At 63.4% G+C, this 57,671-nt stretch carries 49 protein-coding genes and 2 pseudogenes; 23 read left to right on the top strand and 28 right to left on the bottom strand.

Going from position 1 to position 57,671, the window contains the following annotated elements; translation table 11 throughout:
* Positions 1–7: 7 nt before the first annotated feature.
* The 14 genes from hutC to ACF8FB_RS06400 all read left to right on the top strand — a co-directional run bounded on the left by hutC (position 8) and on the right by ACF8FB_RS06400 (position 17,405).
* Positions 8–718, top strand: a complete 711-nt coding sequence (hutC, locus tag ACF8FB_RS06465) for a histidine utilization repressor (protein ID WP_172830964.1) — start codon at positions 8–10, stop codon at positions 716–718.
* Complete coding sequence (locus ACF8FB_RS06460) at positions 715–1,287, top strand: HutD family protein (RefSeq protein WP_010955590.1); 573 nt, start codon at positions 715–717, stop codon at positions 1,285–1,287. Before hutC ends, ACF8FB_RS06460 begins: the two co-directional genes overlap by 4 nt.
* Before the next feature lie 201 nt (positions 1,288–1,488).
* Positions 1,489–3,162 carry a urocanate hydratase gene (gene hutU, locus ACF8FB_RS06455; RefSeq protein ID WP_014592682.1) on the top strand — a complete coding sequence of 558 codons (1,674 nt, stop codon included), beginning with the start codon at positions 1,489–1,491 and terminating at the stop codon, positions 3,160–3,162.
* Positions 3,163–3,270: 108 nt separating this feature from the next.
* Positions 3,271–4,803, top strand: a complete 1,533-nt coding sequence (gene hutH / locus ACF8FB_RS06450) for a histidine ammonia-lyase (RefSeq protein ID WP_010955589.1) — start codon at positions 3,271–3,273, stop codon at positions 4,801–4,803.
* 156 nt (positions 4,804–4,959) lie between these two features.
* On the top strand, positions 4,960–6,363 hold the full coding sequence (locus ACF8FB_RS06445; RefSeq protein WP_010955588.1) for an amino acid permease: 1,404 nt from the start codon (positions 4,960–4,962) through the stop codon (positions 6,361–6,363).
* Between the two features lie 15 nt (positions 6,364–6,378).
* On the top strand, positions 6,379–7,584 hold the full coding sequence (gene hutI / locus ACF8FB_RS06440) for an imidazolonepropionase (RefSeq protein WP_010955587.1): 1,206 nt from the start codon (positions 6,379–6,381) through the stop codon (positions 7,582–7,584).
* Between the two features lie 10 nt (positions 7,585–7,594).
* Positions 7,595–8,398, top strand: coding sequence for an N-formylglutamate deformylase (gene hutG / locus ACF8FB_RS06435; protein ID WP_010955586.1), 804 nt, complete (start codon positions 7,595–7,597; stop codon positions 8,396–8,398).
* A gap of 169 nt (positions 8,399–8,567) precedes the next feature.
* Positions 8,568–9,539: a prolyl aminopeptidase gene (gene pip, locus ACF8FB_RS06430; RefSeq protein ID WP_003249260.1), complete on the top strand. Its 972-nt coding sequence runs from the start codon at positions 8,568–8,570 to the stop codon at positions 9,537–9,539.
* A complete protein-coding gene (dtd, locus tag ACF8FB_RS06425) occupies positions 9,536–9,973 on the top strand; it encodes a D-aminoacyl-tRNA deacylase (RefSeq protein ID WP_003249262.1) in 438 nt (145 codons plus the stop codon). The genes pip and dtd overlap by 4 nt, the downstream gene beginning before the upstream one ends.
* Before the next feature lie 263 nt (positions 9,974–10,236).
* On the top strand, positions 10,237–11,976 hold the full coding sequence (locus ACF8FB_RS06420; protein WP_392511131.1) for a glucan biosynthesis protein G: 1,740 nt from the start codon (positions 10,237–10,239) through the stop codon (positions 11,974–11,976).
* On the top strand, positions 11,969–14,542 hold the full coding sequence (gene mdoH / locus ACF8FB_RS06415; protein ID WP_010955584.1) for a glucans biosynthesis glucosyltransferase MdoH: 2,574 nt from the start codon (positions 11,969–11,971) through the stop codon (positions 14,540–14,542). Before ACF8FB_RS06420 ends, mdoH begins: the two co-directional genes overlap by 8 nt.
* A gap of 296 nt (positions 14,543–14,838) precedes the next feature.
* Positions 14,839–15,636, top strand: coding sequence for a transporter substrate-binding domain-containing protein (locus ACF8FB_RS06410; RefSeq protein WP_026031986.1), 798 nt, complete (start codon positions 14,839–14,841; stop codon positions 15,634–15,636).
* Positions 15,637–15,715: 79 nt separating this feature from the next.
* On the top strand, positions 15,716–16,678 hold the full coding sequence (locus ACF8FB_RS06405; protein ID WP_010955582.1) for an amino acid ABC transporter permease: 963 nt from the start codon (positions 15,716–15,718) through the stop codon (positions 16,676–16,678).
* The gene (locus ACF8FB_RS06400) at positions 16,671–17,405 is read left to right on the top strand and encodes an amino acid ABC transporter ATP-binding protein (protein ID WP_010955581.1); all 735 of its coding nucleotides are present in this window, start codon (positions 16,671–16,673) and stop codon (positions 17,403–17,405) included. Before ACF8FB_RS06405 ends, ACF8FB_RS06400 begins: the two co-directional genes overlap by 8 nt.
* 108 nt (positions 17,406–17,513) lie before the next feature.
* On the opposite strand, the gene ACF8FB_RS06395 is transcribed toward ACF8FB_RS06400, so the two are convergent.
* From ACF8FB_RS06395 to ubiE, 13 genes and pseudogenes are all read right to left on the bottom strand, one after another.
* On the bottom strand, positions 17,514–18,218 hold the full coding sequence (locus tag ACF8FB_RS06395; RefSeq protein WP_392509470.1) for a methyl-accepting chemotaxis protein: 705 nt from the start codon (positions 18,216–18,218) through the stop codon (positions 17,514–17,516).
* A gap of 198 nt (positions 18,219–18,416) precedes the next feature.
* A pseudogene (locus ACF8FB_RS06390) lies at positions 18,417–19,457 on the bottom strand (methyl-accepting chemotaxis protein); the annotation flags it as partial.
* A gap of 257 nt (positions 19,458–19,714) precedes the next feature.
* Entirely contained in the window at positions 19,715–20,428 is a 714-nt protein-coding gene (locus tag ACF8FB_RS06385; RefSeq protein WP_371928153.1) for a methyl-accepting chemotaxis protein, read from the bottom strand.
* A 141-nt stretch (positions 20,429–20,569) separates the two neighbouring features.
* Positions 20,570–21,514: pseudogene (locus tag ACF8FB_RS06380) on the bottom strand (methyl-accepting chemotaxis protein); the annotation flags it as partial.
* Between the two features lie 218 nt (positions 21,515–21,732).
* Positions 21,733–22,440 (bottom strand): 16S rRNA (uracil(1498)-N(3))-methyltransferase, encoded by a 708-nt coding sequence (locus ACF8FB_RS06375; protein ID WP_010955578.1) that lies wholly within the window; start codon positions 22,438–22,440, stop codon positions 21,733–21,735.
* Positions 22,437–23,225 carry a twin-arginine translocase subunit TatC gene (gene tatC, locus ACF8FB_RS06370; protein ID WP_010955577.1) on the bottom strand — a complete coding sequence of 263 codons (789 nt, stop codon included), beginning with the start codon at positions 23,223–23,225 and terminating at the stop codon, positions 22,437–22,439. The genes ACF8FB_RS06375 and tatC overlap by 4 nt, the downstream gene beginning before the upstream one ends.
* Positions 23,222–23,608, bottom strand: a complete 387-nt coding sequence (gene tatB / locus ACF8FB_RS06365) for a Sec-independent protein translocase protein TatB (protein WP_014754683.1) — start codon at positions 23,606–23,608, stop codon at positions 23,222–23,224. Before tatB ends, tatC begins: the two co-directional genes overlap by 4 nt.
* Before the next feature lie 3 nt (positions 23,609–23,611).
* Positions 23,612–23,884 (bottom strand): twin-arginine translocase TatA/TatE family subunit, encoded by a 273-nt coding sequence (locus ACF8FB_RS06360; RefSeq protein ID WP_014860359.1) that lies wholly within the window; start codon positions 23,882–23,884, stop codon positions 23,612–23,614.
* Between the two features lie 81 nt (positions 23,885–23,965).
* A complete protein-coding gene (locus tag ACF8FB_RS06355) occupies positions 23,966–24,301 on the bottom strand; it encodes a phosphoribosyl-ATP diphosphatase (protein WP_003249283.1) in 336 nt (111 codons plus the stop codon).
* A 1-nt stretch (position 24,302) separates the two neighbouring features.
* Positions 24,303–24,695 carry a phosphoribosyl-AMP cyclohydrolase gene (hisI, locus tag ACF8FB_RS06350; RefSeq protein WP_003249284.1) on the bottom strand — a complete coding sequence of 131 codons (393 nt, stop codon included), beginning with the start codon at positions 24,693–24,695 and terminating at the stop codon, positions 24,303–24,305.
* A 72-nt stretch (positions 24,696–24,767) separates the two neighbouring features.
* On the bottom strand, positions 24,768–26,390 hold the full coding sequence (gene ubiB, locus ACF8FB_RS06345; protein WP_392511130.1) for a ubiquinone biosynthesis regulatory protein kinase UbiB: 1,623 nt from the start codon (positions 26,388–26,390) through the stop codon (positions 24,768–24,770).
* The gene (locus ACF8FB_RS06340) at positions 26,387–27,010 is read right to left on the bottom strand and encodes an SCP2 sterol-binding domain-containing protein (RefSeq protein ID WP_350298488.1); all 624 of its coding nucleotides are present in this window, start codon (positions 27,008–27,010) and stop codon (positions 26,387–26,389) included. Before ACF8FB_RS06340 ends, ubiB begins: the two co-directional genes overlap by 4 nt.
* Positions 27,010–27,780 (bottom strand): bifunctional demethylmenaquinone methyltransferase/2-methoxy-6-polyprenyl-1,4-benzoquinol methylase UbiE, encoded by a 771-nt coding sequence (gene ubiE, locus ACF8FB_RS06335; RefSeq protein WP_004576729.1) that lies wholly within the window; start codon positions 27,778–27,780, stop codon positions 27,010–27,012. The genes ACF8FB_RS06340 and ubiE overlap by 1 nt, the downstream gene beginning before the upstream one ends.
* Before the next feature lie 124 nt (positions 27,781–27,904).
* Here ubiE and ACF8FB_RS06330 point away from each other — a divergent pair, with 124 nt between their 5' ends.
* Positions 27,905–28,180 (top strand): polyhydroxyalkanoic acid system family protein, encoded by a 276-nt coding sequence (locus ACF8FB_RS06330; RefSeq protein ID WP_003249289.1) that lies wholly within the window; start codon positions 27,905–27,907, stop codon positions 28,178–28,180.
* Positions 28,181–28,198: 18 nt separating this feature from the next.
* On the opposite strand, the gene ACF8FB_RS06325 is transcribed toward ACF8FB_RS06330, so the two are convergent.
* Positions 28,199–32,692: a DUF6543 domain-containing protein gene (locus ACF8FB_RS06325; protein WP_232014111.1), complete on the bottom strand. Its 4,494-nt coding sequence runs from the start codon at positions 32,690–32,692 to the stop codon at positions 28,199–28,201.
* A 447-nt stretch (positions 32,693–33,139) separates the two neighbouring features.
* Between ACF8FB_RS06325 and ACF8FB_RS06320 the strand changes: the two genes are divergently transcribed.
* Positions 33,140–33,559, top strand: coding sequence for a phasin family protein (locus ACF8FB_RS06320; RefSeq protein WP_020191651.1), 420 nt, complete (start codon positions 33,140–33,142; stop codon positions 33,557–33,559).
* Between the two features lie 10 nt (positions 33,560–33,569).
* Positions 33,570–34,355 carry a phasin family protein gene (locus ACF8FB_RS06315; protein WP_010955570.1) on the top strand — a complete coding sequence of 262 codons (786 nt, stop codon included), beginning with the start codon at positions 33,570–33,572 and terminating at the stop codon, positions 34,353–34,355.
* Between the two features lie 111 nt (positions 34,356–34,466).
* Here ACF8FB_RS06315 and ACF8FB_RS06310 read toward each other — a convergent pair whose 3' ends face one another.
* The 14 genes from ACF8FB_RS06310 to gshB form a co-directional block, all read right to left on the bottom strand.
* Entirely contained in the window at positions 34,467–35,081 is a 615-nt protein-coding gene (locus ACF8FB_RS06310; protein ID WP_010955569.1) for a TetR/AcrR family transcriptional regulator, read from the bottom strand.
* 12 nt (positions 35,082–35,093) lie between these two features.
* A complete protein-coding gene (gene phaC / locus ACF8FB_RS06305) occupies positions 35,094–36,776 on the bottom strand; it encodes a class II poly(R)-hydroxyalkanoic acid synthase (protein WP_010955568.1) in 1,683 nt (560 codons plus the stop codon).
* Between the two features lie 49 nt (positions 36,777–36,825).
* Entirely contained in the window at positions 36,826–37,677 is an 852-nt protein-coding gene (phaZ, locus tag ACF8FB_RS06300) for a poly(3-hydroxyalkanoate) depolymerase (RefSeq protein ID WP_010955567.1), read from the bottom strand.
* Between the two features lie 62 nt (positions 37,678–37,739).
* The gene (phaC, locus tag ACF8FB_RS06295) at positions 37,740–39,419 is read right to left on the bottom strand and encodes a class II poly(R)-hydroxyalkanoic acid synthase (RefSeq protein ID WP_010955566.1); all 1,680 of its coding nucleotides are present in this window, start codon (positions 39,417–39,419) and stop codon (positions 37,740–37,742) included.
* Between the two features lie 268 nt (positions 39,420–39,687).
* Complete coding sequence (locus ACF8FB_RS06290; RefSeq protein ID WP_003249306.1) at positions 39,688–40,065, bottom strand: gamma-butyrobetaine hydroxylase-like domain-containing protein; 378 nt, start codon at positions 40,063–40,065, stop codon at positions 39,688–39,690.
* Positions 40,066–40,231: 166 nt separating this feature from the next.
* Positions 40,232–41,575: an ATP-dependent protease ATPase subunit HslU gene (gene hslU, locus ACF8FB_RS06285; protein WP_003249308.1), complete on the bottom strand. Its 1,344-nt coding sequence runs from the start codon at positions 41,573–41,575 to the stop codon at positions 40,232–40,234.
* A gap of 76 nt (positions 41,576–41,651) precedes the next feature.
* Positions 41,652–42,182: an ATP-dependent protease subunit HslV gene (hslV, locus tag ACF8FB_RS06280; protein ID WP_003249309.1), complete on the bottom strand. Its 531-nt coding sequence runs from the start codon at positions 42,180–42,182 to the stop codon at positions 41,652–41,654.
* Positions 42,183–42,393: 211 nt separating this feature from the next.
* Entirely contained in the window at positions 42,394–43,665 is a 1,272-nt protein-coding gene (locus ACF8FB_RS06275; protein ID WP_010955564.1) for a dihydroorotase, read from the bottom strand.
* Positions 43,662–44,666, bottom strand: a complete 1,005-nt coding sequence (locus ACF8FB_RS06270; RefSeq protein WP_003249311.1) for an aspartate carbamoyltransferase catalytic subunit — start codon at positions 44,664–44,666, stop codon at positions 43,662–43,664. The genes ACF8FB_RS06275 and ACF8FB_RS06270 overlap by 4 nt, the downstream gene beginning before the upstream one ends.
* 12 nt (positions 44,667–44,678) lie before the next feature.
* Positions 44,679–45,197: a bifunctional pyr operon transcriptional regulator/uracil phosphoribosyltransferase PyrR gene (gene pyrR / locus ACF8FB_RS06265; RefSeq protein ID WP_392509438.1), complete on the bottom strand. Its 519-nt coding sequence runs from the start codon at positions 45,195–45,197 to the stop codon at positions 44,679–44,681.
* Between the two features lie 49 nt (positions 45,198–45,246).
* Positions 45,247–45,672: a Holliday junction resolvase RuvX gene (gene ruvX, locus ACF8FB_RS06260; RefSeq protein WP_010955563.1), complete on the bottom strand. Its 426-nt coding sequence runs from the start codon at positions 45,670–45,672 to the stop codon at positions 45,247–45,249.
* Positions 45,672–46,241 carry a YqgE/AlgH family protein gene (locus ACF8FB_RS06255; RefSeq protein WP_003249318.1) on the bottom strand — a complete coding sequence of 190 codons (570 nt, stop codon included), beginning with the start codon at positions 46,239–46,241 and terminating at the stop codon, positions 45,672–45,674. Before ACF8FB_RS06255 ends, ruvX begins: the two co-directional genes overlap by 1 nt.
* Before the next feature lie 355 nt (positions 46,242–46,596).
* Entirely contained in the window at positions 46,597–47,502 is a 906-nt protein-coding gene (locus ACF8FB_RS06250; RefSeq protein WP_014592660.1) for an energy transducer TonB, read from the bottom strand.
* Positions 47,503–47,593: 91 nt separating this feature from the next.
* Entirely contained in the window at positions 47,594–48,547 is a 954-nt protein-coding gene (gshB, locus tag ACF8FB_RS06245; protein ID WP_010955561.1) for a glutathione synthase, read from the bottom strand.
* A gap of 238 nt (positions 48,548–48,785) precedes the next feature.
* On the opposite strand from gshB, the gene ACF8FB_RS06240 reads away from it, so the two are divergent.
* The 6 genes from ACF8FB_RS06240 to ACF8FB_RS06215 are packed head-to-tail and all read left to right on the top strand — an operon-like array spanning position 48,786 to position 57,642.
* Positions 48,786–49,187, top strand: a complete 402-nt coding sequence (locus ACF8FB_RS06240) for a PleD family two-component system response regulator (protein ID WP_010955560.1) — start codon at positions 48,786–48,788, stop codon at positions 49,185–49,187.
* A 47-nt stretch (positions 49,188–49,234) separates the two neighbouring features.
* Positions 49,235–49,600 carry a twitching motility response regulator PilH gene (pilH, locus tag ACF8FB_RS06235; RefSeq protein WP_003249327.1) on the top strand — a complete coding sequence of 122 codons (366 nt, stop codon included), beginning with the start codon at positions 49,235–49,237 and terminating at the stop codon, positions 49,598–49,600.
* Positions 49,597–50,151 (top strand): chemotaxis protein CheW, encoded by a 555-nt coding sequence (locus ACF8FB_RS06230; protein WP_010955559.1) that lies wholly within the window; start codon positions 49,597–49,599, stop codon positions 50,149–50,151. Before pilH ends, ACF8FB_RS06230 begins: the two co-directional genes overlap by 4 nt.
* A 47-nt stretch (positions 50,152–50,198) precedes the next feature.
* Entirely contained in the window at positions 50,199–52,223 is a 2,025-nt protein-coding gene (locus ACF8FB_RS06225; protein WP_232014163.1) for a methyl-accepting chemotaxis protein, read from the top strand.
* Between the two features lie 12 nt (positions 52,224–52,235).
* A complete protein-coding gene (locus tag ACF8FB_RS06220; RefSeq protein ID WP_392511129.1) occupies positions 52,236–57,176 on the top strand; it encodes an Hpt domain-containing protein in 4,941 nt (1,646 codons plus the stop codon).
* The gene (locus ACF8FB_RS06215) at positions 57,169–57,642 is read left to right on the top strand and encodes a chemotaxis protein CheW (RefSeq protein ID WP_003249336.1); all 474 of its coding nucleotides are present in this window, start codon (positions 57,169–57,171) and stop codon (positions 57,640–57,642) included. Before ACF8FB_RS06220 ends, ACF8FB_RS06215 begins: the two co-directional genes overlap by 8 nt.
* The last annotated feature ends 29 nt before the right edge of the window (positions 57,643–57,671 follow it).

The raw sequence follows: 57,671 nt of genomic DNA, 5'->3' as shown, positions 1-57,671 counted from the left end.
TGCCCAGATGGGCGAGGGCCCGGCGCCGCTCTACGCCCGGGTCAAACAGATGATCATCCAGCAGATCGACAACGGCAGCTGGCCACCGCATCACCGGGTACCCTCCGAGAGCGAGCTGGTCAACGAGCTGGGCTTCAGCCGCATGACCATCAACCGCGCCCTGCGTGAACTCACCGCAGAAGGCCTGCTGGTGCGCATGCAAGGGGTCGGCACCTTCGTGGCCGAGCCCAAGGGCCGTTCGGCGCTGTTCGAGGTCAACAACATTGCCGACGAAATTGCCGCGCGCGGACACCAGCATAGCTGCCAGGTGATCACGCTTGCCGAAGAAGCGGCCGGCTCCGAACGGGCGCTGGCGCTGGACATGCGTGAAGGTCAGCGCGTGTTCCATTCGTTGATCGTGCATTTCGAGAACGGCGTGCCAGTGCAGATCGAGGACCGTTACGTCAACGCGGCCATTGCGCCCGATTACCTCAAGCAGGACTTCACCCGGCAGACGCCTTACGCCTACCTGTCCCAGGTGGCGCCGCTGACGGAGGGCGAGCATGTGGTCGAGGCAATCCTGGCCGAGCCGGAAGAATGCACCCTGTTGCAGATCGACCGGGGCGAGCCTTGCCTGCTGATTCGTCGTCGCACCTGGTCCGGCCGCCAGCCGGTGACCGCTGCACGGCTGATCCACCCCGGTTCCCGTCATCGCCTGGAAGGACGTTTCAGCAAATGAGTCAGCTGCAGTTGTTGCGTGCGCACGATTACCCGCGCATGCCTTGGAAGAACGGTGGTGGTTTCACCGAAGAGATCACCCGCGACAGTGGCGAGGGTCTGGACGGTTTTGGTTGGCGTCTGTCGATTGCCGACATCGAAGAGTCGGGCGGGTTTTCCACCTTTGCCGGCTACCAGCGGATCATCACCGTGCTGCAGGGCGACGGCATGCGCCTGCTGGTCGATGGCCAGGCCAGTCGGCCATTGCTGGCGTTCGATGCGTTTGCGTTCAGCGGCGAGAGCCAGGTCAGCTGCAAGTTGCTGGGCGGGGCGATCCGCGATTTCAACCTGATCTATGCACCGCAGCGATATCGGGCGCGGCTGCAGTGGCTGGATGGCACCAGCCGGGTGTACAGCTCGGCGTCGACGGTGTTGTTGTTTGCTGCCAGCAGCCTGGTCGAAGTCACTATTTCCGGGCGCGAGACGCAGCGGTTGGGGTTGTTCGACTGCTTGCGGCTGGAAGGCAATGATGAATTGCTGGGGCTGGTTGTGCAGGGGCGGTGCTGCCTGATCGAACTTGATGGGCGCTGAAAGTTCGGCTGTAGATTTTTGGCGCCTGTGAGATCGAGCGCCGCCCGCGCGGCGCTCGATCTATACCCCAACATAAATCTCAAGCCAGGAACGGTAAGGTCCGATTATTTTGGTTGTCCATGCTTGTACATACAAGTAAAGGTGTGTTTGTATATTGACCACGACATACCCGCCCGCGGACGACCGCAGAGGACCTTTCCCGTGACCGACAACAACAAATACCGTGACGTTGAAATCCGTGCCCCACGTGGCAACAAGCTGACCGCCAAAAGCTGGCTGACCGAAGCGCCACTGCGCATGCTGATGAACAACCTCGATCCACAGGTCGCGGAAAACCCGAAAGAGCTGGTGGTATACGGCGGTATCGGCCGCGCCGCGCGCAACTGGGCCTGCTACGACAAGATCGTCGAAACCCTGACCCGCCTGGAAGACGACGAAACCCTGCTGGTGCAGTCGGGCAAGCCGGTCGGTGTGTTCAAGACCCACAGCAACGCACCGCGCGTGCTGATTGCCAACTCCAACCTGGTGCCACACTGGGCCAACTGGGAACACTTCAACGAACTGGACGCCAAGGGCCTGGCCATGTACGGCCAGATGACCGCCGGCAGCTGGATCTACATCGGCAGCCAGGGCATCGTCCAGGGCACCTATGAAACCTTCGTCGAAGCCGGTCGCCAGCACTACGGCGGCAGCCTGAAAGGCAAGTGGGTACTCACCGCTGGCCTGGGCGGCATGGGCGGCGCCCAGCCACTGGCCGCGACCCTGGCTGGGGCTTGCTCGCTGAACATCGAATGCCAGCAGAGCCGTATCGACTTCCGCCTGGAAACCCGCTATGTCGACGAGCAGGCCACTGACCTCGACGACGCCCTCGCACGCATCGCCAAGTACACCGCCGAAGGCAAGGCCATCTCCATCGCCCTGCACGGCAACGCCGCCGAAATCCTCCCAGAGCTGGTCAAACGTGGCGTGCGCCCGGACATGGTCACCGACCAGACCAGCGCCCACGACCCACTGAACGGCTACCTGCCAGCCGGCTGGACCTGGGAACAGTACCGCGACCGTGCGCAGACCGAACCGGCTGCAGTGGTCAAGGCCGCCAAGCAGTCGATGGCCGTGCACGTGCAGGCCATGCTGGACTTCCAGAAGCAGGGCATCCCGACCTTCGATTACGGCAACAACATCCGCCAGATGGCCAAGGAGGAGGGCGTGGCCAATGCCTTCGACTTCCCAGGCTTCGTCCCGGCCTACATCCGCCCACTGTTCTGCCGCGGCGTCGGCCCGTTCCGCTGGGCGGCGCTGTCCGGTGAAGCCGAGGACATCTACAAGACCGACGCCAAGGTCAAGGAACTGATCCCCGACGACGCCCACCTGCACCGCTGGCTGGACATGGCCCGCGAGCGCATCAGCTTCCAGGGCCTGCCGGCACGTATCTGCTGGGTGGGGCTGGGCCTTCGCGCCAAGCTGGGCCTGGCTTTCAACGAAATGGTCCGCAGCGGCGAGCTGTCGGCACCAGTGGTGATCGGCCGTGACCACCTCGACTCCGGCTCGGTATCCAGCCCGAACCGCGAAACCGAGGCCATGCGTGATGGTTCGGACGCTGTTTCCGACTGGCCGCTGCTCAACGCCCTGCTGAACACCGCAGGCGGCGCCACCTGGGTCTCGCTGCACCATGGCGGTGGCGTGGGCATGGGCTTCTCGCAGCACTCGGGCATGGTCATCGTCTGCGACGGTACCGATGAGGCCGCCGAGCGCATCGCCCGGGTACTGACCAACGACCCAGGGACTGGCGTCATGCGTCACGCCGATGCCGGTTATGAAATCGCCATCGACTGCGCCAAGGAGCAGGGCCTGGACCTGCCGATGATCACCGGCTGATCACCACGCTTTGGATCGCACCCTGCAAGGGGTGATACTGAACAACAAGAAGGAGCGCGCAGGCACCCACAAGCGGGCCTGCGGCTCCACGCGATTTGGAGTAGTAACGTGACCGAACTCACCCTCAAGCCTGGCACCCTGACCCTGGCCCAGCTGCGCGCGATCCATGCCGCGCCCGTGCGCCTGCAACTGGATGCCAGCGCCGCACCGGCCATCGACGCCAGCGTCGCCTGTGTCGAGCAGATCATTGCCGAAGACCGTACTGCCTACGGCATCAACACCGGTTTCGGCCTGCTGGCCTCGACCCGCATCGCCAGCCATGACCTGGAGAACCTGCAGCGCTCGCTGGTGCTGTCCCACGCCGCCGGTATCGGCGCGCCGCTGGATGACGACCTGGTGCGGTTGATCATGGTACTGAAGATCAACAGCCTCAGCCGTGGCTTCTCCGGCATCCGCCGCAAAGTCATCGACGCGCTTATTGCCCTGGTCAACGCCGAAGTCTACCCGCACATCCCGCTGAAAGGCTCGGTAGGCGCATCCGGTGACCTTGCCCCGCTAGCGCATATGTCGCTGGTGCTGCTGGGCGAAGGCAAGGCCCGCTACAAGGGCCAGTGGCTGCCGGCCACCGAAGCCTTGGCGATTGCCGGCCTCGAACCGCTGACCCTGGCCGCCAAAGAGGGCCTGGCCCTGCTCAACGGTACCCAGGCCTCCACCGCCTATGCCTTGCGTGGCCTGTTCCAGGCCGAAGACCTGTATGCCGCGGCCATCGCCTGCGGCGGCCTGAGCGTCGAAGCCGCATTGGGCTCGCGCTCGCCCTTCGATGCGCGTGTCCACGAAGTGCGTGGCCAACGCGGCCAGATCGACACCGCGGCCTGCTTCCGCGACCTGCTGGGCGACTCCAGCGAAGTGTCGCTGTCGCACAAGAACTGCGACAAGGTCCAGGACCCGTACTCGCTGCGCTGCCAGCCGCAGGTCATGGGTGCCTGCCTGACCCAGCTGCGTCAGGCCGCCGAGGTACTGGGCATCGAAGCCAACGCTGTGTCGGACAACCCGCTGGTGTTCGCTGCCGAAGGTGATGTGATCTCCGGCGGCAACTTCCACGCCGAACCGGTGGCCATGGCGGCTGACAACCTGGCCCTGGCCATCGCTGAAATCGGCTCGCTCAGCGAGCGCCGCATCTCGCTGATGATGGACAAGCACATGTCCCAGCTGCCGCCGTTCCTGGTGGAAAACGGTGGGGTCAACTCCGGCTTCATGATCGCCCAGGTCACCGCTGCCGCCCTGGCCAGCGAGAACAAGGCTTTGTCGCACCCGCACAGCGTCGACAGCCTGCCAACTTCGGCCAACCAGGAGGACCACGTGTCGATGGCCCCGGCCGCCGGCAAGCGCCTGTGGGAAATGGCCGAAAACACCCGTGGCGTGCTGGCCATCGAATGGCTGGGCGCGTGCCAGGGCCTGGACCTGCGCAAAGGCCTGAAGACTTCGGCCAAGCTGGAGCAGGCGCGCCAGGCGCTGCGCAGTGAGGTGCCGCACTACGACCGTGACCGTTTCTTCGCGCCGGATATCGAAAAGGCCGTGGACCTGTTGGCCAAGGGTAGTCTGACCGGCTTGCTGCCGGCGGGTGTACTGCCAAGCCTGTAACGCCCCTGGGGCCGCTGGGCGGCCCTTCGCGGGCGCGCCCGCTCCCACAGAAGTAGGTGCAAAACACCATCCCCTGTGGGAGCGGGCGTGCCCGCGAAGGGGCTGCGCAGCAGCCCCCTGAATCTCACGACCACAAAAACAATTCAAGGACGTGACATGCAACAAGCTCAAGGTCTCAAGCGCGGGCTAAGTGCCCGCCACATCCGTTTCATGGCCCTCGGCTCCGCCATCGGCACCGGCCTTTTCTACGGCTCTGCCTCGGCCATCCAGATGGCAGGCCCGGCCGTTCTGCTGGCCTACCTGATCGGCGGCGCTGCAGTGTTCATGGTCATGCGCGCCCTTGGCGAAATGGCCGTGCACAACCCGGTGGCCGGCTCCTTCGGCCACTACGCCACCACCTACCTCGGCCCAATGGCCGGCTTCATCCTTGGCTGGACCTACGCTTTCGAGATGGTCATCGTCGCCATCGCCGACGTCACCGCGTTCGGTATCTACATGGGCTTCTGGTTCCCGGAGGTAGCCCGCTGGATCTGGGTGCTGGGCATCGTTTTCCTGATCGGCGGCCTCAACCTGTGCAACGTCAAGGTATTCGGCGAAATGGAATTCTGGCTGTCGCTGCTCAAGGTCGGCGCCATCGTGGCGATGATCCTGGCCGGCCTCGGCATCATGGCTTTCGGTTTCAGCCAGGTGGGTACCGGGCATGCCGTGGGCATGAGCAACCTGTTCGACCACGGCGGCTTCATGCCTAACGGCGTGGGGGGCTTGATTGCGTCGTTTGCCGTGGTGATGTTCGCCTTCGGCGGTATCGAGATCATCGGCGTCACCGCCGGCGAGGCAAAAGACCCGCAGCGCGTCATTCCCAAAGCGATCAACGCGGTGCCACTGCGTATCCTGCTGTTCTACGTGCTCACCCTGTTCGTGCTGATGTGCCTGTACCCATGGCCGCAGATCGGCAGCCAGGGCAGCCCGTTCGTGCAGATCTTCAGCAACCTGGGCATTGGCTCTGCCGCTGCCGTGCTGAACGTCGTGGTGATTTCCGCTGCCATCTCCGCCATCAACAGCGACATCTTTGGCGCTGGCCGCATGATGTATGGCCTGGCCCAGCAAGGCCACGCCCCGCGCGGTTTCAGCAAGTTGTCGAAACATGGCGTACCGTGGATGACCGTCGTGGTGATGGGGGCTGCGCTGCTGATCGGCGTATTGCTCAACTACCTGATCCCGGAAAATGTGTTCCTGCTGATTGCCTCGATCGCCACCTTCGCCACGGTGTGGGTGTGGCTGATGATCCTGCTCACCCAGGTAGCCATGCGCCGCAGCATGAGCCGCGAGCAAGTGGCCCAGCTCAAGTTTCCGGTACCGTTCTGGCCATACGGCCCGGCCATGGCCATTGCGTTCATGGTGTTCATCTTTGGCGTGCTCGGTTACTTCCCGGACACCCAGGCGGCATTGATCGTCGGCGTGATCTGGGTGGTATTCCTGGTGGCGTCCTACCTGCTGTGGTGCAAGCCGCGCGCAGGGCAGGGCCAGCCGGTAGCGGAGCCGGCCGAGCTGCACCGCTAGCAAAGGAGATTGTGCATGAGAACCCTCTGGCAGCATTGCCATGTTGCAACCATGGCCGATGGCCGCTACTCGGCCATCGAGGATGCGGCGATCGTCACCAGCGCCGGGCTGATCGAGTGGATAGGCCCGCGCGCCGAGCTGGCGCCCGTCGAAGCTGACCGCACGGTTGACCTGGGTGGTGCCTGGGTCACTCCCGGGCTGATCGACTGCCACACCCATGCGGTGTTCGGCGGCAACCGCAGCGGCGAGTTCGAGCAACGCCTGCAGGGCGTGAGCTATGCCGAAATCGCCGCACAGGGTGGCGGTATCGCCAGCACTGTGCGGGCTACCCGTGCGGCCAGCGAAGACGAGTTGTTCGCCAGTGCTCACCAGCGCGTTCAGGCACTGATGCGCGATGGCGTGACCACCCTCGAGATCAAGTCCGGCTACGGCCTGGACCTGGCCAACGAGCGCAAGATGCTGCGAGTGGCCCGCCGCCTGGCCGACGAGCTGCCGCTGACGGTGCGTGCCACGTGCCTGGCGGCGCACGCTTTGCCCCCGGAGTACGCGGGTCGGGCCGACGACTACATCGCGCACATCTGTGACGAGATGTTGCCGGCCTTGGCCGGCGAAGGCCTGGTGGATGCGGTGGATGCCTTCTGCGAACACCTCGCGTTCTCGCCGGCCCAGGTCGAGCGGCTGTTCATCAAGGCGCGCGAACTGGGCCTGCCGGTCAAGCTGCATGCCGAACAACTGTCATCGTTGCACGGCTCAAGCCTGGCCGCGCGTTACCAGGCACTGTCGGCTGACCATCTGGAGTTCATGACAGAGGAAGACGCCGTGGCCATGGCAAGCGCCGGCACGGTCGCCGTGCTGCTACCGGGTGCTTTCTACTTCCTGCGTGAAACCCAGCTGCCGCCAATGGATGCATTGCGCCGCCACGGGGTAAAGATTGCCCTGGCCAGCGACCTCAACCCCGGCACCTCGCCAGGGTTGTCGCTGCGGTTGATGCTGAACATGGGCTGCACCTGCTTCCGCATGACGCCGGAAGAGGCCCTGGCAGGCGTTACGGTGCACGCTGCCACGGCGCTGGGCTTGGGTGACAGCCACGGTTCGCTGCAAGTGGGCAAGGTGGCTGACTTCGTTGCCTGGCAAATCGAACGCCCCGCCGACCTGGCCTACTGGCTGGGTGGCGACCTGCCCAAGCGTGTAGTGCGCATGGGCCACGAAATCTCCAACTGAGCGAGGCACGATGGACAAGGTATTGAGTTTTCACCAAGGTCGCCTGCCGCTGCTGATCAGCATGCCGCACGCTGGCTTGCGTCTGACCGACGCCGTGCGCGACGGCCTGGTCGACCAGGCGCAAAGCTTGCCGGACACCGACTGGCACATCCCGCAGTTGTACGACTTTGCCCGTGACATGGGCGCCAGCGTGGTGGCCGCAGAGTACTCACGCTTCGTCATCGACCTGAACCGTCCGGAGGACGACAAGCCGCTGTACGTCGGCGCCACCACGGGCTTGTACCCGGCGACCTTGTTCGGCGGCGAACCCCTCTTCAAAGACGGGCTGGCGCCGTCTGGCGAAGAGCGCAAACGCTACCTGGAGCAAATCTGGCGCCCTTATCACACGACTATTCGTCGTGAACTGGATCGCTTGCGTGAGCAGTTTGGCTATGCGCTGCTGTGGGATGCCCATTCGATCCGTTCGCTGATCCCGCACCTGTTCGACGGCAAGTTACCGGACTTCAACCTGGGTACTTTCAACGGCGCCAGTTGCGATCCTGCACTGGCTGATCGGCTGCAGGGTGTGTGCGCCAAGGTGCAAGGTTACAACCATGTGCTTAATGGTCGGTTCAAAGGCGGTCACATCACCCGGCATTATGGCGACCCGGCCAACCATATCCATGCTGTGCAACTGGAGCTGGCGCAAAGCACCTATATGGAGGAAGTCGAGCCTTTTGCCTACCGGGAAGACTTGGCGCAACCGACGCAAGCGGTATTGAGGCAGCTACTGCAAGCGCTGCTGGCCTGGGGCGACGAGCGTTACAAGCGTTGAGTGGAGGCGGCGACGCTATCGGCGTCGCCAGGCACCGTGGGAGGCAGTTGCCGGAATTCTGCGCAAGGGTCAATTCGCGCCGTTCGAACGCGTCAGCAAGGACGGTGCTGAAAGCGCAATTCAGGTTTATGATGGCCCACGGCCGAATAATCCTCACACGGAGTGCGCAATGCAGACCCTCTACCCGCAGATCAAACCCTACGCCAGGCACGATCTGGCCGTGGAAGCGCCGCATGTGCTTTATGTCGACGAAAGCGGCTCGCCGGAAGGTCTGCCCGTGGTGTTCATCCACGGAGGCCCCGGTGCTGGCTGCGACGCCCAGAGCCGCTGCTACTTTGATCCCAACCTGTACCGCATCATCACCTTCGACCAGCGCGGCTGTGGCCGCTCCACGCCTCATGCGAGCCTGGAGAACAACACCACCTGGCACCTGGTCGAAGACCTGGAGCGCATTCGCGAACACCTTGGCATAGACAAGTGGGTGCTGTTCGGTGGTTCTTGGGGCTCGACCCTGGCCCTGGCCTACGCTCAGGCTCACCCCGAACGCGTGCACGGCCTGATCCTGCGCGGCATCTTCCTGTGCCGGCCGCAGGAAATCGAGTGGTTCTACCAGGAAGGCGCCAGCCGCCTGTTCCCCGACTACTGGCAGGACTACATCGCACCGATTCCACCGGAGGAACGCGGCGACCTGGTCAGGGCCTTCCACAAGCGCCTGACCGGTAACGACCAGATCGCCCAGATGCACGCCGCCAAGGCGTGGTCCACCTGGGAAGGCCGTACCGCCACCCTGCGCCCCAACCCGCTGGTGGTCGACCGCTTTTCCGAACCGCAGCGGGCGCTGTCGATCGCCCGCATCGAATGCCACTACTTCATGAACAACGCCTTCCTCGAACCGGACCAGCTGATCCGCGATCTGCCCAAAATCGCCCACCTGCCGGCGGTGATCGTGCATGGTCGCTACGATGTGATCTGCCCCTTGGACAACGCCTGGGCGTTGCACCAGGCCTGGCCGAACAGTGAGTTGAAAGTGATCCGTGACGCCGGTCACGCGGCTTCCGAGCCTGGCATCACCGATGCCTTGGTGCGTGCCGCCGACCAGATGGCCCGGCGCCTGCTCGATTTGCCTCTGGAAGAAGCATGAGGGGCCTGCTGCAGCGCGTGCGCGGTGCGCGGGTTGAAGTGGCGGGGGAGGTGGTCGGCGCCATCGACCAAGGGTTGCTGGTGCTGGTCGCGGTCGAGCCTGAAGATTCCCGTGAACAGGCCGATAAGCTGTTGCACAAGCTGCTGAACTACCGGGTGTTCAGTGACGAGCAGGGCAAGATGAACCTGTCGCTCAAGGATGTCGGGGGTGGCCTGCTACTGGTGTCACAGTTCACCTTGGCGGCCGACACCCGCAATGGCATGCGTCCAAGCTTCTCGACCGCAGCGCCACCGGCCCTCGGCGCCGAGTTGTTCGACTATCTTTTGCAACAGGCAAAAGCTCAGTACGCCGACGTAGCCAGCGGCCGTTTTGGTGCGGATATGCAGGTGCACCTGGTCAATGATGGCCCGGTAACATTTATGTTACAAATATGAGGTCAAAAAACCCGTTGTTCACAGGAAAACAAGGGGTTTTGTACGATAAATAGTTGCTCCAGCCTGATGCGTTGTCACGCAACCTGCTGGATAATCGCGCGCTGCATGGACCTGCGTTCGTAGGTCCGTTTCACTCTGACTCGAGCATTGTCTGGATCCGTTTGGGGAATCATTACGCCCTCTCGGGGTCCGAACAGTGCTCGCCAACCCGGCATTTGTCGCTGGCCGTTGGTTTCATGATCTGTTTTCGGCGAGGGTTGCTCGTGATTGTTAGTCCCCAAAAAGCATCAAGAATCCCCAGCGTCGGGCTACGCAAGTCGCTGATGGCCAGTGTGGCTCTGGTCGGCCTGATGAGCGCGGGCCAGCTGTGGGCATTCAATCTTGACGATGTTGCTGCCAAGGCAAAGGATCTGGCCGGCCAGAAGTACGAAGCGCCAAAAAGCAACCTGCCGGCCGTGTTCCGCGACATGAAGTTCGCGGACTACCAGAAAATCCGTTTCCTGCAGGAAAAGGCCGAGTGGGCCAAGGACAAGACCCCGTTCAAGCTGTCGTTCTATCATCAGGGCATGCACTTCGACACCCCGGTGAAAATCAACGAGGTCACCGCCACCAAGGTCGAGGAAATCAAGTACGACCCGGACCGCTTCGAGTTCGGTGACGTGCCGCACGACCCGGAAACCACGAAAAACCTCGGTTATGCCGGTTTCCGCGTGCTGTACCCGATCAACAAGGCCGACAAGCAGGACGAGATCATGACCCTGCTTGGCGCCAGCTATTTCCGCGTAGTCGGCAAGGGCCACGTGTACGGCCTGTCTGCCCGTGGCCTGGCCATCGACACCGCCCTGCCGTCGGGCGAAGAATTCCCGCGCTTCACCGAGTTCTGGGTTGAAAAGCCCAAGCCAGCCGACAAGCACCTGGTGATCTACGCGCTGTTGGATTCGCCGCGCTCCACCGGCGCCTACAAGCTGACCCTGCGTCCAGGCAACGACACCGTGGTCGACGTGCAGTCCCGCGTGTTCCTGCGTGATCATGTCAGCCGCCTGGGCATTGCTCCGCTGACCAGCATGTACCTGTTCGGCCCCAACCAGCCGTCCAAGGTGCTCAACTACCGCCCGGCCCTGCACGACTCCGAAGGCCTGTCGATCCATGCCGGCAACGGCGAGTGGCTGTGGCGCCCGCTGAACAACCCGAAACACCTGGCCGTGAGTAACTTCAGCGTCGAGAACCCACGTGGTTTCGGCCTGATGCAGCGTCAGCGCGCCTTCAGTGACTACGAAGACCTCGACGACAACTACCAGAAGCGCCCAAGCGCCTGGATCGAGCCGAAGGGTGACTGGGGCAAGGGTAGCGTCGACCTGGTCGAAATCCCGACCGCCGACGAGACCAACGACAATATCGTGGCCTTCTGGAGCCCGGAGAAACTGCCGGAGCCAGGTAAGCCGTTCGAGTACGCCTACCGCCTGCACTGGACCATCGACGAGCCGAAGTTCCAGGCCCCTGATCTGGGCTGGGTCAAGCAGACCCTGCGTTCCACGGGTGACGTCAAGCAGTCCAACCTGATCCGCCAGCCAGATGGCAGCGTGGCATTCCTGGTCGACTTCGCCGGCCCGGCGCTTGCCGCCCTGCCGGAAGACGCCGCCGTGCGCAGCCAGATCAGCGTGGGCGACAACGCCGAGGTGGTCGAGAACAATCTGCGCTATAACCCTGAGACCAAGGGCTGGCGCCTGACCCTGCGCCTGAAGGTCAAGGAAGCCAACAAGTCGACCGAAATGCGCGCCGCACTGGTGCGTGATGTACCGGTCGAGCCTGCCAAGCCTGCCCAGGACGCCAAGCAGGACAAGGCCGCAGCCAAGCATGCCAAGGCCGAGAAAGCCGTCAAGGCTGAGCAATCTGCCAAGGCCGAACAACCTGCCGCCGATGCGGCGCCCACCAACGGGGCCCCGGCCACCACCGAGAAGGTGCTGACCGAGACCTGGAGCTATCAGTTGCCTGCCGATGAGTAACTCAAGCGCAAGGCCGGAATCGCTTGGCGAGTACCTGGCCCACCTACCACTGAGCGACGAGCAGCGGGCTGAGCTTGCCAGCTGCACCTCGTTCAGTGAGCTACACCAACGCTTGGCGGCCAACCCGGCCGCCAGCTCTGCCGAGGCCGTGCAGGCCTCGGTGGGCCCGCGCCTGACCGTGGGCAGCGCCGCCGAGCTGGAAGAAGCCGAAATGCTCGGCGTCGACGGCAGCGGCCGCCTGTGCCTGAAGATCGCCCCGCCGATCAAACGCACCAAGGTCGTGCCCGAGCCATGGCGCACCAATGTGCTGATCCGCATGTGGCGACGCATGACCGGCCGCCCCAATGCCCCGCAGCCGCCCAAGCGCGAGCTGCCGCCGGCCCGCTGGCGCACGGTCGGCTCTATCCGCCGTTACATTCTGCTGGCGCTGATGATCGGCCAGACCATCGTCGCTGGCTGGTACATGAAAGGCATCCTGCCGTACCAGGGCTGGTCGTTCGTGGACTTTGACGAAATCGTCAACCAGCCGCTGTGGGACACGGTGGTGCAGGTGTGGCCGTATGCCCTGCAAACTTCCATCCTGATCCTCTTCGGCATCCTGTTCTGCTGGGTGTCGGCGGGCTTCTGGACCGCGCTGATGGGCTTCCTCGAGCTGCTCACCGGGCGTGACAAATACAAGATTTCCGGTAGCAGCGCAGGCAACGAGCCGATCGCGCCCGAGGCGCGTACCGCGCTGGTGATGCCGATCTGCAACGAAGACGTGCCGCGGGTGTTCGCCGGCCTGCGCGCAACGTTCGAGTCGGTGGCCGCCAGCGGCAACCTCGACCGGTTCGACTTCTTTGTGCTCAGCGACACCAACGACACCGACATTGCCGTGGCCGAGCAACAGGCCTGGCTGGATGTGTGCCGTGAAACCAAAGGCTTTGGCCGCATCTTCTACCGCCGCCGTCGGCGCCGTGTGAAGCGCAAGAGCGGTAACCTCGACGACTTCTGCCGTCGCTGGGGTGGCGAGTACAAGTACATGGTCGTGCTCGACGCCGACAGCGTCATGAGCGGCGAGTGCCTGAGCAGCCTGGTGCGCCTGATGGAGGCCAACCCGGACGCCGGCATCATCCAGACCGGGCCGAAAGCCTCGGGCATGGACACCCTGTATGCACGCATGCAGCAGTTCGCTACCCGCGTGTACGGCCCACTGTTCACTGCCGGTCTGCACTTCTGGCAGTTGGGTGAGTCGCACTACTGGGGCCACAACGCGATCATCCGCATGAAGCCGTTCATCGAGCACTGCGCCCTGGCGCCGTTGCCGGGCAAAGGCGCGTTCGCCGGTGCCATCCTTTCCCACGACTTCGTCGAAGCTGCGCTGATGCGCCGTGCCGGCTGGGGTGTGTGGATTGCCTACGACTTGCCGGGCAGCTACGAAGAACTGCCGCCAAACCTGCTTGACGAGCTCAAGCGCGACCGCCGCTGGTGCCACGGCAACCTGATGAACTTCCGCCTGTTCCTGGTCAAGGGCATGCACCCGGTTCACCGTGCGGTGTTCCTTACCGGGGTGATGTCTTACCTGTCGGCGCCGCTGTGGTTCCTGTTCCTGGTGCTGTCGACCGCGCTGCTGGCAACCAACACGCTGATGGAGCCACAGTATTTCATCGAGCCGTACCAGCTTTACCCGCTGTGGCCGCAGTGGCACCCGGAGAAGGCTGTGGCGCTGTTCTCCACCACCATTGTGCTGCTGTTCCTGCCCAAGCTGCTCAGCGTCATCCTGATCTGGGCCAAGGGCGCCGTCGAGTACGGTGGACGCGTCAAGGTCACCTTGTCGATGCTGATGGAGATGCTGTTCTCCATGTTGCTGGCACCGGTACGCATGATCTTCCACACCCGCTTCGTGCTGGCCGCATTCCTCGGCTGGGCTGCGACCTGGAACTCGCCGCAGCGTGACGACGACTCCACGCCGTGGGGCGAAGCGGTGCGCCGGCATGGCCCGCAGACGCTGCTGGGCATTGCCTGGGCCGCACTGGTGGCGTGGTTGAACCCGAGCTTCCTGTGGTGGCTGGCGCCTATCGTCGGTTCGCTGGTGCTGTCGATCCCGGTATCGGTGATTTCCAGCCGCACCCGCCTGGGCCTGGCGGCCAAGGACGAGAAGCTGTTCCTTATCCCAGAGGAATACGCCACGCCACAAGAGCTGTTGGCTACCGACCAGTACACCCACGAAAACCGCTGGCATGCCCTGCATGATGGCTTCGTGCGGGCCGTGGTCGACCCGCGGCAGAATGCCCTGGCCTGTGCCATGGCCACTGCCCGCCATGGCCAGGCGGCACCGATCGAAGCGTTGCGTGCCGAGCGCGTTGCCAAGGCGATTGAAGTCGGGCCGAAAGGCCTGGACCTCAATACTCGCCTGGCTCTGCTCAGCGACCCGGTGGCACTGAGCCGCCTGCACGAGCAGGTGTGGGCCGAGCACAATGCGGCATGGATCGATGTGTGGCGTGCGTCGATCAACAATGACCCGCATTCGCCGCTGTTGCCGTTGCACCCTGAAAACGCAGGCCAACCGAGCCTCGTCGGCGCTTGATCGGGCCTGTTCGCGGCGGTTCGGCGCCCCGATGAACCCGCCCTACGGGGCGCATGACCGGGCCTCTTCGCGGGTGAACCCGCTCCTACCAGGGATACACATGCCCTTGTAGGAGCGGGTTCACCCGCGAAGCTTTTTGGCCTAACCCCCTCATTTTGGCCAACAAAGTCCCCCTGCGGCTCTAGGTCCACGGGCCGCCATGCGTTAGCATCCCTCTCCGATACGACGCTTCGGCCAGTACGGCCGTGCCAACACAATAAGATTCGCTACTTTTCTTGCTAGGGGACTTGGTGATGATCAAGAAATACCTTTCGCGACTGCTGGTCGGTGTGACCGCCCTGGTCGCCGTGACCGCGGCCCAGGCGGGCGCCATCGACGACGCGGTCAAGCGTGGCACCCTGCGGGTGGGCATGGACCCGACTTACATGCCGTTCCAGATGACCAACAAACGTGGCGAGATCATCGGCTTCGAAGTCGATATCCTCAAAGCCATGGCCAAGTCCATGGGCGTGAAGTTCGAGGCAGTGTCCACCGCCTATGACGGCATCATCCCGGCCCTGCTGACCGACAAGTTCGACATGATCGGCAGCGGCATGACCCTGACCCAGGAGCGCAACCTGCGCCTGAACTTCAGCGAACCCTTCATCGTGGTTGGCCAGACCCTGCTGATCCGCAAGGAGCTGGCTGGCGAGATCAAGTCGTACAAGGACCTGAACAACGAGAAGTACCGCCTGACCTCCAAGCTTGGCACCACCGGCGAAATGGTCTCCAAGAAGCTGATCAGCAAAGCCAAGTACCACGGCTACGACAACGAACAGGAAGCCGTCATGGACGTGGTCAACGGCAAGGCCGACGCCTTTGTCTATGACGCGCCGTACAACGTGGTGGCGGTGGATAAAGCCGGTGCAGGCAAGCTGCTGTTCCTCGACGAGCCCTTCACCTACGAGCCGCTGGCCTTCGGCCTGAAGAAAGGCGACTACGACAGCATCAACTTCATCAACAACTTCCTGCACCAGATCAAGCACGACGGGACCTACGATCGTATTCACGACAAGTGGTTCAAGAACAAGGACTGGCTGAAGGAAATGGAATAAGGCTCAGGCCACAAGCCCGGCTTTATGACCCCGACGCGCAGGCAAACCCTGCGCGTTTGCATTTACGGAAGTACCCCACGTGATCAAACACAAGAAAGCCCAGTGGCCTTGGCATGGGTTGACTGCCCTGGTCCTGGTAGGCCTGGCGCTCAGCCTTTACATGGCCACCTCGATGATTTCCTACGAGTGGCGCTGGAACCGCGTACCGCAGTACTTCGCCTACAAGGCCGAGGAAACACAACGCGCTGCCGGCTACGGCACTGTGCAGGAAATCGTCATTTCCGGTGACAACGCCCGCGTCACGCTGAAGGACGAAAGTGGTGCCGAGCAAGTGCTCGATGTGGACAAGGACAGCCTGCAACTGAGCCGCGGCGACGATGTTGCCGAAGGCGACCAGATCGGGGTAACCCGCCATTGGGCCGCGGGCCCGCTGGCATGGGGCCTGTGGACCACCTTGTGGATCTCGGTGGTGTCCGGGGCGCTGGGCCTGGTGATCGGCCTGTTCGCCGGATTGTGCCGGTTGTCGAACAACCCGACCCTGCGCGACCTGTCGACCGTGTATGTCGAGCTGGTGCGCGGCACGCCGCTGCTGGTGCAAATCTTCATCTTCTACTTCTTCATCGGCACCGTGCTCAACCTGTCCCGCGAGTTTGCCGGGGTAGCGGCGCTGGCATTGTTCACCGGTGCTTACGTGGCCGAGATCGTCCGTGCAGGCGTGCAGTCGATCGCCAAAGGTCAGAACGAGGCTGCCCGGTCGCTGGGCCTGAACGCTGGCCAGTCGATGCGCCATGTGATCTTGCCGCAGGCCTTCAAGCGCGTGCTTCCGCCCCTGGCCGGCCAGTTCATCAGCCTGGTCAAGGACACCTCGCTGGTGTCGGTGATCGCCATCACCGAACTGACCAAGAGTGGCCGTGAGGCTATCACCACCTCGTTCTCTACTTTCGAGATCTGGTTCTGCGTGGCAGGCCTGTACCTGCTGATCAACCTGCCGCTGTCGCACATCGCCAGCCGGCTCGAGCGGAGGCTTGCGCAAAGTGATTGAAGTCCGTGACCTGCTGAAAGTCTTCGACACCCGTGGCCAGGTGGTAAGGGCTGTGGATAACGTCACCACTCAGGTCGCCAAGGGCGAAGTGGTGGTCGTGCTCGGCCCGTCGGGGTCGGGCAAGTCGACATTCCTGCGCTGCCTCAACGGCCTGGAGCATTTCGACCAAGGCCATGTGGCCATCGACGGCCTGCAACTGGCCGACCCCAAGACCGACATCAATGCCTACCGCCGCGAAGTCGGCATGGTGTTCCAGCACTTCAACCTGTTTCCGCACATGACTGTGCTGGAAAACCTGTGCCTGGCGCAGAAGGTGGTGCGCAAGCGCAACAAGGCTGACCGCGAAGCCAAGGCCCGGGCGTTGCTGGAGAAGGTGGGTATTTCGCAGAAGGCCAACGAGTACCCGTCGCGCTTGTCTGGCGGCCAGCAACAGCGGGTGGCGATTGCCCGGGCCCTGGCGATGGACCCGAAAGTGATGCTGTTCGACGAGCCGACCTCGGCGCTCGACCCGGAAATGGTCGGTGAGGTGCTGGACGTGATGAAGACCCTGGCCCAGGAAGGCATGACCATGGTCTGTGTCACCCATGAAATGGGCTTTGCGCGAGAAGTGGCCGACCGGGTGCTGTTCTTTGACCATGGCAAGTTGTTGGAAGACTCGGCTCCCGCCGCGTTCTTCGCCGCGCCGAAGGACCCGCGTGCGCAGGCTTTCCTGCGCCAGGTGCTGTAACCGCACCGGCCTCTTCGCGGGCAAGCCCGCTCCCACAGGTCAGCGCTGCTCCGAAACCTGCGTTGTAACTGTGGGAGCGGGCTTGCCCGCGAAGAGGGCGACTCGGTTTCAGATGTTGAACCGCCTCACCATCCCCCGCAACTGCTGCCCCAGCTGCTCCAGCTCCCCACTCGAAGCGGCTGTCTGCTCACTGGCTGCACTGGTCTGATCCGAAACATCCCGCACATTGATCACACTTCGGTTGATCTGCTCGGCCACCACGCTCTGTTCCTCACTGGCGGTGGCGATCTGCTGGTTCATGCCCTGAATGCTCGATACCGTGTCGGTGATCTGGCTCAATGCGTGCCCGGCCCTGCGGCTCAGCTCCACGCTTTGTTCGGTCAGGCTCTTGCTGCTGTCCAGCAAGCGGGTCACTTCGTCGGTACCGTTGTGCAGGCTGTCGATCAGTTGGCCGATCTCCTCGGTCGCCGTCGACGTGCGCTGGGCCAGGCCACGCACCTCATCGGCCACCACGGCAAAGCCGCGCCCGGCTTCACCGGCCCGTGCGGCTTCGATCGCTGCGTTCAGCGCCAGCAGGTTGGTCTGTTCAGACACCGACTTGATCACATCGAGGATGCTGCCAATCCGCTGGCTCTCGCCTGCCAGGTGCTGCATGGCCGCCAGGCAATGGTCCATCTGCCCGGCCAGTTGTTCGATACGGCCGATGGCTTCGGAGACTACCTGGTCACCCACCTGCGCCTGCTGGTCAGCGTTGGTCGCGGCCAGGGAGGCTTGCTCGGCGTTCTGTGCCACTTCCTGTACGGTGGCGCTCATCTGGTTCATGGCAGTCGCCACCTGGTCGGTTTCCTCGCGCTGCTGATTGATGCGCAGCTTGGTGTCTTCGCTACTGGCCGCCAACTGCGTGGCGGCCTGTGACAGCTGGCCGACACCCTGATCAATGCCGCCGATCAGGTCGCGCAGGCTCAAGGTCATCTCGCGCATGCTGGTTTGCAGCTGGCCCATTTCGTCGCGACGTTGCACGGTGTCGACCTGGCTCAGGTCCCCTTTGGCGATGCGGGCGGCCACAGCCAGCGTCTGGCGCAACGGCTGGGTGATCTGCAAGGTGATCAGCCACGCGGCCAGCGCCCCTACCACCATTGCCAGCAGCGCCACACTGGTCAGCAGCGACCGGGCGGCCAGGGCCTCACTGTCGCGTTGTTCGACCTTGCGTTTGCCCAGTTCGAGGCTCACCGTTCGCAGCTCATTGCCCATGTTTTCCATGTTGTTCTGCAACTGCTCGACACGTACGGCGGCGCGGCGATACTGATCCAGGCTGGTACGGTACTTGCTCAGCTCGACACCCGGTTGCTCACTGATGGCGCGTGGCAAGCCCAACGGCGCAAGGCCTTCAAGCAGTTGCGCAAGGCTACTGTCGGCGGCGTTCAGGGCGTTATCACCGACTTTGGCAAAATCCTCGACCGGGACGAAGGTGTAGGCTGGAACCAGGCTTTGCTGGTTGGCACCTTCGACATGCCGGCTAAGGGTGTCCATCAGGCCCAGCACACCACTTTGCTGACTGTCGTCAGGCATTTTCAGCAAGGCCTGGGTCTGCAGTTGGTCAATCGCCTCGCTGAGTGCATGCTCCTGTGACTGCAGGGCTTCACGCAGGGCTACACGGCTGGCGACGCTGCGCTGCAGTTCGCTGAAGTTGTCGCGCAGACGCTGTAACAATGCCATTTTTTCTGTCAGCAACTGCCGTGACTCATCGACATTGCTGCGTTGCTGCAGGGTGGTCAGCATGCTGTTGAGCTGGTCGAGGATGTTGCTGATGCGTGCTTTGCTGGCATCGTCGTTGAGCACGCGGTAGGTGATGCGTTCCGCGCGCAGGTCTTTTGTCAGGTCGTTGATCAGGCCTATTTCGCTGAGTTGCTGTGAGCGCACGATGGCACCATCCAGGGCACGCCAGCCGCTGATGGTGGTGGCCAGGGTGAGCAGCAGGACCACGGCAAAGCCGAGGGCCAGCTTGGCGGCGACACTGATGTTGCCGAGCTTGCGGTTGAGGGAGCCAAGCATGGGGAATCTCCGAGCGAGTGAGAGAAAGGATGCAGGCGCATGGCTGGCATCACATCTCTGCCCATCGGCAGCGGAGCTGTAGGACTTGACCTGATAATCAAGTAGGAAAATTCGCCGCGAACAGTAGGATATATTTCGTCCTGTGCCGGTCTCTTCGCGGCGGCAATGGTGAACGGCGGGTGGAGATTGGCCAGCCGGCTTGGCCCATTAGCGGGTTTACCCGCGAAGAGGCCCGACCGGGCGACCGCTAGTTCAGATCACAGCCTGAACCGCCCAACCAACCCTTGCAAATGGGTACCCAACCGCGCCAGTTCCACGCTGGAGCTGGCCGTCTCCTCACTGGCCGCCGAGGTCTGGTCGGAAATATCACGCACATTCATCACGCTGCGGTTGATTTCTTCGGCCACCGCCGTCTGCTCCTCGGCCGCCGTGGCAATCTGCTGGTTCATCGCCTGGATCGACGACACCGTGCGGGTGATGGTTTCCAGCGAGCTGCCGGCGCGGCGGGTCAGCTCTACGCTGCTGTCGGTCAGTTGGCGGCTGTTGTCCATCACGCTGGCCACCCGTTGGGTGCCGCTTTGCAGGCCGGCAATCAACTCTTCGATCTCTTCGGTCGACTGCTGTGTGCGCTGGGCCAAGCTGCGCACTTCGTCGGCAACCACGGCAAAGCCACGCCCGGCCTCACCGGCGCGGGCGGCTTCGATTGCCGCGTTGAGGGCCAGAAGGTTGGTTTGCTGGGCCACCGATTTGATTACGTCGAGTACGCTGCCGATCTTGTCGCTTTCGGTCTTGAGCAGGTTCATCGCTTCGCTGGAGTTGACCACTTCGCTGGCCAGGCGCTCGATCTGTGCCACTGCCTCGCCCACCACGCGATCACCCTCGCGGGCCTGCTGGTCGGCCATCAAGGCGGCTTCCGAAGCCTGTTCGGCATTGCGTGCCACTTCGTGCACGGTGGCAGTCATCTGGTTCATCGCAGTCGCCACCTGGTCGGTTTCGACCTTCTGATTGTTGACCCCGGCGCTGGTCTGTTCTGTCACCGCCGACAGCTCCTCGGCAGCGCTGGCGATCTGCGTCACGCCATCGCCAATGCCGCCGATCAGTTCACGCAAACCTTGGGTCATGCGATGCATGCTGGCCTGCAATTGGCCCAGTTCGTCGCGGCGTTGTACCTGCAGGCTCTGGGTCAGGTCTCCACTGGCCACACGCTCTGCGGCGCGCAGTGTTTGGCGCAGCGGAATGATGATCTGCCGGGTAATGGCCCAGGCGGCCAGCAGGCCAAGGGCCAGTGCCAGCACGGTGGCAACCGTGAGCAGTGTTTTGGCCTGCGCGGCAGCGGCATCGCGCACCTCGGTTTGCGAAGCGGTCATCATCTGGCTGGCCTGCAGCAGTACCGTGCCTTGTTCAACCATGCGTTGCAGCGCTTGCTCGCTGGCGAGCTGGGCATTGCCGAACTGGGTGACCGCATCGCGGTAGCCGCCCATGGCTGTGGCGGCATCATCCAGGCTGGCAGCATGTTCGGCTGGCACTTTGGCCGGCAGTGCACGCAGCTCGGCCAAGGCCTGGTCGATGGCCTTCAGTGCCGTTTGCTGGTAATCGGCATTGCCGCTGTAGGTGTAGCCACGCACCTGGAAACGCGCTTGTTGCAGCAGGGCGCTGACGTCCACCGCGTGCTGGTACTGGTTGATGTTTGCGCCTTGCAGCAGGCTACGCTGTACGCGGCCTATCAAATCCACGGCCTTATCGGCGCTGCTACCCAGTACATCACGGCTGGCTTCGCGGCGTTGGTCGGCCTGCTTCAGCTCGTTGAATGCCTGCTGGTAGATGCGCACTGCCTCGCGTTGCTGTTCGAGGCGTTGGTGATCGGCGGGTTGTTCGATCTGGCCAAGCATCAGCTGCACCTGGCGGTCGAGGTTGCTCAGGGCTTTTTCCAGTTCTGCCAGCGAAGCGTCGTCGCGGCGGCGATCGTACTGCTGGCGGGCGATGCGCAATTCCTGGGTGTATTGCTGGATGACCGAGATGTTTCCCAGTTTGTCGCCACGGTCGATGATGCTGTCCATGCCGTGCCAGCCGGTCAGGGTAATCGCCAAGGTCAACAGAAGCACCAGGCCGAAACCCAGCCCCAGTTTGCGATTGACGCTCACATTGCCCAGCGATTGGGCTAACCATTGATACATGTTCGACTCCCCGGCGGCTTGGCAGCATAAATAATTGTATTGTTGCCAAGGCCATCGGCCCGGGAGGGGGAAACTTGATGGGCGAAGAAGGGGTGTTTGTGTCAGAAAATACGCGAAAGCAGCGCGGTGACGGCGGTCTCCACCCGCAAGATGCGATCACCCAGCTGTACCGGCGCCAGGCCTGCCTTGCCCAGCAGGTCGACCTCGTAGGGGATCCAGCCACCCTCAGGGCCGATGGCCAGGGTAACGGCTTGTTCTACGGCGCGCGGACAGGCTGGGTAAGGGCCGGGGTGGCCGACCAGGCCCAGGGTGCCAGCGGCGATGGTGGGCAGGCGGTCTTCGACAAAAGGCTTGAAGCGCTTTTCGATGATCACCTCGGGCAGCACGGTGTCACGCGCCTGTTCCAGGCCCAGGATCAGGTTCTCGCGAATGGTGTCGGGCTGCAGAAAGGGCGTTTGCCAGAAGCTTTTCTCGACCTTGTAGCTGTTCAGCAGGATCAGCCGCGGCACGCCCAGCGTGGCTACGGTCTGGAACAGCCGTCGCAGCATTTTGGGGCGAGGCACCGCCAGCACCAGGGTCAGCGGCAGCTTGGCCGGTGGCTGCTGGTCGAAGGCCACTTCAAGTTCGGCTTCGTGCTTTTCCAGGCGCAGCACCGTGGCCCTGCCCATCAGGCCGTTGATACGGCCCACGCGCAGGTTGTCGCCCACTGCCACGCGGTGGATTTCCTGCATATGGGTGAAGCGCCGATCAGCAAGAACGACGCGGTTGGCCGAGACGAAGTCGGCCTCTTCAAGAAGCAACAGGTTCACGGTTGGGTCGCTGGTGGCTGGTCGTTATGGTCGTCGGCGGTTTCGTCGTGGGCGCTGCGCTTGCGGATCAGGCTGCCGCACAGCACGCCGATCTCGAACAGCAGCCACATGGGCACGGCCAGCAGGGTCTGGGAGAAGATGTCCGGTGGGGTGAGGACCATGCCGACCACGAAGCAGCCGATGATCACATACGGGCGGACTTTCTTCAGGTACTTCACGTCGACCACGCCGATCCACACCAGCAGCACCACCGCCACTGGGATTTCGAAGGCCACGCCAAAGGCGAAGAACAGCGTCATCACGAAGTCGAGGTAGCTTGCGATGTCGGTCATCATCGAAACGCCTTCTGGTGTAGCGCTGGCGAAGAAACCGAAGATCAGCGGGAATACCAGGAAATAGGCGAATGCCATACCGGCATAGAACAGGAAGATGCTCGACACCAACAGTGGAATGGCGATGCGCTTTTCATGGCGGTACAGCCCTGGCGCGATAAACCCCCAGATCTGCTGAAGGATGAACGGGATGGCCAGGAACAGCGAGACGATCATGGTCAGCTTGAACGGCGTGAGGAACGGCGAGGCCACATCGGTGGCGATCATCGTTGCATTGGCCGGCAAGTGCTCGCGCAGTGGCGCGGAAACCAGTGTGTAGATCTGCTGGGCGAAGGAGAACAGCCCGGCAAAGATCAGGAAAATGACGGCAACACAGCGCAGCAGGCGGGTGCGCAGTTCGGTCAGGTGCGAAACCAGCGGCATCGGCTGGTCGTGTTCCGGATTCTCGCTCATGGGGCTCGCGGCGGTTGAGGCGGTTGAGGCGGTTCAGACGGTGCGGCCGGGGCAGCAGGTGCTTCGACCGGCCTGGCTTCGAGCCCGGCAGGTGGCTGCACGCTGGCCGTGGTGACCGGCGGCTTCGCGGGTGGCGTCATTGGGTTGAGGATGCGCTTGGCTTCCTCTTCCATCTGCAGGATGTGCTCGTTATGCAGCTGGCGGCGGATGTCGTCGGCGCCAATTTCGCGCTCCACTTCCATCTTGATGCTGTTGAAGCTGCGCTTGAGCCGGCCGATCCACAGGCCTGCCGTGCGCGCGGCACCCGGCAGGCGCTCGGGACCGAGCACCAGCAGGGCGACCAGGCCGACGAGCAGGAGCTCGCTGAAACTGATGCCGAACATGGGTCAGTCTTTCCGCTGCGGCTCTTGGACCGGGTGGGCCTGGCCTTCGATGGTGTGGCCTTGCTGCGGCTGCGCGGTGTTTTGCACCGGTGGCACAGGCTGGGCAGGCGGCGGAGTCTGCTCGGTCGGCTTGGTCTCTTCTTCGTTCATGGCCTTGCGGAAGCCCTTGATCGACTCGCCCAGGTCGCTGCCGAAGTTCTTCAGCTTCTTGGTGCCGAACACCAGGACCACGACGACCAGCAGGACGATCCAGTGTTTCCAGTCAAAGATACCCATTTCGTACTCCTGAAAATTGTGTGTACAGCATATCGATGCGGCAACCCGGCGCCTGTGGGAGCGGGCGTCCCCGATAAAACATCAGGCAGATGGCTGGCGTGCGGCCTTTTCATCATGCCCGGAAAGCCCGAAGCGGCGTTCCAGTTCATCCAGCACGGCTTGCGGATGCTGGCCCAGCGCGCTGAGCATCACCAGGCTATGAAACCACAGGTCGGCGGTTTCGTAGATGACATCGCTGTAATCCTTGCTGATCTGGGCATCCTTGGCCGCAATGATCGTTTCGACCGACTCTTCGCCGAGCTTTTCAAGGATCTTGTTCAGGCCCTTGTGGTACAGGCTGGCCACGTAAGAGCTGTCAGGCGCCGCTTGCTTGCGTTCTTCAAGCACTTCGGCCAGGCGGTTGAGGGTGTCGCTCATGTCAGTGTCCTGCGCTGTAGATGGCATCCGGGTCCTTCAGGACCGGGTCGACGATTTTCCACTGGCCGTCTTCATAGACGCGGTAGAAGCAGCTTTCACGACCGGTATGGCAGGCGATATGGCCCAGTTGCTCGACCATCAGGATGATCACGTCGGCGTCACAGTCCAGGCGCAACTCATGCAGTTTTTGCACATGCCCGGACTCCTCGCCTTTACGCCACAGCTTGCCACGCGAACGCGACCAGTAGATGGCACGCTGCTCGGCGGCGGTCAGGGCCAGCGATTCACGGTTCATCCAGGCCATCATCAGCACGCGTCCGGTCTTGTGGTCCTGGGCGATCGCCGGTACCAGGCCATCGCTGTTCCACTTGATCTCGTCCAGCCAGTCTTTCATCGTCGACTCCAAAGCGGGCCCGCTCCTGTGCCGGGCCCTTTGCGCTAGTGTGCCAGCCACAGGCGCGGCTGGCTATTGGCGCACGATCAGGTAAAGGCCCGCAACCAGCATCAGCCACGCGGGCCAGGCGGCCGGGGCGGCCAGGCTGGCGGTTTCGGCAGCGCCTGCGGCCAAGACTGCGCCACCGCCGAGCAGGCCGGCGCCCAGCAGGCGCAGCGCCCAGCGGTCGCCCTGGCGGCGCCGTTCCGGCAATTGTGGATCGTGCAGGTGAGGCTGCGACAGGCGTTCGAGCAGGTCGCGGGTCATGCCGGCCAGGTGCGGCAGTTGCTCTACCTGGCTGTGCAGGTTGCCGAACACGGCCTTGGGGCTATAGCGGTCGCGCATCCAGCGTTCGAGGTACGGCTTGGCGGTGCTCCACAGGTCCAGGTCGGGGTACAGCTGACGGCCCAGGCCTTCGATGTTGAGCAGGGTTTTCTGCAGCAATACCAGCTGTGGCTGCACTTCCATGTTGAAGCGTCGTGCAGTCTGGAACAGGCGCATCAGCACCTGCCCGAAGGAAATATCTTTTAACGGTTTCTCGAAGATCGGCTCGCACACGGTGCGAATCGCTGCTTCGAACTCGTTGACCTTGGTGTTTGCCGGCACCCAGCCCGAGTCGATGTGCAACTGGGCGACGCGGCGGTAGTCACGCTTGAAGAACGCAAACAGGTTGCGCGCCAGGTAGTCCTGGTCCTCGGCGGTGAGGCTGCCGACGATGCCGCAGTCGATGGCAATGTACTGCGGGCTCCACGGTTTGACCGTGCTGACGAAGATGTTGCCGGGGTGCATGTCGGCATGGAAGAAGCTGTCGCGGAACACCTGGGTGAAGAACACTTCCACGCCGCGCTCGGCCAGCAGCTTCATGTCGGTGCGCTGGTCGGCCAAGGTGGCCATGTCGGTCACCGGTACGCCGTAGATGCGCTCCATCACCAGCACCTTGGGGCGGCACAGGTCCCAGTACACCTGGGGCACGTACATCAGCTCGGAGTCTTCGAAGTTGCGCCGCAGCTGGCTGGCGTTGGCAGCCTCGCGCAGCAGGTCGAGCTCGTCGTAGATGGTTTTTTCGTAGTCGCCGACGATTTCCACCGGGTGCAGCCGACGGGCATCCGCCGAGGCGCGTTCGGCGGCCTTGGCGATCAGGAACAGCCAGGCCAGGTCCTGGGCGATGACCGGCTTCAGGCCCGGGCGCACCACCTTGACCACCACCTCTTCGCCGGTTTTAAGACGTGCGGCGTGCACCTGGGCCACCGAGGCCGAGGCCAGAGGCTCGACGTCGAAGCGGCTGAACACCTCGCCGACCTTCGCACCGAGCTGTTCCTCGATCAAGGCCACGGCTTGTGTCGGGTCGAACGGTGGCACACGGTCCTGCAACAGCATCAGCTCGTCGGCGATGTCGGGGGGCAGGAGATCGCGGCGGGTGGACAGCAGCTGGCCGAACTTGATGAAGATCGGCCCCAGGTCTTGCAGTGCCAGGCGCAGGCGCGCGCCACGGCTGAGTTCGGTGGGCTTGCGTGGCAGCCAGCGCCACGGCATCAACAGGCGCAGGCTGGCCAGCCACCAGGGCAGCAAGGGCTGGTCGAACAGCAGGTCATCGAGGCGGTAGCGGATCACCACACGCTGGATGCGAAAAAGACGTCGGACGGCGAGCAGCTTCATGCGTTATCGCTGGTATCAAGGGATCGGGAGAGGCGCCTGAGGCGCGCTTCTAGGCGTTCTGTATCAAGCTTCAAGGCATCGAGCTCGCTGAAGGCGGCTTCGGCCTCGCGCTTGCCGACCAGGGTACGGGATTCTTCGGCCAGATATTCGGACAGGTTCTGGCTGAAACGTGCCAGGCCTTGGCGAGTCCAGCGAGCGCGCAGGCGGATATGGCCGGCCAGCATTGCCGTGGCGACCGGGCCAAGCCAGCGTTGCAGCTCGTGCTCCCAGTCCAGCTCCAGGTCCTGCAGCACACCGAACAGGTCGAGCAGTACGGCGCTGTCGCCGTGCAGCTCGACCTGCGGGCTGTGCAGCACAGCGGTCTTGTCCTTGACCAAGGCCAGTTGCGCCAGGCTACCGGCGGGGGCGCGCAGGCGGCAGTCGACCTCGCCCTGCCAATGGGCGGCGAGCATCAGGCCCTCTTCATCGGGCAGGATGAACACCTGCAGGGCCGGTTGGCGGCAGTCGATCTCGATGACCTTGCCTTCCAGCGCGGCCAGCCGCGGCAGGGCCGTGCTGTCCAGGCGCAGGACGCGGTTCAGGCCATGTTCGACGCTGGCGAGCAGCCCGGCCAGCAACATCAGGGCTTGATCCCCCGGTGCACGGCAACGATGCCGCTGGTCATGTTGTGGTAGGTGACGCGGTCGAAGCCGGCCTCGACCATCATGCTCTTCAGGGTTTCCTGGTCCGGGTGCATGCGGATCGACTCGGCGAGGTAACGGTAGCTCTCGGCGTCATTGGTGATCAGCTTGCCAGCCAGCGGCATGAAGGCGAACGAGTAGGCGTCGTAGGCCTTGGACATCAGCTTGTTGGTCGGCTTGGAGAACTCCAGGATCAACAGGCGGCCACCGGGCTTGAGCACGCGCAGCATCGAACGGATGGCGGCGTCCTTGTGGGTGACGTTGCGCAGGCCGAAAGCGATGGTCACGCAGTCGAAGTGGTTGTCCGGAAACGGCAGCTTTTCAGCGTCGGCCTGGACGAACTCGATGTTGCCGGCCACGCCACGGTCAAGCAGGCGGTCACGGCCAACCTTGAGCATCGAATCGTTGATGTCGGCCAGCACCACCTGCCCGGTCGGCCCGACAAGACGCGAGAACTTGGCCGCCAGGTCACCGGTACCGCCGGCGATGTCCAGCACGCGGTTGCCGCTGCGCACGCCCGACAGCTCGATGGTAAAGCGCTTCCACAGGCGGTGCATGCCGCCGGAAAGCACGTCGTTCATCAGGTCGTACTTGGCTGCTACCGAGTGGAACACTTCGGCGACTTTCTTCGCTTTCTGGCTTTCAGGCACGTCCTGGTAGCCGAAATGGGTGGTGGGTTCGGCGTGGTCGCCTTTGCGCTGGTCGTTCATATCGCTTCACCGGAAAAAATTACCGCCATTCTAGGGCGAACGGGCGGATTTGTCTTGGCGGGGTGTGCCAGTCGGCAGGGGCGGGCATAATGCTCATTATGTCTACATCTTCAGGAACGCCCGCATGACCCAGATCAGCGTCGAACGCAAACACTCCCTCGGCCGTGATGCCGCCCGCGCCAAGGCCGAAGCGCTGGTCGACAAGCTCAGCCGTGAGTACGACCTCAAGGCCACCTGGAACGGTGACCGGGTGGACGTTGCGCGCAGTGGCGCCAATGGCAGTGTGCACATTGGCGACGACAGCATCCGTGTCGAATTGAAGCTGGGCATGATGCTGTCGATGATGAGCGGCACCATCAAGGGTGAGATCGAGCGGGCGCTGGACAAGGCCCTGGCCTGAGCCAGAGCCGCTCTCAGATTACTGCGGCGCGTCCGCCGGAAAGGGAATGATGCCAATCACCTGCTCCAGGCGCAGATCGCCGCGGTAGATCGCGATGCGCTCGTGTGCGTCTGCGGCCTGCTCGAGCATGGCCTTTCGGCCCCTTACACCTGCATCCCAGAATTTGAGGTGGCCCTTGACGAAGTCATGCCCCCTCGCTTCGAGGCTGGGGTAGTGAAAATGCGCCTCCCACAGTACCCGCTGTGGCGCTTGCACATCGCGAATCTCGTAGACGTCGAGGTAATCATTGGCGTGACGTAGCTGCCGGCGAATCACGGTCTGCCTTATCCGAATCCGCTTCTGCTCAGCCAGGAAGCGAAGGGCCTTGCCGTCGGGATGGCGGGTGTTCAGATACGCGTCGGTGAGCAGCCGAAGCCTCTCTTGATGGATGCGGTCTACCGCAGCCCGAAGGAGGTCGACCAAGCTGGAATCCAGTGGGTTGTTCAGCTCGGTCAGTTGCTGCTGGACTTCGCGCATGTCACCGGCCGGCCATTCCAGAAAGTCGCTCAGGCTGTTGGGCTCATCGGCATAGTGAGCGGCGAAGGCGATTTTTCCATCCACCTCTGCCAGCAGGCGGTTTGCTCGCTGGCGAAGCTGTGCCCGGTCGCGCGGGGCCGGCCGCGCTTGCTCAGGCACGGCATGCCACACCCCGTCGCGTTGCGCGAAACTGCCCGCAGGCTCCTGGTTGAATGCACTGCGCTGGATGGCCCGGTTGCCCATTTGGTCGATTTCCACCAGCAGCGGTCGACCTCGGTCAACGCGGATGACCCGGCGCCTGATCGTTGCGGGGCGATGGTAGGGCGCTGGCGAGGGGGGACTGATGCCGCTGTCGAGGTTGGTCAGGGTCGCGCTCAGTTGCTGCTCCGTGATCTGGGTAATGCTGGACAGTTCGCGTATGTATTCGTCCAGCACGTCAGCGACCAGCGCAGGCGAGTCCAGTGTCCTCATGTATTGGGCGCGATCCAGCACGTTACGGTATTTCTGAAGGATATCCTCAAGCAGTTCGGCTTTGACCTGGGCCGTCTCTTCGGTGGCTGCCAGCCCGTCGTGGCTCCATATTGTGCGGCTGAATTCGATGCCGCTGAGCGGCGCGCGCATCGCAAGCAAATCCTCGGCCGTGTCCGCAGTGAGGCGGGTCTTGTCCACGGCGAGGTAGGCCAGGTCACTGAGCAGCTGGGCCCGAATGACCAGTGTCGAATACGTCCTGCGTTCAATGGTCTTGGCTAGTTTCGTGGCTTTATTGGGAAAATCGATCTTGGGGTCCTGCAGTGTTTCCGCCAGGATCCGATCCAGCCGCTGGCTGACGACAAGCAGGCGGCGGCTGGCCTGGCTGGAATCGCGGACCCGTTCGCGATAATCGAGGTATTGCTGAATCTGCTCGGCAGTCTCTGGAACGCGGGGCAGCCCGATGGACTGTGCACTCAGCGCCTGGTGGTCGACCTGCTCCAGCAAGCGGCGGCACAGCAGCATGTCGTTTTCGATGGCTGCACCGTACCAATTGCCGTATCGGCGTCGGTTCGGGGCTCGGGTGTCGAATTTGCTGAACCTGGGTTCGGCCATCTCCTTGAATACTTCAATGTTTCCATGCAGCAGCGTGCTCTGCCGTTCCAGGTAGAGCGCGGATGCCCGGATTTCCGGCAAATGGCGCAGGCGTTGGGCTTTGAGTGCTTGCCTCTGAACCTGCAATGCTGGCGGCGGTGAAGCGCGCTCATGTGCAGGCAGTGCGTCGATAGCCATGCTGTACTCCAGAGCGAGGTCGTCATAAGCCTGCAGTTGCACTTGGCTGCGTTCCATCAGTGGCGCCATCTGATTAAGCATTTGTTGATTCGCCGTGGCGGTTGCACTCAACGTGTCGAACCGTTGGCGGTTTTCAGCGTTGATGGTGTGCCTGTCCTTTGGCATGCCGCCAAAGAGGCTCACGTTCAAAGTCCATTGTTCATGCCAGCGCGTAAGCCATGGCCCTTTTTGCCGTTCACGACCCACGATGTGGTAACCGTCCGGGTCGCCATTCCATTGCGACACCCATTCGCTGCTGCTCGGCTCGGGCCCGATGATCTGCATGCCGTTCCAGGTCTCGATGACCTCATAGGCGTCATCGCCGAGCTTGACGTAGTACCGGTCGGCGATGCTGTACAGCCCCCGCAGACGGCCCTTAGCCAGTGGCACGTGCCCTTCCAGCGGCTGCGAAGCCTGCAATTGGGCCATTGACTGACGCACCTGGGGCGACAGCTTGCTCAGGCTCTGCTCCTCACGCCAGGCATTTACCCGCATGATCCTGGGCGGCGGCGGCTCGACGGGGGCCTGCCAGGGTTTCTCCTGTGGCTGCTCGAGCGCTGGCGGCGGGGAATCTTCCTTCGGCGCAGGGCCTGAAAAACGGAGCGTAGCGGCCTCTTCGCTGTTGGTGGGTGGCGTTGCAGGGCGGTGGGCAAGGAGCAAGGCCAGGTTGGTGATCAGGTCTATGGCTGCGACGATCTTGTTGTCACCGCTGCGCTTGATCAGCGCCTCCACGTCTTCCTTGGCTGCCGACAGCGCCACCACCAGCCACACCAGCGTGGTCATCGGGCCATGCCAAAGTTGGGTGACGGTATTGAAGATCGCCCACGCAGCCTCCTTCACCAAAGCCCGCACTTCCTGGGCATTGGAGACGCTGTTGCTGGCTGAGGCCAATAACATGGTCTCGATACGCGCGTTGAACAGGTGGGTGTCCAGATCTTCCGTCCACGCCTCGAACGAGACCTGGACCGGGCGTCTGAGGCGTTGCAAAAGGCCGTCCAGTAGCTCGACCGGCACATTGAGCAAGTGCGTCAGCGCTGTAATGTTCGGGTGCAAGTGCGGGTGCTTGAACCCGTCGTTCTGGTAAATCGGGCGTGCGTCATCGTCGAGCCAGGCCAATACGCTCTCTTGCAGTTCGCCCCTGTTGCGGATTGCGTCCATCAGCAATTCGAGGGTCGGAAATTCCTGCAACGCCCTGTCGGCATAGAAGGGGCGGTACAAGACCCAGCTGCCGCTTGCCGGTATTTCGATAATGAACATCCCGTGCGCCACATCGCTTGCCGAAGCGCCAGGTGCGCAAAGAAACGCCAGGGGGGCGATGCGCAGAAGGTCCACGCCATTGGACATGCGCTGGCAGAACCTGAGAATTGCCTGGCTTGCCGTTTCGCCAAGCTGTTGCTCGATCTTGGCTTTCAGGGTGCTGAACCGAAGGGCGTAACGCCATTCCCTGGCATGCTGTCGGATTCGCTCGGCCCTGCGCGGTTGGGTGTTGACTTGGTCCTTCAGGTAGGAGGGGTAGTGACCGCCGATGTCGACCTGATGAATCAGGCCCCTGATCTGGTCGATGCTCAGCCAGTCGGTCACAGGCGAGCCGTCCTCGAAATTCATCCCGCTCATCACCTCGCCAGCCTCCAGCCGCAGGCGTGAAACTGCCAAGTCGGTCAGGGGCACCGTGCGCAAGAACAGTGACTGCCCTTGTGTGCCGGCGCCGATGATGGCTTGGGAAATGCGGATGTGCACATCGTTCGGGTCGTGTACTGCCTTGTCTGGATAGCTGGTCTGCAGGGTCTCACGCAAGCGGCGAGCGGCGTAATCACGGATATCTTCGACATCGCCCAGCGATGTGCAGCCCTTCGACCGACCTTGGTTCGCCGCCAGATCGAGCAGTGCCGTGTGATAGGCGTAGCGGTCCTCAGCGCTGGCATTGAGCAGCCATCGCGGTGGGCTGACAGCGGGCGCAGTTCGTTCCTGCGAAGGCAGGTCGAAGAAGTAAGCTGACGGGTCGCTTACCTGGCGCAGTTGTCGCTCCAGCTCGTCGACGGTTGCCAGGCCACCAAGACGCAGGCGTCCGATGTCGTCAAGGATATCGTTCAGCAGCTGCCTGGCCTGGAAGGCGAAAGGCTGTCCGATCACCGGTCTGTGCGCCCAGGACAACGCCTCGAAGCGATAGCGTTGCGCTAGCTGCCGTTGCAGCGCAGTGGCAAAGCTGGGCAGGTCGACATGGCGACGAACCGAACCGCAGGGCTTGCATTGCAGAACCAGGTTGCGGTTGCCACTTGTGGTGATGAGCAATAGATCCGGTAGGGTAACGGTGTGTGCCCCGCCATCCGTTCCGAGCGTGACTTGTATCGCCTCGACAGCCAGGCTGTCGTGTACCCCGTCGAGCAGGGCGTACATTGCAGCTTTTGCATCATCTGCCAGGCCTTGGCGAGGGAGGTTCTCGAGCAATGCAGCCTTGATGGTGTGCTCCAGCCAGAGCATGCGCGAGACTTGGCTGTCTTCGTCGAGCCCGTTCCAGAAGCCGATCTGGGCTTGCTGGAAGGCGGGTATCAACACGCCAAGCACTGTATCGAAGTCATCGTTGAGCTTCGACAGGTCCGGCATGATTTCGGGTTGGCGGATGTTGTCCGGGCCTTGCTCCTGAATTTGAAACACATGGGGTGGGCTGATGCTCAGCTTGTCTGCGGCGCTTAGTTGCACACGTTCCTTGGCCAGAAAATGCCTGAGAAGCTCGTCCAGCAGCCCGCTCTGACCTGGGAGATCACCTGTGCTGGCCGGTTCATGCAGGATGACGAAAGGATCGAGCGATGTGATGTGAGGGTGGTTGCGGTGCAACCATGGATACCGGTCGCTGAAAACCTGAAATGCTTCTTTTGATAAGACGTCCCTCAGGCTGGGTCGTTTGGAGAAACAGGCTGCCACGCTTTGCTTGAACGTCAGCCTGGGTGGGTTTGCTACAGCAGTCATGGCGTCGATGTCCGTGAGGTGAAGCCTGCGACGCTAGCGCTGTGGTCAACGGGGCTTGCGGTATATAGATGCGACAACGACGACCTTAGGGTGAGGTTTCTAATTTTCTTCCCTACCTTAATGCTCAAGCCCAGCCTCCATGGGCGGTTTTCCACCACTCATGAGCATGAGGTACACAGCATGGCCAAAGTGATTGTGAAGAAAAAAGACGAAGCCCTGGGCACGCTTGGCGAGGTGCGCGGCTATGCGCGCAAGATCTGGCTGGCCGGTATCGGCGCCTACGCCCGCGTGGGTCAGGAAGGCTCTGACTACTTCAAAGAGCTGGTCAGGGCGGGTGAAAGTGTCGAGACGCGCGGCAAGAAGCGCATCGACAAAGAGCTCGATGCGGCCAACCACCAGCTTGACGAAGTCGGTGAAGAAGTGAGCCGCGTACGCGGCAAGGTAGAAATTCAACTCGACAAGATCGAAAAAGCTTTCGACGCACGGGTCGGTCGCGCCTTGAATCGCCTGGGTATTCCGTCTAAACATGACGTTGAGGCGTTGTCGATCAAGCTTGAACAGTTGCATGAGCTGCTTGAGCGCGTCGCGCACAAACCATAAGGAGAGCAGGATGGCTGGCAAGAAGAACACCGAAAAAGAAGGCAGCTCCTGGGTCGGCGGGATCGAGAAATACTCCCGCAAGATCTGGCTGGCGGGGCTGGGTATCTATTCGAAGATCGACCAGGACGGCCCGAAGCTGTTCGACTCGCTGGTGAAGGATGGCGAGAAGGCCGAGAAGCAGGCGAAAAAGACGGCTGAAGATGTTGCCGAGACTGCCAAGTCTTCGACCACTTCGCGGGTGTCGGGCGTGAAGGACCGTGCGCTGGGCAAGTGGAGCGAACTTGAAGAAGCCTTCGACAAGCGCCTTAACAGCGCCATCTCGCGCCTTGGCGTGCCGAGCCGCAACGAGATCAAGGCACTGCACCAGCAGGTGGACAGCCTGACCAAGCAGATCGAGAAGCTGACCGGTGCTTCGGTTACGCCGATTTCGTCGCGCGCTGCAGCAACCAAGCCGGCTGCAAGCAAGGCTGCGGCCAAGCCACTGGCCAAGGCAGCAGCCAAGCCTGCGGCGAAAACGGCGGCGGCCAAACCTGCTGGCAAAACCGCAGCGGCCAAACCCGCAGCCAAAACCGCAGCGGAAAAACCTGCAGCTAAGCCAGCAGCCAAGCCTGCAGCGGCCAAACCTGCGGCAGCCAAGAAACCTGCGGTGAAGAAAGCTCCAGCCAAACCGGCAGCGGCCAAACCAGCAGCACCAGCTGCCAGCGCTGCGCCTGCAGCGACCACAGCACCGGCAACTGCCGCCACCCCGGCCAGCAGCACGCCGTCGGCACCGACTGGCACCGGTACCCTGATCTGATACCGCGTCGCCTTCTTCGCGGGTAAACCCGCTCCTACAAGATGCGCCAAACCTTGTAGGAGCGGGTTTACCCGCGAATGCGTCGGCTGCAACACTACATCTCCAGCAGGCCTACCCCTCCAGGTACTTCACTGCCAGCTGCTCCGCCGCCGCCCGGGCCTGGGCCTGCAGATGCGGCGCCACCAGCATCATCACCTGATACACCACGATCCCCACATCCCCCTCGCGCCCCAGCACACGCTGGTAATCCAGCGAGAACATCAGCGTCAGTGTGATCTGCTCGACCAGTTGCCCCAGCGCCTGGGTATCACTTTCTACCAGCCCCTGGCTCTTGAGGCTGGCCAACAGCGCCGCCAGCGTGCGTTTGATTGCATTGATCAGGCTGCGCATGCCTCGGGCGAGTTTGGGCAGGCGCCCGGTCAGGTTGGACAGGTCCTGGAACAGGAAGCGGTACTGAGCCATGCGCTCGACGATCAAGTGCAGAAACAGCCAGTAATCCTCTGCGTCCAGCCGCACCTCCAGCGGTGGGTCCAGCAACGGCATCAACGCTTCTTCAAAACGCTCGAACAAGCCCAGAACCAAGGGCTCCTTGCCATGGAAGTGGTAGTACAGGTTGCCTGGGCTGATGCCGAGTTCGTTGGCAATTTCCAGGGTGGATACGTTGGGTTCGCCCTGCTGGTTGAACAACTGCAGGGCGCATTCAAGGATACGATCGCGGGTTTTCATCCAGTCAGCAGCTCATCGGGTCAGCACGTAGGTGCCTGGCGCGGGGCCCAGCGGTGGGTAAGTGGCGTTGCCCAGTTCAGTGCGCGGTGCCTTGAGCAGGCCGGAGCGGGCGGTGATCCACTCCAGCCACAACGGCCACCAGCTGCCTTCACTGCGCTTGGCGTCGTGGAACCAGGCGCGTGGGTCGCTGCTCAGCTTGGGGTTGGCCAGGTAGTAGGCCTTGGGGTTGCCTGGCGGGTTGATGATGCTCTGGATATGCCCGCTGTTGGCCAGCACGAAGCGCCGCTCGCCACCCAGCAGCAAGGCCGAGCGGTACACCGCATCCCATGGTGTGATGTGGTCGTTGCTGCCGGCCACGGTAAAGCTGTCGATATTGACCTGCTGCAGGTCGATCGGCGTACCGCACACCTCCAGCCCGGACGCGTAGGTCAAGGGGTTGAGCTTGAAAAACTCCAGCAGGTCGCCATGCAGCGCGGCGGGCAGGCGCGTGCTGTCGGCATTCCAGTACAGGATGTCGAACGCCGGCGGGGTCTTGCCGAGCAGGTAGTTGTTGACCCAGTAGTTCCAGATCAGGTCGTTGGGCCGCATCCAGGCGAAGATCCGCGCCACTTCGCCACCGTCCAGCACGCCACGCTGATAGGAGCGTCGCTTGGCCGCTTCGATGGTCTGCTCATCGGCGAACAGGCTGGCCGGGCTTTCGAACTTGCTGTCCAGCAAGCTGACCAGATACGTGGCACTGCGCACCCGGCGCAATTGCTTCTTGGCTTGCAGATGGCCTTGCAGTGCGGCCATGGTCAGGCCGCCGGCACAGGCACCCATCAGGTTGGGGTCGCGGTTGCCGCTGATACTGCGGCAGGCATTGAGCGCTTCCTCCAGGGCTTGCACATAGCTGGAAAGGCCCCATTCACGGTGGCGTGGGTCGGGGTTGCGCCAGCTGACCATGAACACCTGCAAGCCGCTTTTGAGCATGTACTGGACGAAGCTGTTGGTCGCGCTGAGGTCGAAGATGTAGAACTTGTTGATCTGAGGCGGCACGACCAGCAGTGGGCGTGCGTGCTGCTTTTCGCTCATCGGCGAGTACTGGATCAGCTCCAGCAGCTCGTTGCGAAATACCACTGCGCCAGGGGTTGCGGCCAGGTTAACGCCCACTTCGAAGGCGCGCTCGTCCACCTGACGAGGCAGCCCATCGTTGTGACGCAGGTCGTCGAGCAGGTGAGCCACGCCGCGCACCAGGCTCTGGCCGCCGGTGTTGAACAGCTCCTTGACCGCCAACGGATTGAGCAGTGAGTTGCTGGGCGCCAGCGCATCGTTGATCAGGTTGAACAGGAAGTGGGCGCGGGCTCGATCATCGTCGTTCAAATGGCTTTCATCGATCCACTGGCGTGTCTGCTTCTGCCAGGCCAGATAGGCTTGCAGGCCGCGGCGGTAGAAAGGGTTCTGGCTCCAGGTCGGGTCACTGAAGCGTGCGTCACGCGGGTTCGGCTGGTAGGGCGTGTCCCCCAGCATCACCCGCCCCAACTGCCCGCCAAGCGCCAGCAGATGATGCGCGGTATGCAGCGGGTGGCGCAGGCCGTGGCGGCCGACGTTGCGCAGCGTGGAAAGCAGGTCGCGGCCGCGCAGGCCGAGGATGGCGTTCTGCACGTTCATGCGGGTGGCGGGGAGCGTTGTCGATCCTTTGGCCGGTTTGTCTGTCATGGCAACACTCCCTCGTCTGATCCATTTCCCCTGTCAGGCCGCAGCTGTTTCACCCCCCCGAGGCCGGACGGGGATGCATGACCGCACGCTGACGTTCTTCCTGCAGGAACTTCATGATGATCGGGGCGACGGCTTCGGCACGGGTGATCAGGAACAGATGGCCGTCGTCGATAATGTGTAGCTGGGCATTGGGAATCCGCCAGGCCAGCAGGCGCATGTTGATCAGCGGGATCAACGGGTCGTCGTCGCCAGCCAGTACCAGGGTGGGCTGCCGGATCTTGTGCAGCCAGTGGATGCTGGTCCAGCCGAGCCCTGCGAACAGCTGCCAGTAGTAGCCCAGCTTGCCGCCGGAGCGCACCTTGGCGGCATGGTGCATGGCCAGGTCGGGGTCACGTCGGAAGCCGCCGCCATAGATCATCGGCGCAATGCGGATGACATGCGATGGCTGCACGTAACGCCGGGGGCTGGCCATCATCCACAGCACCTTGGGCTTGCCTGGCACCATTACCGCACCGGCAGCGGTGGCGGCCAGCACCAGCTTCTTGCAGCGCTCGGGGTAATCGTGAGCAAACTGCTGGGCCAGGGCGCCGCCCCAGGACACGCCGATGACGTTGACCTGGCCGTAGTCGAGGTAGTCGAGCATCCGCGCGGTCAGCTTGGCCAGCCCAGGGAAGCGGTACGGGTTGCGTGGCGTAGACGAGCCGCCGACCCCGGGCACATCGAAGGCGATGACTTCCAGGTCCGGGTCAAGTGCATCGATGAACGGGAACACCAGCTCGAGGTTGGCGCCGATGCCGTTAAAGATCAGCAACGGCGTCAGGTGCGGCTTGCCGGGGCGAACAGCGGTGCGGATGGACTGGTTGTCCAGCTCGACGGTCCTGAAAATATAGGGTTGCGGCATGCACGTGACTCTTGGGTGAAGTAAACACCGTGGCGCCGTGCAGGCCGCCACGGCGCTGTAACTCAACGCTCGTGAACGTAGGTGCCTGGGGAGGCTTCGCCGGCGGCATAGGTACGGTTGCCCAGGCGGGTCGGTGCCTTTTTCAGCGCGCCGGCACGCTCGCCCAGCCAACTCTGCCAGTGCAACCACCAGGAGTCTGCATGCTTGATGGCATTTTCCTGCCAGGCCACCGGGTCACCCGGGCGATCGGCACCGGTCATGAAACGTGCCTTCGGGTTGCCCGGCGGGTTGAGGATGCTCTGGATATGCCCGCTGTTGGACAGTACGAATTCGATCTTGCCGCCGAACAGATGTGCCGAGCGGTAGCATGACGGCCATGGGGTGATGTGGTCGTTGGTGCCGGCGAGGCTGTAGATGTCGCATTTGACCTGTTTCAGGTCGATCGCGGTGCCGCACACTTCCAGGGCGTCGGGGCGGGTCAGCGGGTTGCTCTTGAACATTTCGATCAGGTCGCCGTGGAAGGCGGCCGGCAGGCGCGTGGTGTCGTTGTTCCAGAACAGGATGTCGAACACGGGGGGCTCATTGCCGAGCAGGTAGTTGTTTACCCAGTAGTTCCAGATCAGGTCGTTGGGGCGCATCCAGGCGAACACCTTGGCCATTTCGCTGCCTTCCAGCACGCCCGCCTGATAGGAGTGGCGCTTGGCGGCCTCCAAGGTCTGCTCGTCGACAAACAATGCAACCTGGTTGTCCATGGTGGTGTCCAGCACGCTGACCAGCAGGGTCAGGGCATTGACCTTGTTCTCGCCAATGGCGGCATAGTGGCCCACCAGTGCGGTACAGGTGATGCCGCCGGAGCAGGCGCCGAGCATGTTCAGGTCCTTGCTGCCGGTAATCGACAGCACCGCGTCGACGGCTTCTTTCAGCGCATCGATGTAGGTGGACAGGCCCCATTCACGCTGGGCCTTGGTCGGGTTGCGCCAGCTGATGATGAAGGTCTGCTGCTGCGAGCGCAGGCAGAAGCGCGCCAGGCTCTTTTCCGGGCTGAGGTCGAACACGTAGAACTTGTTGATCTGCGGTGGCACCACCAGCAGCGGACGGGCATGCACCTGTTCGGTGATGGGGCTGTACTGGATCAGTTCCAGCACATCGTTGCGGTACACCACCGCGCCTTCGCTGGTGCCCAGGTTCTTGCCCACTTCGAAGGCATCCATGTTCACCTGGCTGGGCATGCCGCCGTTGTTGACCATGTCCTTGGCCAGGTTGGACAGGCCATCGAGCAGGCTCTTGCCGCCGGTTTCGAAGAAGCGTTTGACCGCAGCCGGGTTGGACAGGGTATTGGTCGGCGCCATGGCCTCGGTCATCAGGTTGATGACGAACTGGCCGCGGCTGATGTCCTGGGGGGACAGGTCGCTGCTGCTCACCCAGTCCTGCAGCTCCTTGCGCCAGGCCAGGTAGGTTTGCAGGTAGCGGCGGTACAGCGGGTTGTTGCTCCAGGCCGGGTCATTGAAGCGACGGTCGTCGCTGTCCGGGGCCAGGCTGGATTTGCCCAGCAACACGTTCTTCAGCTCCAGGCCAAAGTGAGCCACATGCTTGGCGCTGTGCAGCGGTTGGCGCACGGCCTGGCGCAGCACGGTGCGTGCCGAGCTCAACAGGTCCTTGCGGCGGATGCCGATGACCGGGTTCAGCCCCAGGGTGTTTTCCGAGGCCTGCCGCTGTAGCTCATCGTTGTTCTTGTTACTCATCTACGACGCTCCGTTGTCCTGAGACGAGTACCGGTTGCTGTGGCGGGTGCACAGCCCTGAGCCCGGTACTGCTACTCGGGTGACCAGTGATAAGGAACAGCGGTGCTGCGTGGGTTCTGCCGACCTGCAAAGTCATGCAGGGAACTTGCCACACCCATTGGTTACCCGACTTTCGTGTAATGCGCAAGACAGCCCTTCACTGGGCTGTCTGCAAGTCATTCAAACAGATGAATTTAGAAAATGCGCTCTAAACCCCGCAGGCCTTGCGCTAGAGCATGAGCTTGACCACAGATTCGGCTGGGTCGCGGGATTTGCCGGCCTTGTGCAACTCATCGAGGTATTCTGCCCACAGTTGTTCCTGGCGCAGGCACAGTTGCTCAAGGTATTCCCAAGTGAACAAGCCGCTGTCATGGCCGTCGTCGAAGGTCAGTTTCAGTGCATATTGGCCGGCAGGTTCCAAGCCACTGAGGCCGACGTTGATCTTGCCGAACTGCAGGATGGGGTTGCCGTGGCCCTGGACCTCGGCGGAGGGAGAGTGCACGCGCAGGAATTCGGCGGGCAGGTGGTAGACCTCGCCGGGTGCGTAGGTGAGGCTGAGGGTCTTGGAGGCTTTGTGCAGGTTGATGGCGGTAGGCAGGCGGGCCATGGGCAGAATCTCTCGGGAGCTGATGAAGCACAGCTTCCAGCTTATGGGGGAGGGATTCAAGGGCCTCTTCGCGGGCAAGCCCGCCCCTGCACGGATCACCACAGGCCCAAGGGATGGGGTGACATGTGCAGGAGCGGGCTTGCCCGCGAAACTGTCGAAACCGGTCTTACAGGATGTAACGCGACAGGTCTTCGTTCTGTGCCAGCTCACCCAGGTGGCTGTTCACATACGCCGCGTCGATCTGGATCGGCGCTTCGTCATGGGTGCTGGCCAGGTCGCCCGCACTGAACGACACCTCTTCGAGCAAACGCTCGAGCAGGGTGTGCAGGCGGCGGGCACCGATGTTTTCGGTCTTCTCGTTGACCTGGTAGGCAATCTCGGCCAGGCGCTTGATGCCGTCGGCGAGGAACTCGATGTTCAGGCCTTCGGTCTTCAGCAATGCCTGGTACTGCTCGGTCAGCGACGCGTGCGGCTCCTGCAGGATGCGCTCGAAGTCTTCCGGGGTCAGTGCCTTGAGCTCGACACGAATCGGCAGACGGCCTTGCAGCTCGGGCACCAGGTCGCTCGGCTTGCTCAGGTGGAATGCACCCGAGGCAATGAACAGAATGTGGTCGGTCTTGACCATGCCCAGCTTGGTGTTGACGGTGCAGCCTTCGATCAGCGGCAGCAGGTCGCGCTGTACGCCTTCACGGGACACGTCGGCGCCGCCAACGTTGCCACGCTTGGCAACCTTGTCGATTTCGTCGATGAACACGATACCGTGCTGTTCGACTGCTTCCAGGGCCTTGGCCTTGAGCTCTTCCTCGTTGACCAGGCGGCTCGCTTCTTCATCGCGAACCATCTTCAGCGCTTCTTTCACCTTCAGCTTGCGCGCTTTGCGTTTGCCCTTGCCCATGTTGGCAAACAGGCTCTGCAGCTGGTTGGTCATTTCTTCCATGCCAGGCGGCGCAGCAATTTCGACACCGACGGCATCGGCCACTTCGATCTCGATTTCCTTGTCGTCCAGCTGGCCTTCGCGCAGGCGCTTGCGGAATAGCTGGCGGGTGTTGGAGTCGCTGCTGGTCTGTGCGGCTTCTTCGCTGAAGCTGGTGACGCGTGCCTGGGGCAGCAGGGCGTCGAGGATGCGGTCTTCGGCGGCGTCTTCGGCGCGGTGGCGCACGCGGATGATTTCCTGCTCGCGCAGCATCTTCAGCGCGGCATCGGCCAGGTCACGGATGATCGACTCGACGTCGCGGCCCACGTAGCCCACTTCGGTGAACTTGGTGGCCTCGACCTTGAGGAACGGCGCGTTGGCCAGTTTGGCCAGCCGGCGGGCGATTTCGGTCTTGCCGACGCCGGTAGGGCCGATCATCAGGATGTTTTTGGGGGTGACTTCGGCACGCAGCTCGGCAGGGAGCTGCATGCGCCGCCAGCGGTTGCGCAGGGCAATGGCCACGGCGCGCTTGGCGTCGTCCTGGCCGATGATGTGGCGGTTGAGTTCGTGGACGATCTCGCGGGGGGTCATGGACATGATCAATACGGTCCTTGGGCAGGTGAGTCAGCGTGGAAAAGCCCCTTCACCGGGAAGGGGCGCCAGAACAGCTGAATCAGTCGGCCAGGTCCTGCTCCTCGATGGTCAGGTTGTGGTTGGTGAACACGCAGATGTCGCCGGCGATGTTCAGGGCGGTCTCGGCGATTTCGCGGGCCGAGAGGTCGGTCTTGTTCAGCAGGGCACGGGCTGCGGCCTGGGCATAGGCGCCGCCGGACCCCATGGCGATCAGGCCATCTTCGGGTTCGACCACGTCACCGTTGCCGGTGATGATCAGGGATGCATCCTTGTTGGCCACGGCCAGCATGGCTTCCAGGCGGCTCAGGGAGCGGTCGGTACGCCATTCCTTGGCCAGCTCGACGGCGGCGCGTACCAGGTGGCCCTGGTGTTTTTCCAGCTGACCTTCAAAGCGCTCGAACAGGGTGAAGGCGTCGGCAGTGGCGCCGGCGAAGCCCGCGATGACCTGGCCGTGGTACAGGCGGCGCACCTTCTTGGCGTTGCCTTTCATCACGGTGTTGCCGAGGGATACCTGGCCGTCGCCGCCCATGACGACTTTGCCGTTACGGCGGACAGAAACGATTGTGGTCAAGGGGAGAGTCTCCACGCAGCGGGGCGAAAGTGCCTGATGCAGACTCATATGGGGGTGGGGGGAAGGATTTCAACCGGGGGGGATGAATGGTCGCGCTTGGCGGGGGGACTATGTGAAGGCATTCGCGGGCATGCCCGCTCCCACAGGGTTACCACATGCCTTGGAATTGTGGTGATCCTGTGGGAGCGGGCGTGCCCGCTAAGCATGGTACTCAGGCCTCGTGGCAGATGTGGCCATCGACCAAGGTATAACGCACCGCGCCCGGCAGGCAGTGGCCGATGAACGGGCAGTTCTCGCCACGGGAGAACCATTGTTCGCCAGCAACGGTGGACGCTTGCGGGTCGAACAGCACCAGGTCGGCCGCGCCACCCACTTTCAGCTCACCGGCCGGCAGGCGCAGGGCGGCAGCCGGGCCGCTGCTCAGGCGGGCCAGCAAGGTCGGCAGGTCGAGCAGGCCGTCCTGCACCAGGGTCATGGCCAGTGGCAGCAGCAACTCGACGCTGCTGATACCCGGCTCGGTGGCGCCGAACGGGGCCAGCTTGGCGTCGCGCTCGTGCGGCTGGTGGTGGCTGGAGATGGCCTGGATCACCCCCGACTTCACCGCCTCGCGCAATCCGTCACGGTCGGCAGCGGTGCGCAGCGGCGGCTGCACGTGGTACAGGCTGGAGAACTCGCGCAGCGACTCGTCCGTGAGGATCAGCTGGTACAGCGCTACATCGGCGGTTACCGGCAGGCCCAAGGCCTGGGCCTGGGCGATCAGCCGCGCGCCACGGGCGCTGGTGATCTGGCTGAAGTGCGCACGCACGCCGCTCTGTTCCACCAGCAGCAGGTTGCGCGCCAGGGCCACGGTTTCGGCGCTCTCCGGGATGCCCGGCAGGCCGAGGAAGCTGGCCATGGCTCCTTCGTGGGCCAGGCCGCCCTGGGCCAGGTCGCGGTCCTGGGAGTGGAACACCACCGTCAGGTCGAAGGTGGCGGCATACTCCAGGGCGCGGGCCAGGGTACGGTTGTTGGGGATTTCCTTCAGACCGTTGCCAAACGCTACGCAACCGGTGTCACGCAGGGCCACCAGTTCGGCCAGTTGCTCGCCCTCCAGGCCCTTGGTCAGGGCGCCGACCGGGTAGACCTTGCTGTTGGCGGCTTCGCGGGCGCGGTCAAGGATAAGTTCGGCTACCGCCGAGGTGTCCAGCACCGGCTTGGTCTGTGGCGGGCAGCACAGGCTGGTGACACCGCCGGCAACGGCAGCGCGGGTTTCACTGGCGATGTTGCCTTTGCGGCTGTAACCCGGCTCGCGCAGGGACACGCCCAGGTCAACCAGGCCGGGCGCAGCGACCAGGCCATCAGCCTGGATCGTGCGGCTGGCGCTGAAACCGGCCGGTGCGGCGCCGATGGCGACAATGCGGCCGCCGTCCAGGTGCAGGTCGGTGACCTGGTCCAGGCCGCTGTTGGGGTCGATGACCCGGGCGCCGAGAATACTGATGGTCACTGGGCGTTCTCCTGGTCCAATTGACGTTGCGCGTTCTGCCCGCTCATGGCCATGGACAGCACGGCCATGCGCACGGCGATACCGTAGGTGACCTGGTTGAGGATCACCGAGTGCTTGCCATCGGCAACCGCCGACTCGATTTCCACGCCACGGTTGATCGGGCCCGGGTGCATGACGATGGCGTCAGGCTTGGCCCCGGCCAGGCGGGCGGTCGTCAGGCCGAACAGGCGGTAGAACTCACCTTCGCTGGGCAGCAGGCCACCGGCCATGCGCTCACGCTGCAGGCGCAGCATGATCACCACGTCGACGTCTTTCAGGCCTTCGGCGAGGTCGGTGTAGACCTTTACGCCGTACTGCTCGATACCGATCGGGATCAGGGTTTTCGGCCCGATCACGCGGATGTCCGGGCAACCCAGCGCTTTGAGCGCGAGCATGTCGGAACGGGCCACACGCGAGTGCAGGATGTCGCCGACGATCGCCACGGACAGGTTTTCGAAGCTGCCTTTGTGACGGCGGATGGTGAGCATGTCGAGCATGCCCTGGGTGGGGTGCGCGTGGCGGCCGTCACCGCCATTGATCACGGCCACTTCCGGGCACACGTGCTCGGCAATGAAGTGCGCGGCGCCGGAGTCGGAGTGGCGTACGACGAACATGTCGGCGGCCATGGCTTCGAGGTTGCGCAGGGTGTCGAACAGGGTTTCGCCCTTGCTGGTCGAGGAGGTCGACACGTTCAGGCTGATCACGTCGGCCGACAGGCGCTGGGCTGCCAGTTCGAAGGTGGTACGGGTACGGGTCGAGTTCTCGAAGAACACGTTGCACACAGTCTTGCCGCGCAGCAACGGGACTTTTTTCACAGCCCGGGCACCGACTTCCAGGAAGGAGTCGGCGGTGTCGAGGATCTCGGTGAGCAGTTCGCGGGGCAAACCGTCAAGCGAGAGGAAGTGGCGCAGCTGGCCCTGATCATTGAGCTGCAGCGGGCGCTTGGCGTCGATTGGCGTCATCGCGGGGGACTCTTAAAGGGCGGAAGCGGAGGCGAGGTCCTGGCGCTCGAGGGCGAGCGGTGCGGGTCCGGTCAATTTTACCCGTTCATGGGCGCCCAGCGACAGGGTGGCGCCGAGCACGTTCGGGCGAATCGGCAGTTCGCCGGCATCCAGGTCCAGCAGGCAGACCAGGGTGACGCTGGCCGGGCGGCCGTAATCGAACAGTTCGTTGAGCGCCGCGCGGATGGTGCGACCGCTCATCAGCACGTCATCCACCAGCACCAGGTGCTGGCCTTCGACCTCGAACGGCAACTCGGACGGGCGCACTTGTGGGTGCAGGCCGTTCTGGCTGAAGTCGTCGCGGTAGAACGACACGTCCAGGGTGCCCATTGGGCTGGTGTCGCCCATGGCATCCTGCAGGGCCTGGGCAACCCAGACGCCGCCGGTGCGGATACCGATGTAACGGGGCTCGGTGATTGCCCGGCGCGTCAGGTGGGCACGAAGGTCGACAGCCATCTGCCGGATCAGCTCGGCGGGATTGGGTAGGCTCATTGCGGGCTCCTCGGAAGGGTGCGCCGGGTGGGCCCGGCGGCAAAGATGATCAGGTATTGGCCTCCAGCCAGCCTTGCAGCAACAAGGCGGCGGCAATGGCATCGACCGGGTTGTCGCGGTAGCTGCCACGCTGGCCGCCACGGGCCATGCGCTCGCCTTTGGCCTCGAAGGTGGTCAGGCGCTCGTCGTGTGTGTGCACGGGCAGGTTGAAGCGGCCGTTCAGGCGGCGGGCGAACTTTTCGGCGCGGGCGCTCATTTCGCTGGGTGTGCCGTCCATGTTCAGCGGCAGGCCGACGACAATGGCATCTGGCTTCCATTCGGCAATCAGCTTTTCCACCTGGGCCCAGTCCGGTACGCCGTTCTGCGCCTTCAGGGTGCACAGTTCGCGGGCCTGGCCGGTAATCACCTGGCCGACGGCCACGCCGATCTGTTTGCTGCCATAGTCGAAGCCCAGCAGCAGGCGTAGATCAGCCATCAGGCGTGGCCCGCCTGGCTGGTCAGCAGGTGCAGGTTGATCCCCAGGCTGGCGGCCGCAGCCTCAAGGCGCAGGTCGCTGGCCATGCCGAAGACGATTTCCGGGTCGAACGGGCAGTTCAGCCAGGCGTTGTCGGCCAGTTCCGCTTCCAGTTGGCCCGCTTCCCAACCGGCATAGCCCAAGGTGATCAGGCTCTGTTTCGGGCCCACACCGGCGGCGATAGCCAGCAATATGTCCTGTGACGTGGTCAGCGACAGCCCTTCCAGCGCCACGCTGGCCTGGAAACTGCACTCGCTGCTGTGCAGCACGAAGCCGCGGTCGGTTTGTACCGGGCCGCCCTGGTAGATCGGCACCTGCAAGGTGCTGGCCGGCGGCGTTTCGTCCGGGCGCAGTTGCTCGAGGATGTCGGCCAGGCTCAGTTCCTGTGGTCGGTTGACCACCAGGCCCATGGCGCCATGCTCATTGTGCTCGACGATATACGTGAGGGTCTGGGCGAAGTTCGGATCGGCCATGTGCGGCATGGCGATCAGGAACTGGTGCTTGAGGTAGCTGGGTGCGAGGGTTTTCATGGGGGATAGTGTGGCGCCAGGTGGCGAGACTGACAAGGTGCGGATTTGTGTCGTCTGGTTGGCGCTTGTCGTGAGGTTTTTGGCGCCTTTGAAATCGAGCGCCGCCCGCGCGGCGCATCGCGAGCAAGCTCGCTCCTACATTTGTTTCGGGCCAGTCACGCCTGTGTTGCCGGCGCGCGGCCGCCTTGTTTGTACCCTTCGATATCGAGCCTTGCGCCAAGTCGGTCGCGCGCGATGGGCACAGGATTCATTGGCCCGAAACAAATGTAGGAGCGAGCTTGCTCGCGATGCGCCGCGCGGGCGGCGCTCGATATCCGCGCTAGCCCACCCCGAAAGCCCTACACCAAGGCTAAACTCAGTTACTGGACAAACGGTCCCCACGGGCAAAGCGCCAGGTGCGGATGATCTCCAGCCGGTCGAACTCGGCCAGATCCCCGGTAAACGGTGCAAACGGCGCGGCCAGCCGCACGATGCGTTGCGCCGCCTGGTCCAGCACGGGCTGCCCGGATGATTCCAGTACCAGCACCTCGTACAGCGAGCCATCGCGGTTGATCGACACCATCATGCGCAAGTTGCCGTAGATCTGCTGTCGGCGTGCTTCGTCGGGGTAGTTGAGGTTACCCACGCGCTCGACCTTCTTGCGCCACTCTTCCTTGTACCAGGCGCCCTTGTCGCGCATGGTCGACGCGGCGTTCAGGCGATGGATGCGCGGGCGCTTGGCGTACATCTGCTGCTCGTTGGACAGCTCCGCCTCCAGGCTGGCGATCTGGCTGGACAGCTGCGAGCTGTCGAAGTCCGGCGCCGGCGCGGCTGGCTTGGGCTGCGCCTTGCTTTCCTTGGGTTTGGGCTCGACCTTGTGCGGCTTGGGCGCCGTCGTCACCACTGCCGACTTTTTCGGGGGAGGGGGTGGGACCACCTCGGGCCTGGCCGCAGGCGGTGGGGTGATCTTGTTGATCTTGCTGTCCTGGAACGGCGCCAGCTCGGTGGTCTTGGGCACCGCTTTCTTGTCCAGGGTGCCGCTGCCTTGCTGGTTGTCCTGGGCCTGGAAGTCAGCCTTCTCGGGCGGTTTCTCGCTCTTGAAGGTGGCCAGGGTGATGTCCATGGTGTGGCGGATTTCGGCAGGCTTGACCACGGTGAAGCCGACGCCAAGGATCAGCGCCAGGTGCACCAGCGCAGCCAGGAACAGGGTGAAGCCAAGCCGGTCCGCAGGGCGAACACGGGGAGGCAGCAGGTCGGCAGGGACGTCAGCGGGGTGCGTCATCAGGTATCCAGCAACCGCAGGGCGGGGCAGCAGCTCAGTCGAATAGGACCGGCATCATACCCCACTCTACGGCTTTACTTCGCGTTGGCTGTCAGCGTGCCTTTAGCTTGCGATCAATGGCATCCATCAGCTTGCCACCGATATCGGTGTTGTAGGCGGCATCGATTTCGCGGATACAGGTGGGGCTGGTGACGTTGATTTCGGTGAGGTAGTCGCCGATCACGTCCAGGCCAACGAACAGCAGGCCCTTCTCGCGCAGCGTCGGGCCGACCTGAGCGGCGATCCAGCGGTCGCGCTCGGTCAGTGGGCGGGCTTCGCCACGCCCGCCTGCGGCCAGGTTGCCACGGGTTTCGCCGCTGGCCGGAATGCGTGCCAGGCAATAGTCCACTGGCTCGCCATCGATCATCAGGATGCGCTTGTCGCCGTCCTTGATTGCCGGCAGGTAAGCCTGCGCCATGATCTGCTGGGTGCCCAGTGCGGTCAGGGTTTCCAGGATCACCGACAGGTTGGGGTCGCCAGCCCGGTGACGGAAGATCGACGTACCGCCCATGCCATCCAGTGGCTTGAGGATCACGTCGGCATGCTTGGCGGTGAATTCGCGAATGATGTCCGGGCGGCGGCTGACCAGGGTCGGGGTGGTGCATTGCGGGAACAGCGTGGCGAACATCTTCTCGTTGCAGTCGCGCAGGCTTTGTGGGCGGTTTACCACCAGTACGCCGTCGTTCTCGGCTTGTTCCAGCAGGTAAGTGCTGTAGACGAACTCCATGTCGAAGGGCGGGTCCTTGCGCATCAGGATCACGTCCAGCTCGGCCAGCGGGCTGTCCTGCTCCTCGCCCAGTTCGAACCAGCGTGCAGGGTCGGCAAACACCTTCAGCGGGCGCATGCGGGCGCGGGCCTTGCCTTCGCCCTGATACAGGTCTTGCTGTTCCATGTAGAACAGGCTCCAGCCGCGTGCCTGGGCGGCCAGCAGCATGGCCAGCGAGCTGTCCTTCTTGTAGGAGATGGACGCGATGGGGTCCATCACAATGCCGAGGCGAACGCTCATGGGTGGTCCTCTTGGCGGCAGGTGGCCGCGGTGGATCGAAAGAAAAGTGGCTCAGGGTGGCGCCGCGAACGCCGACGGTCAAGGGGCGCGGCAGATGGAATGGCCACCCGGAGTATGCTAAAAATGCAGCTGCAAGCCTTGAGCTACAAGCCTCAAGAAAAGAGCATCCATGCGCCGAGCTGCTTTCTTGCAGCTTGCCGCTTGCAACTTGCGGCTTCAATCCTACTGGTAGGCGTCTATGGAACAACCCCTGAAGGTGATGGTGATCGACGATTCCCGCACGATCCGCCGCACCGCGCAGATGTTGCTCGGTGAAGCGGGCTGCGAGGTGATCACCGCCAGCGATGGCTTCGATGCCCTGGCCAAGATCGTCGACCATCAGCCCAGTATCATTTTCGTCGATGTGCTGATGCCACGCCTGGACGGCTACCAGACCTGCGCGGTAATCAAGCACAACAGTGCCTTCAAGGACACCCCGGTTATCCTGCTGTCGTCCCGCGATGGCCTGTTCGACAAGGCCCGCGGGCGGGTGGTCGGTTCCGATCAGTTCCTGACCAAACCGTTCAGCAAGGAAGAACTGCTCGACGCGATCCGCGCCCATGTGCCCGGGTTTGCCGCACCTCAACAACACGCACCCTGACCGAGCCCCGCCATGGCGCGGTCCTACTTTCCTGATGGGGAAACAGCATGGCCCGAGTTCTGATTGTCGACGACTCGCCGACAGAGATGTACAGATTGACCGAATGGCTGGAAAAGCACGGCTACCAGGTGCTCAAGGCCAGCAACGGTGCCGACGGCGTGGCCCTGGCCCGGCAGGACAAGCCCGACGCGGTGCTGATGGACATCGTCATGCCTGGCATGAACGGCTTCCAGGCCACCCGCCAGCTCAGCAAGGACCCGGACACCAGCGCTATTCCAGTGATCGTGGTAACCACCAAGGACCAGGAAACCGACCGTATCTGGGCCACGCGCCAGGGTGCCCGTGACTTCCTGACCAAACCGGTGGAAGAGGAGGCGCTGATCGCCAAGCTCAAAGAAGTGCTGGGGGCTTGACCACCCGCCCGCAAGGCGCGTCGCTGACCGCCTTTGAGTTGTTGCTGGACATCGACCGGCGCTGTCGCCTGCTGGTTGCCGACCAGCCGCCGCAGGACAACCGCGTGCAGCAGTGGAGCGGCATTGGCTTTCGCATTGCCGGGCAGTGGTTCGTCGCGCCCATGGGCGAAGTGGCCGAGGTGCTGCGCGAGCCGCGCAGTAGCCGCGTTCCCGGCGTGCAGCCGTGGGTGTGCGGGGTGGCCAACCTGCGTGGCCGGCTGTTGCCGGTGATGGACCTGAGCTGCTTCTTCGGCCTTGGCCACGCCGCACCGGGCAAGCAGCGGCGAGTGCTGGTGCTGGATCACGACGACCTGTTCGTCGGTTTGCTGGTCGACGAGGTGCTGGGCCTTCAGCACTTTGCCCTCGACAGCCTGCAGCTGTCGCCGCCGCAGCCGCTGATCCCTGCCGCTGCACGCTTTGTGCAGGGGTATTTTCCGCGTGAACGTAACTGGGCGATCTTCAGCCCCTTTGCCCTGGCCCAGGCGCCGGGCTTTCTCGATGTGGCGTTATAGGACCTGCGAACGTGAACAAGCCTGCCACCCCCGTCACTGCCACCACCGTGAGCCCACGTACCCGCAGCATCGCGCAGATCACCGTGCTGTTCCTGATCCTGATCCTTTCGATCATCTTGCTGTTCGCCAACTTTGCTTACCTGAATACCCAATCCAACTACGACAAGCAGTACATCGGCCATGCCGGCGAGCTGCGCGTGCTGTCGCAGCGTATCGCCAAGAACGCCACCGAGGCGGCCACCGGCAAGGCCCTGGCCTTCAAGCTGCTGTCGGATGCGCGCAATGACTTCGAACGACGCTGGGGTTACCTGCGCCAGGGTGACAAGTCCACTGGCCTGCCGCCTGCGCCACCTGCGGTGCGTGACGAGATGGAATCGGTACGCCGCGACTGGGAAAACCTGCGCAAGAACACCGACATCATCCTGGCCAGCGAGCAGACCGTGCTGTCGCTGCACCAGGTGGCAGCGACCCTGGCCGAGACCGTGCCGCAGCTGCAGGTGGAATACGAAAAAGTGGTCGAGATCCTGCTGCAGAGCGGTGCCCCGGCCAATCAGGTTGCGGTGGCCCAGCGCCAGCTGTTGCTGGCCGAACGCATCCTTGGCTCGGTCAACACCGTGCTGGCCGGTGACGACAGCGCCGCCCAGGCGGCCGACGCCTTCGGCCGTGACGCCGGGCGCTTTGGCCAGGTGCTGGAGGGCATGATCAATGGCAATGCGACAATCCAGGTCACCCGCGTCGAGGACGCCGACGCGCGTGCGCGGCTGGCCGAAATCGCCGAGTTGTTCCAGTTCGTTGCCGGTTCGGTGGATGAAATCCTCGAAACCTCGCCCGAACTGTTCCGTGTTCGAGAGGCCGCGGGCAACATCTTCAGCCTTTCGCAAACCCTGCTCGACGAAGCGTCGCACCTGGCGAACGGTTTCGAGAACCTGGCTGGCGGGCGCACCCTCGACACCGTTGGCGGCTATGTCCTGGGGCTGCTGGCGCTGGCCTCGATCATCCTCATCGGCCTGGTCATGGTGCGCACCACCAACCGCCAACTGCGCGAGACCGCAGAAAAGAACGAACGCAACCAGCAGGCCATCATGCGCCTGCTCGACGAAATCGAAGAGCTGGCAGATGGCGACCTGACGGTGACCGTATCGGTGACTGAAGACTTCACCGGTGCCATTGCCGACTCGATCAACTATTCCGTGGACCAGTTGCGCGACCTGGTCGCCACCATCAACCACAGTGCAGTGCAGGTCGCCGCCGCCGTGCAGGACACGCAGAACACTGCGCGGCAACTGGCCAAGGCCTCCGAGCACCAGGCTGCACAGATCAGCGAGGCCTCCGAGGCGGTGGGTGACATGGTCGAGTCGATCGACCGGGTTTCGGCGCATGCCTACGAATCGGCCAAGGTGGCCGAGCGTTCGGTGGCCATTGCCAACAAGGGCAACGAGGTGGTGCACAACACCATCAACGGCATGGACAACATTCGCGAGCAGATCCAGGACACCGCCAAGCGGATCAAGCGTCTGGGCGAGTCCTCACAGGAAATCGGCGACATCGTCAGCCTGATCGACGACATTGCCGACCAGACCAACATCCTCGCCCTGAACGCCGCCATCCAGGCCTCGCTGGCCGGTGAGGCCGGCCGCGGCTTTGCCGTGGTTGCCGACGAGGTGCAGCGCCTGGCCGAACGCTCATCGTCTGCCACCCGCCAGATCGAGGCGCTGGTGCGTACCATTCAGGCCGATACCAACGAAGCGGTGATCTCCATGGAGCAGACCACCGCCGAAGTGGTGCGTGGCGCACGCCTGGCCCAGGATGCCGGGGTGGCGCTGGCCGAGATCGAAGGGGTGTCGCAGAACCTCGCCGACCTTATCCACAGCATCTCCGACGCTGCCCAGTTGCAGACCTCGTCGGCCGGGCAGATCTCCCACACCATGGCGGTGATCCAGCAGATTACCGCGCAAACCTCTGCCGGCTCCGGTGCCACTGCCGACAGCATCCGCCACTTGGCCCGCATGGCCAGCGAGATGCGCCGTTCGGTGTCCGGTTTCACCCTGCCACCCCCTACCGAGCCGCGTTGAGGAATAGTGACCATGGCTTCTGCAGTAAGCCCCGAGCGTCACGAAACAGTGGCGCTGGCCTGGACCAAGGCCGCCATCCTCGATTGCCTGGGCCAGGCACGGCAGGCGCTGGAGCGCTTTGCCGGCGAGACGGGAGACCTGTCGATGATGGCTTTCGTGGTCGACAACCTGCACCAGGTGCACGGCTGCCTGCGCATGCTCGAACTGCGCGGCGCCACGCGCCTGGCGGAGGAGCTGGAGCTGTTTGCCAGGGCGTTGGCCGACGGCCAGGTCAGCCCCCGGGGTGATTGCCTGGGTGCATTGTTCCGCGGCCTGGAGCAGTTGCCCTCGTACCTGGAGCGGTTGCGCGGTGCTCGCCATGACCTGCCACTGGTGATGCTGCCGTTGCTCAACCAGCTGCGCGCCTGCCGGGGGGAGGAACCGCTGGCTCAGGCCAGCCTGATGACCGGCGCCGCCCAACGCTTCGCGGGTGACGATGACCTTGCCAACCTCGACCTGTCGCTGGGCAACTGGCGTGACCAACTGCAGGCCGGGTCGGGGCGCGATGCGCTGCGTTCGGTGGTGACTGCACTGTGCGATGACTTGATGCGCATCAAGGAGCGCCTGGACCAGTTCGGGCGCGGCGACCGTCAGCACCGCGAACAGCTCGATGCGCTGTTGGCGCCGTTGCGCCACGTGGCTGACACCCTGGCGGTACTGGGCTTTCAGCAACCGCGGCGGGTGATCATCGACCAGGTGCTGGCGTTGCAGGCATTGGCTCAGGGCGAGCGGGCGGTGGACGACGCGGTGTTGATGGATGTGGCGGGGGCTCTGTTGTACGTGGAAGCCTCCCTGAACGGCATGGTCGGCCCTTTGGAGGAAAACGGCCAAGGCAGCCTGCCGGGCTCGGACCTGGCCGAGATACGCCAGCTGGTGCTGAATGAATCGCTGAACGTGTTGCAGCAGGCCAAGGATCTGATCGGCGATTACCTGGAGTCCGACTGGCCGCGGCAACGCCTGCAGCCCTTGCCGGGGCTGTTGCAGCAGATCCGCGGGGCATTGGCCATGTTGATGCTGCCCGCCGTGGCCGAGCTGTTTGTCGGCTGCGCAAGCTATGTGCAGCGTTGGTTGCAGCACCTGGAGGAAGAGCCGCCGATTGATGAGCTGACGCACTTGGCCGAGGCACTGAGCGCTGCCGAATGCTACCTGCAATGGCGGGCGGCAGACCCGCTGGCCGATGGCCAACCCTTTATCGAGATGGCACGGGCCAGCCTGGCGGCGCTGGGTGTGCAGTGCGCGGTGGTCGGGGCATGCCCAGACCAGGACGGCAATGGCGATGGCATCGATGATGAGCTTCGCCAAGTGTTCCTTGACGAGGCGGGCGAACTGCTGCCGGAAATCGAGCGCCACTGGCTGCGCTGGCGTGCCGACAACCAGCAGCGCGAGGCACTGGGTGAAGTGCGTCGCGCGCTGCATACACTCAAAGGCAGCGGCCGCATGGTCCATGCCGAGGCGGTGGCTGAACTGGCCTGGGGCGCCGAGCACCTGCTGAACCGGGTGCTCGAGGGCCGCAGCGTGCTCAGCCCGGAAGGGGTTGTAGCGCTGCAGCAGGTGTTCGTTCACCTGCCTGACCTGCTGGCCGACTTTGCCGCCGGCCAGTTGCCGCAACTGACTGAAATCGAGCAATTGGCCGGGCATCTGCACAGCCTGGCCGAAAACGATGCCCCGGCGGCTGCCGGTGTCGATGGCCTCGATCCGCAGTTGCTGGGCATTTTTCGCAGCGAGGCGCAGGGCCATCTGGCCAGCCTTGAGGTTTATCTGCAAAGCACCGGCGGCCACGACACGCCGGTCAGCGATGACTTGCAGCGTGCCTTGCACACACTCAAAGGCAGTGCCGCCATGGCCGGTGTGATGCCGGTGGCCGAACTGGCCACTGCCTTCGACCGCCTGGCCCGTGAGTACAAGGGCCATCAACTGCCACTGCAAATGGCCGAAATGGAATGGCTGGAGGCTGCGCGGTCGTTGTTCCATCTGGGCTTGGCGCAACTCGATAGCACGCCCCTGGCCGCCATCCCCGGTGCCGCGGAACTGATCGAGCAGGTTGGCCAGGCCGTGGACCGCCGCCTGGCCAGCCTGCATGAAGACCCGCACCATGCCGGCCGCAGCAAGCGTGATCCGCAGTTGGTCGCCAGCTTCCTGGCCCAAGCCATGGACATCCTGCTCGATGCAGAGACGTTGTTGTCGCGCTGGCAGCAACAGCCCGGCCAGCGTGACGCTCTGGATAACCTGCTCGACCAGATGACCACCCTGGGGCACGCTGCGCACCTGGCCGACCTGTGGCAGATGGATGACGTGTGCGAGGCGTTGCTGGACCTGTATGGCGCTGTGGAGGAGGGCAGCCTGCCTGCCGATGCCCGCTTCTTCAGCCAGGCGCAGCGGGCCCATGAAGCCTTGCTGGACATGCTGGACGAAGTGGCGGCCGGGCAGGATATTCCACCGCGCCCGGAGCTGGTCGACCGTCTGCGCAACCTGCTGGACCAGGCCCTGGCGCCAGATGCCACCGGCCTGGTGGGCATCGATACGGTCACACCACTGCACCCGGACATGGACCTGTCCGATACCTTGGGGTTGCCACGCCCGCCGTTGCAGCCGCAGGTGGCCGAGCCGCTTGCCGAGGAGCCGGAAAGCCCCGGCGAAGAGCTGCTGGAAGTGTTCCTGGAAGAAAGCTCGGACATCGTCGAGAGCGCCGCGGCGGCCCTGGCGCGCTGGCAGGCCGACCCGCGCAGCAGCGTCGAGGTGGACAACCTGATGCGCGACCTGCACACCCTCAAAGGCGTGGCGCGCATGGTCGAAATCACCCCGATCGGCGACCTGGCCCACGAACTGGAGTTCCTCTACGAGCTGTTGGCTGCGGGTAGATTGCCGCCAAGTGCGCCACTGTTCGCACTGCTGCAAAACTGCCACGACCGGCTGGCGCATATGCTTGACGCTGTGCGTCTGGGGCAGCCGCTGCATGCCGCTACAGCGCTGATCGACTACATTCGCAACTTCAGCAGTGCCGCACTGACAGACAGTGCCGCGGGCCAGGGGCCGCCAGAAGCTGCCACCGCCGAAATACCGGCAGCAGCGCCAGAGCGGGCACCGGGTGACATGGTCAAGGTCGACGCCGAGCTGCTCGACGACCTGGGTAACCTGGCAGGCGAGCACTCGATCATCCGGGGGCGCATCGAGCAACAGGTCAACGACGCGCAGTTCGCCCTCAACGAGATGGAGACCACACTCGAGCGCATGCGTGATCAGTTGCTGCGTCTGGATGTCGAGACCCAGGGGCGAATCTCCAGCCGGCAGCAGTTCGAAGGCGATGCCTATGACGACTTCGACCCGCTGGAAATGGACCGCCACTCCCAGCTGCAGCAGCTGTCACGGGCCCTCTTCGAGTCTGCCTCGGACCTGCTCGACCTGAAGGAGACCCTGGCTCAGCGCGCTCAGGAGGCCTACAGCCTGCTGCAACAGCAGGCGCGGGTGAACAGCCAGTTGCAGGAGGGCCTGACGGCCACCCTGATGGTGCCGTTCGAGCGCCTGGTGCCGCGCTTGCAGCGCGTGGTGCGGCAGGTGGCCAGCGAGTTGGGCAAGCAGGTGGAACTGGTGGTTGGCAATGCCGAGGGCGAACTGGACCGCAGCGTGCTGGAACGTATGGTGGCGCCGCTGGAGCATATGCTGCGCAACGCCGTTGACCACGGCCTGGAAAGCCGCGCAATGCGCCTGGCCGCCGGCAAGCCGGAGCAGGGCACCATTCACCTGAATTTGCTGCATGAGGGCGCCGATATCGTCATCGAAATGACGGATGATGGTGCCGGCGTGCCCCTGGAGGCGGTGCGGCGCAAGGCCATCAAGCGCGGCCTGCTGGACCCGCAGGCGCAGTTGAGTGACCACGAGATCCTGCAGTTCATCCTGCGGCCAGGCTTTTCCACCGCCGAAAAGATCACCCAGATTTCCGGGCGCGGGCTGGGCATGGATGTGGTGCACGAGGAGGTCAAGCAACTGGGTGGCTCGATGAGTATCGAGTCGGCGCAGGGCAAGGGGGCGCGTTTCCTGATCCGCCTGCCGTTCACCGTGTCGATCAACCGTGCGCTGATGGTGCACCTGGGCGAAGAGCAATACGCCATTCCGCTCAATACCATCGAGGGCATCGTCCGCGTGCCACCTGCCGAGCTTGCGGCGTGCTACCAGCTGGACTCGCCGCGCTATGTCTATGCCGGCCACGAATACGAGCTGCGCTATCTGGGCGAGTTGCTGCAAGGCCTGCCGCGCCCCGCGCTGCTGGGGCAGAGCGTGCCGTTGCCGGTGCTGCTGGTGCATTCCAAGGAGCAGTCGTTCGCCATCCAGGCCGACAGCCTGTCGCCCAGCCGCGAGATCGTGGTGAAAAGCCTGGGGCCGCAGTTTGCCGCGGTTGCCGGGTTATCGGGGGCGACACTGCTGGGCGATGGCCGGGTGGTGCTGATTCTTGACCTGCTGGGCCAGCTGCGCGGCCAGCAGCGACGGCTGGCCCGCTTGCCTGGTGGCGGTAGCCAACGCCAGTTGCTTGGCCCGGCGCCGCGCCGTGCCTTGCTGGTGATGGTGGTGGACGATTCGGTAACCGTACGCAAGGTAACCAGCCGCCTGCTGGAGCGCCACGGCATGAGCGTGCTTACGGCCAAGGATGGTGTAGATGCCATGGCCCTGCTGGAAGAGCACCGGCCCGACGTGTTGTTGCTGGACATCGAAATGCCGCGCATGGACGGCTTCGAGGTGGCCACACGCATCCGCCGTGACGCACGGCTGAAAGACTTGCCGATCATCATGATCACCTCGCGTACCGGGCAGAAGCACCGGGACCGCGCCATGGCCATCGGCGTCAACGAATACCTGGGCAAGCCGTACCAGGAATCGCTGCTGTTGCAGAGCATCGCCCATTGGAGCCAGGCCCATGCTTGAACTGATTTCCGGCCAGCGCAGCAGCCTGACCGGGCTGTTGCTGCCGTTGGGCGACCGCACGCTGGTGTTGCCCAACGTGGCGGTGGCCGAGTTGAGCGGGCAGCGTAACCTGGTGTGCCAGCATGGCGACCCCGCCTGGCACCTGGGGTGGATCGACTGGCGTCAGCAACGCCTGCCGTTGATCGGTTTCGAGGCCGCGTGCGGTGGTGAGACGCCGTGCGGCGAGCGGGCTCGCGTGGTGGTGCTCAATGCGTTGGGCGATACCGGTTTGCGCTACCTGGCGCTGTTGCTGCAGGACATTCCGCGCTCGTGCAAGCTCGACAGCCAGCTGAACTACGTGGATGTGGCGCTGGGCAGGTTGGAGCTGGCAGCGGTGCAGGTGGGTGAGCAGGTGGCGCGGGTACCGGACCTGGTCGCATTGGAAAGGCTGGTGCGTGACGCGGATCTGCAACCTGACCTTGGTTAGGATGTGAGGCGCAGGGCCTGGTGGTCTGG

This window comes from Pseudomonas sp. yb_2 (assembly GCF_043103905.1).
GTDB classification, from domain to species: Bacteria; Pseudomonadota; Gammaproteobacteria; order Pseudomonadales; family Pseudomonadaceae; genus Aquipseudomonas; species Aquipseudomonas alloputida.
This window is presented reverse-complemented; position numbering and strand designations above follow the sequence as displayed.

What these genes read in the sequence shown, in the direction of transcription:
- tatC (WP_010955577.1), bottom strand. Translation starts at nt 23,225, where the DNA reads ATGAGCGAGAATCCGGAACACGACCAGCCGATGCCGCTGGTTTCGCAC.
- ACF8FB_RS06215 (WP_003249336.1), top strand. Translation starts at nt 57,169, where the DNA reads ATGCTTGAACTGATTTCCGGCCAGCGCAGCAGCCTGACCGGGCTGTTG.
- gshB (WP_010955561.1), bottom strand. Translation starts at nt 48,547, where the DNA reads ATGAGCGTTCGCCTCGGCATTGTGATGGACCCCATCGCGTCCATCTCC.
- ACF8FB_RS06255 (WP_003249318.1), bottom strand. Translation starts at nt 46,241, where the DNA reads ATGAAAACCCTCGCACCCAGCTACCTCAAGCACCAGTTCCTGATCGCC.
- ubiB (WP_392511130.1), bottom strand. Translation starts at nt 26,390, where the DNA reads ATGAAGCTGCTCGCCGTCCGACGTCTTTTTCGCATCCAGCGTGTGGTG.
- ACF8FB_RS06220 (WP_392511129.1), top strand. Translation starts at nt 52,236, where the DNA reads ATGGCTTCTGCAGTAAGCCCCGAGCGTCACGAAACAGTGGCGCTGGCC.
- ACF8FB_RS06395 (WP_392509470.1), bottom strand. Translation starts at nt 18,218, where the DNA reads ATGAGCGCCACCGTACAGGAAGTGGCACAGAACGCCGAGCAAGCCTCC.
- ACF8FB_RS06445 (WP_010955588.1), top strand. Translation starts at nt 4,960, where the DNA reads ATGCAACAAGCTCAAGGTCTCAAGCGCGGGCTAAGTGCCCGCCACATC.
- ACF8FB_RS06355 (WP_003249283.1), bottom strand. Translation starts at nt 24,301, where the DNA reads ATGAGCGACACCCTCAACCGCCTGGCCGAAGTGCTTGAAGAACGCAAG.
- ACF8FB_RS06360 (WP_014860359.1), bottom strand. Translation starts at nt 23,884, where the DNA reads ATGGGTATCTTTGACTGGAAACACTGGATCGTCCTGCTGGTCGTCGTG.
- phaZ (WP_010955567.1), bottom strand. Translation starts at nt 37,677, where the DNA reads ATGCCGCAACCCTATATTTTCAGGACCGTCGAGCTGGACAACCAGTCC.
- hutI (WP_010955587.1), top strand. Translation starts at nt 6,379, where the DNA reads ATGAGAACCCTCTGGCAGCATTGCCATGTTGCAACCATGGCCGATGGC.
- ACF8FB_RS06385 (WP_371928153.1), bottom strand. Translation starts at nt 20,428, where the DNA reads ATGAACCAGATGACTGCCACCGTGCACGAAGTGGCACGCAATGCCGAA.
- phaC (WP_010955568.1), bottom strand. Translation starts at nt 36,776, where the DNA reads ATGACAGACAAACCGGCCAAAGGATCGACAACGCTCCCCGCCACCCGC.
- pip (WP_003249260.1), top strand. Translation starts at nt 8,568, where the DNA reads ATGCAGACCCTCTACCCGCAGATCAAACCCTACGCCAGGCACGATCTG.
- hslU (WP_003249308.1), bottom strand. Translation starts at nt 41,575, where the DNA reads ATGTCCATGACCCCCCGCGAGATCGTCCACGAACTCAACCGCCACATC.
- hisI (WP_003249284.1), bottom strand. Translation starts at nt 24,695, where the DNA reads ATGAAAGACTGGCTGGACGAGATCAAGTGGAACAGCGATGGCCTGGTA.
- ACF8FB_RS06270 (WP_003249311.1), bottom strand. Translation starts at nt 44,666, where the DNA reads ATGACGCCAATCGACGCCAAGCGCCCGCTGCAGCTCAATGATCAGGGC.
- ACF8FB_RS06330 (WP_003249289.1), top strand. Translation starts at nt 27,905, where the DNA reads ATGACCCAGATCAGCGTCGAACGCAAACACTCCCTCGGCCGTGATGCC.
- hutG (WP_010955586.1), top strand. Translation starts at nt 7,595, where the DNA reads ATGGACAAGGTATTGAGTTTTCACCAAGGTCGCCTGCCGCTGCTGATC.
- ACF8FB_RS06315 (WP_010955570.1), top strand. Translation starts at nt 33,570, where the DNA reads ATGGCTGGCAAGAAGAACACCGAAAAAGAAGGCAGCTCCTGGGTCGGC.
- dtd (WP_003249262.1), top strand. Translation starts at nt 9,536, where the DNA reads ATGAGGGGCCTGCTGCAGCGCGTGCGCGGTGCGCGGGTTGAAGTGGCG.
- phaC (WP_010955566.1), bottom strand. Translation starts at nt 39,419, where the DNA reads ATGAGTAACAAGAACAACGATGAGCTACAGCGGCAGGCCTCGGAAAAC.
- mdoH (WP_010955584.1), top strand. Translation starts at nt 11,969, where the DNA reads ATGAGTAACTCAAGCGCAAGGCCGGAATCGCTTGGCGAGTACCTGGCC.
- ACF8FB_RS06310 (WP_010955569.1), bottom strand. Translation starts at nt 35,081, where the DNA reads ATGAAAACCCGCGATCGTATCCTTGAATGCGCCCTGCAGTTGTTCAAC.
- ACF8FB_RS06240 (WP_010955560.1), top strand. Translation starts at nt 48,786, where the DNA reads ATGGAACAACCCCTGAAGGTGATGGTGATCGACGATTCCCGCACGATC.
- tatB (WP_014754683.1), bottom strand. Translation starts at nt 23,608, where the DNA reads ATGTTCGGCATCAGTTTCAGCGAGCTCCTGCTCGTCGGCCTGGTCGCC.
- ACF8FB_RS06250 (WP_014592660.1), bottom strand. Translation starts at nt 47,502, where the DNA reads ATGACGCACCCCGCTGACGTCCCTGCCGACCTGCTGCCTCCCCGTGTT.
- hutC (WP_172830964.1), top strand. Translation starts at nt 8, where the DNA reads ATGGGCGAGGGCCCGGCGCCGCTCTACGCCCGGGTCAAACAGATGATC.
- ubiE (WP_004576729.1), bottom strand. Translation starts at nt 27,780, where the DNA reads ATGAACGACCAGCGCAAAGGCGACCACGCCGAACCCACCACCCATTTC.
- ACF8FB_RS06320 (WP_020191651.1), top strand. Translation starts at nt 33,140, where the DNA reads ATGGCCAAAGTGATTGTGAAGAAAAAAGACGAAGCCCTGGGCACGCTT.
- pilH (WP_003249327.1), top strand. Translation starts at nt 49,235, where the DNA reads ATGGCCCGAGTTCTGATTGTCGACGACTCGCCGACAGAGATGTACAGA.
- ruvX (WP_010955563.1), bottom strand. Translation starts at nt 45,672, where the DNA reads ATGGCTGATCTACGCCTGCTGCTGGGCTTCGACTATGGCAGCAAACAG.
- ACF8FB_RS06340 (WP_350298488.1), bottom strand. Translation starts at nt 27,010, where the DNA reads ATGTTGCTGGCCGGGCTGCTCGCCAGCGTCGAACATGGCCTGAACCGC.
- ACF8FB_RS06460 (WP_010955590.1), top strand. Translation starts at nt 715, where the DNA reads ATGAGTCAGCTGCAGTTGTTGCGTGCGCACGATTACCCGCGCATGCCT.
- ACF8FB_RS06290 (WP_003249306.1), bottom strand. Translation starts at nt 40,065, where the DNA reads ATGGCCCGCCTGCCTACCGCCATCAACCTGCACAAAGCCTCCAAGACC.
- pyrR (WP_392509438.1), bottom strand. Translation starts at nt 45,197, where the DNA reads ATGAGCCTACCCAATCCCGCCGAGCTGATCCGGCAGATGGCTGTCGAC.